The 42,138-nt window shown below is 37.4% G+C and carries 30 protein-coding genes and 1 other RNA gene; 19 read left to right on the top strand and 12 right to left on the bottom strand.

Annotated features, from left to right (window positions below; all coding sequences use genetic code 11):
* Positions 1 to 180: 180 nt before the first annotated feature.
* The gene (locus D7004_RS10545; RefSeq protein ID WP_123205826.1) at positions 181 to 1,026 is read right to left on the bottom strand and encodes a CvfB family protein; all 846 of its coding nucleotides are present in this window, start codon (positions 1,024 to 1,026) and stop codon (positions 181 to 183) included.
* A gap of 814 nt (positions 1,027 to 1,840) precedes the next feature.
* Here D7004_RS10545 and D7004_RS10540 point away from each other — a divergent pair.
* The 4 genes from D7004_RS10540 to D7004_RS10525 all read left to right on the top strand — a co-directional run bounded on the left by D7004_RS10540 (position 1,841) and on the right by D7004_RS10525 (position 6,661).
* Entirely contained in the window at positions 1,841 to 3,577 is a 1,737-nt protein-coding gene (locus tag D7004_RS10540) for an ABC transporter ATP-binding protein (protein WP_123205825.1), read from the top strand.
* Positions 3,561 to 5,321: an ABC transporter ATP-binding protein gene (locus tag D7004_RS10535; protein WP_123205824.1), complete on the top strand. Its 1,761-nt coding sequence runs from the start codon at positions 3,561 to 3,563 to the stop codon at positions 5,319 to 5,321. Before D7004_RS10540 ends, D7004_RS10535 begins: the two co-directional genes overlap by 17 nt.
* A 20-nt stretch (positions 5,322 to 5,341) precedes the next feature.
* Positions 5,342 to 5,584, top strand: coding sequence for a hypothetical protein (locus tag D7004_RS10530; protein ID WP_123205823.1), 243 nt, complete (start codon positions 5,342 to 5,344; stop codon positions 5,582 to 5,584).
* A 189-nt stretch (positions 5,585 to 5,773) separates the two neighbouring features.
* Entirely contained in the window at positions 5,774 to 6,661 is an 888-nt protein-coding gene (locus tag D7004_RS10525) for an SMP-30/gluconolactonase/LRE family protein (RefSeq protein WP_123205822.1), read from the top strand.
* Between the two features lie 37 nt (positions 6,662 to 6,698).
* On the opposite strand, the gene D7004_RS10520 is transcribed toward D7004_RS10525, so the two are convergent.
* From D7004_RS10520 to D7004_RS10485, 8 genes are all read right to left on the bottom strand, one after another.
* Positions 6,699 to 8,339 (bottom strand): TldD/PmbA family protein, encoded by a 1,641-nt coding sequence (locus D7004_RS10520; RefSeq protein ID WP_123205821.1) that lies wholly within the window; start codon positions 8,337 to 8,339, stop codon positions 6,699 to 6,701.
* Between the two features lie 61 nt (positions 8,340 to 8,400).
* Positions 8,401 to 9,717, bottom strand: coding sequence for a TldD/PmbA family protein (locus tag D7004_RS10515; RefSeq protein WP_123205820.1), 1,317 nt, complete (start codon positions 9,715 to 9,717; stop codon positions 8,401 to 8,403).
* A gap of 2 nt (positions 9,718 to 9,719) precedes the next feature.
* The gene (locus tag D7004_RS10510) at positions 9,720 to 11,354 is read right to left on the bottom strand and encodes a TldD/PmbA family protein (RefSeq protein ID WP_123205819.1); all 1,635 of its coding nucleotides are present in this window, start codon (positions 11,352 to 11,354) and stop codon (positions 9,720 to 9,722) included.
* An 88-nt stretch (positions 11,355 to 11,442) separates the two neighbouring features.
* Positions 11,443 to 13,230 (bottom strand): hypothetical protein, encoded by a 1,788-nt coding sequence (locus tag D7004_RS10505; protein ID WP_123205818.1) that lies wholly within the window; start codon positions 13,228 to 13,230, stop codon positions 11,443 to 11,445.
* Positions 13,231 to 13,232: 2 nt separating this feature from the next.
* Positions 13,233 to 15,365, bottom strand: a complete 2,133-nt coding sequence (locus D7004_RS10500) for a DUF4175 family protein (protein WP_123205817.1) — start codon at positions 15,363 to 15,365, stop codon at positions 13,233 to 13,235.
* Entirely contained in the window at positions 15,352 to 16,719 is a 1,368-nt protein-coding gene (locus D7004_RS10495; protein ID WP_167459470.1) for a BatA domain-containing protein, read from the bottom strand. The genes D7004_RS10500 and D7004_RS10495 overlap by 14 nt, the downstream gene beginning before the upstream one ends.
* A gap of 2 nt (positions 16,720 to 16,721) precedes the next feature.
* Positions 16,722 to 17,609 carry a DUF58 domain-containing protein gene (locus D7004_RS10490; RefSeq protein WP_244214289.1) on the bottom strand — a complete coding sequence of 296 codons (888 nt, stop codon included), beginning with the start codon at positions 17,607 to 17,609 and terminating at the stop codon, positions 16,722 to 16,724.
* Positions 17,609 to 18,577 (bottom strand): AAA family ATPase, encoded by a 969-nt coding sequence (locus D7004_RS10485; protein WP_244214288.1) that lies wholly within the window; start codon positions 18,575 to 18,577, stop codon positions 17,609 to 17,611. The genes D7004_RS10490 and D7004_RS10485 overlap by 1 nt, the downstream gene beginning before the upstream one ends.
* A gap of 181 nt (positions 18,578 to 18,758) precedes the next feature.
* Between D7004_RS10485 and D7004_RS10480 the strand changes: the two genes are divergently transcribed.
* The 5 genes from D7004_RS10480 to D7004_RS10460 all read left to right on the top strand — a co-directional run bounded on the left by D7004_RS10480 (position 18,759) and on the right by D7004_RS10460 (position 23,350).
* Entirely contained in the window at positions 18,759 to 19,388 is a 630-nt protein-coding gene (locus D7004_RS10480) for a DUF4159 domain-containing protein (protein ID WP_123205814.1), read from the top strand.
* A gap of 20 nt (positions 19,389 to 19,408) precedes the next feature.
* Positions 19,409 to 20,098, top strand: a complete 690-nt coding sequence (locus tag D7004_RS10475) for an NIPSNAP family protein (protein WP_244214287.1) — start codon at positions 19,409 to 19,411, stop codon at positions 20,096 to 20,098.
* Between the two features lie 108 nt (positions 20,099 to 20,206).
* A complete protein-coding gene (locus D7004_RS10470; RefSeq protein ID WP_123205813.1) occupies positions 20,207 to 21,160 on the top strand; it encodes a ligand-gated ion channel in 954 nt (317 codons plus the stop codon).
* An 83-nt stretch (positions 21,161 to 21,243) separates the two neighbouring features.
* Positions 21,244 to 21,609: a transfer-messenger RNA gene (gene ssrA, locus D7004_RS10465) on the top strand.
* A 538-nt stretch (positions 21,610 to 22,147) separates the two neighbouring features.
* A complete protein-coding gene (locus D7004_RS10460) occupies positions 22,148 to 23,350 on the top strand; it encodes a sensor histidine kinase (RefSeq protein ID WP_208646826.1) in 1,203 nt (400 codons plus the stop codon).
* Positions 23,351 to 24,044: 694 nt separating this feature from the next.
* On the opposite strand, the gene D7004_RS10455 is transcribed toward D7004_RS10460, so the two are convergent.
* From D7004_RS10455 to D7004_RS10445, 3 genes are read right to left on the bottom strand one after another with little or no spacing between them, the layout of a single operon-like run.
* Positions 24,045 to 27,278 carry an error-prone DNA polymerase gene (locus D7004_RS10455; protein WP_123205812.1) on the bottom strand — a complete coding sequence of 1,078 codons (3,234 nt, stop codon included), beginning with the start codon at positions 27,276 to 27,278 and terminating at the stop codon, positions 24,045 to 24,047.
* 24 nt (positions 27,279 to 27,302) lie between these two features.
* Positions 27,303 to 28,799, bottom strand: a complete 1,497-nt coding sequence (locus D7004_RS10450; protein ID WP_123205811.1) for a Y-family DNA polymerase — start codon at positions 28,797 to 28,799, stop codon at positions 27,303 to 27,305.
* A complete protein-coding gene (locus D7004_RS10445) occupies positions 28,796 to 29,551 on the bottom strand; it encodes an ImuA family protein (protein WP_208646825.1) in 756 nt (251 codons plus the stop codon). The genes D7004_RS10450 and D7004_RS10445 overlap by 4 nt, the downstream gene beginning before the upstream one ends.
* A gap of 410 nt (positions 29,552 to 29,961) precedes the next feature.
* Here D7004_RS10445 and D7004_RS10440 point away from each other — a divergent pair, with 410 nt between their 5' ends.
* The 10 genes from D7004_RS10440 to D7004_RS10390 all read left to right on the top strand — a co-directional run bounded on the left by D7004_RS10440 (position 29,962) and on the right by D7004_RS10390 (position 41,548).
* Entirely contained in the window at positions 29,962 to 30,435 is a 474-nt protein-coding gene (locus D7004_RS10440) for a DinB family protein (RefSeq protein ID WP_123205810.1), read from the top strand.
* A gap of 24 nt (positions 30,436 to 30,459) precedes the next feature.
* Positions 30,460 to 30,846, top strand: a complete 387-nt coding sequence (locus D7004_RS10435) for a VOC family protein (protein WP_123205809.1) — start codon at positions 30,460 to 30,462, stop codon at positions 30,844 to 30,846.
* A 1,183-nt stretch (positions 30,847 to 32,029) separates the two neighbouring features.
* Entirely contained in the window at positions 32,030 to 32,707 is a 678-nt protein-coding gene (locus tag D7004_RS10425; RefSeq protein ID WP_123205808.1) for a response regulator transcription factor, read from the top strand.
* Positions 32,704 to 33,966 (top strand): sensor histidine kinase, encoded by a 1,263-nt coding sequence (locus tag D7004_RS10420; protein ID WP_123205807.1) that lies wholly within the window; start codon positions 32,704 to 32,706, stop codon positions 33,964 to 33,966. The genes D7004_RS10425 and D7004_RS10420 overlap by 4 nt, the downstream gene beginning before the upstream one ends.
* A gap of 51 nt (positions 33,967 to 34,017) precedes the next feature.
* On the top strand, positions 34,018 to 34,425 hold the full coding sequence (locus D7004_RS10415) for a hypothetical protein (RefSeq protein ID WP_123205806.1): 408 nt from the start codon (positions 34,018 to 34,020) through the stop codon (positions 34,423 to 34,425).
* A gap of 2 nt (positions 34,426 to 34,427) precedes the next feature.
* A complete protein-coding gene (locus D7004_RS10410; RefSeq protein WP_123205805.1) occupies positions 34,428 to 35,222 on the top strand; it encodes a phosphatase PAP2 family protein in 795 nt (264 codons plus the stop codon).
* 125 nt (positions 35,223 to 35,347) lie between these two features.
* A complete protein-coding gene (locus D7004_RS10405; protein WP_123205804.1) occupies positions 35,348 to 36,484 on the top strand; it encodes a TolC family protein in 1,137 nt (378 codons plus the stop codon).
* Entirely contained in the window at positions 36,484 to 37,410 is a 927-nt protein-coding gene (locus D7004_RS10400) for an HlyD family efflux transporter periplasmic adaptor subunit (RefSeq protein WP_123205803.1), read from the top strand. The genes D7004_RS10405 and D7004_RS10400 overlap by 1 nt, the downstream gene beginning before the upstream one ends.
* Before the next feature lie 2 nt (positions 37,411 to 37,412).
* A complete protein-coding gene (locus D7004_RS10395) occupies positions 37,413 to 40,451 on the top strand; it encodes an efflux RND transporter permease subunit (protein WP_123205802.1) in 3,039 nt (1,012 codons plus the stop codon).
* An 86-nt stretch (positions 40,452 to 40,537) separates the two neighbouring features.
* The gene (locus D7004_RS10390) at positions 40,538 to 41,548 is read left to right on the top strand and encodes a YncE family protein (protein WP_123205801.1); all 1,011 of its coding nucleotides are present in this window, start codon (positions 40,538 to 40,540) and stop codon (positions 41,546 to 41,548) included.
* The last annotated feature ends 590 nt before the right edge of the window (positions 41,549 to 42,138 follow it).

Here is a 42,138-nt window from a genome sequence, read left to right as displayed (position 1 = left end):
TATATGTTCCTTATATGTCTTATCTGTTTTAAAAATGAACTATTGATTTATTAGAAAGCACAATTTGACTTTCAAACAAATATATTTTCTAGAAGGCGCTTTCCCAAAGGTTTTGACCATATAAGACATATAAGAACATCCAAGCTCGAATGTTCTTATATGGTTGAAAAATTAATCATTTTACTCTGCGTCTTCGTCGGTAATTAACCTTATCGAATCATCAGAAAGCATAATTAAACGTTCTTTATAAAGCGAACCAATGGTTTTCTTGAAAGCGCTTTTGCTAATCTGGAAACGATGGTAAATCTCTTCAGGAGAACTTTTATCTCCCAATTCAATCACACCGCCACTTTTTTTCAGCTCGGCCAACATCATTTCTTTCGAATCTAAGATATGGCCATAACCGCTCGGTTGTAAGGTTAAATCGATTTTCCCTTCCACACGGATTTTTTTAATCCACCCTTTACGTTGCTCACCTACCTGAATGTTGTCAAAAACCTCGTTGTGGTATAGCAAACCTATATATGTATTGTTAATAATTGCGTTGAACCCTAAATCCGTTTCTTCTGTAATTAATAAACTCACTTCATCGCCCTCCTCGAAATCAAAATCTTCTTCTTCTACAAAATCTTGCAATTTAGAGGATGCCAATAGCCGGTCGTTATTTTCGTCTAGATACAAATAAACCACATATTTGTAGCCCTTTTGCATCGGTCTTTTTTGCTCTTTGCTGGGTACGTAAACATCTTTATCGATTCCTAAATCCATAAAAATACCATCGTCGCCATCAGAAACAACTTTCAAAAAAGCAAAATCGCCAACTTCAGCGTAAGCTTTTTGAGTAGTTCCCGTTAATCGGCCATCCTTTTGGATGTAAACAAAAACGCTAACATTTTCACCAATTTCTAAGCCTTTTGGCACATATTGGTATGGCAAGAGCACCAATTTATCGCCATCTGTTAAATTTAAACCAGCCTCAGTTTTGCTTAAAACCCTTAGCTCGTTGTATTTTCCTATTTCAATCATAATGTGGGTTAACCATTTTCTTCAATGGTTTTGTGCAAAGGTAGTAATGTTTAGGCGCAAATTAGTTTTAAATGATTTGGGAAGGTACTGAAGTGTTTCATCGGAGAAATCAGTCGGGCTGTTCGCTATATCTTTTTAATGAATGTTTGTGCTAAACATCAAATGAAACTGCATTTAAAAAGTATATCGCTGCCATCCCGTTTAAAAACGAAGGATTGTTTCAATGGTAGCAATGTTTACGCGTAAATTAGTTTTAAATGATTTGGAAAGGTACTGAAGTGTTTCATCGGAGAAATCAGTCGGGCTGTTCGCTATATCTTTTTTGTTAATGTTTATGCTGAACATTAAATGGAACTGCATCTAAAAAGTATATCGCTGCCATCCCGTTTAGAAACAAAGGATTGTTCCGTTTGGGAGAATATATACTATTCCATTGGTTGAAACCAATGGCAATGAAATGAAATTACTTAATGAAACGGTGTATTCTAATTGCTTTGTGTTTGTTATATACTTTTCATATTAAAAAATGCATAAAAGCTGTGCTATGAATCTCTCGTGTATTAACCACAGTCCAACAAATCCCTCTCTTCAAGGAGAGGGAGCGTACAACACTTGCCAATGCAAAAACGTTGATAGGGTGAGGCTTACAGTCCAACAAATCCCGCTCTTCAAGGAGAGGGTACGTACAACACTTTGCAATGCAAAAACAATCATATGGTGAGGTTTATAACCTTATCTTAAAAATTAAAATAAACATACAGTCTATTCAGATAAATGGGGTAAATTTGATTTTTACAAAAGTTCATCACACAACATGGCAAAACCCAAAGAGGCTAAAAAACCAAGTGTTTTTAGTTTACTTGCATCATACAAAGGCTTAATTTTTCTATTGATTTTTTTTGCGTTATTAAGTAACGGAATCAATTTATTATTGCCAAAAATTATTGCAAGTGGTATCGATTCGTACACCAACAAAACTTTTGATTTAAACTCAATTTTGTACCAGTTTGCTTTGGCAATTGTGTTGGTTTTTATTTTTACTTATCTGCAAAGTATTGTACAAACTTACGCTTCAGAACGTGTTGCAAGAGATTTAAGAACCAAACTGTCCGACCAAATTTCGCGACAAAGCCATGCCTACATCCTGCAGGCAAATCCATCAAAGCTGCTTACAAACCTCACGTCTGATGCCGATTCGATAAAAATGTTTGTTTCTCAGGCAATCGTATCATTAGCATCGTCTATCTTTTTAATAGTTGGAGCAAGTATTTTCCTACTGATGATAAACTGGAAATTGGCTTTATGCATTATTGCGATTGTGCCTATTATCGGTGGTGCGTTTTTCTTTGTATTAAAAAAAGTAAGGGTGCTTTTCATCAAAAGTAGAGAAGTAATCGATTGGCTTAATAAAGTGATTAGTGAGAGTATTTTAGGTGCTGCATTAATTCGCGTTATCAATTCGCAACAGCTCGAATACAATAAATTTCTCGATGCCAATGCCAAAGCAAGAGATTTAGGTTTATCCATTCTGCGTTTGTTTGCAGGTTTAATTCCCATTATTGTTTTTGTAGCCAACTTATCGGGCTTAACCATTTTAGTACTGGGTGGTCATTTCGTAATCACCAACAGCATGTCTTTAGGCGAGTTTGCAGCATTTAACAGTTATCTGGCCTTAATTATTTTCCCAATTTTGGTTATCGGCTTTATGAGTAATGTAATTGCTCAGGCAACAGCATCTTACCAAAGAATAGAAAGCGTATTAAATGCGCCAGAAATTCAACACCAAGGAATATCAACTGAAACATTAATTGGCAATGTTGAGGCAAAAGGCATCTCGCTAAACATCAGACAAAAACCAATTTTAAAAGATATTTCGTTCTCTGCAAAGGCCGGTTCAAAAACGGCAATCATCGGACCAACAGCTGCTGGGAAAACACAATTGTTATACATTTTAACCGGATTAATAGACCCAAACAGTGGCGAAGTGCTTTTTGATAACAAAGAAATCAACAGTTATAATCAAGAAAATTTTCATAAACAGGTGGGTTTTGTATTTCAGGATAGCATTATGTTTAACATGAGCATTCGCGAAAATATTGCCTTTAGCGATACCGTAACCGATGAATCTTTGGCGAAAGCTATTCAAACGGCAGAACTAAAAGAATTTATAGATAGCCTGCCAGATAAATTAAATACCATAGTTTCTGAGCGTGGAAATAGCCTTTCCGGTGGTCAAAAGCAGCGCATTATGTTGGCGAGGGCATTAGCGGTTAATCCTAAAATTTTATTATTGGATGATTTCACAGCCCGCGTAGATACCAATACCGAAAAGCGGATTTTAGAAAACATTCAGCAAAATTATCCAGGTTTAACGTTATTGTCAGTCACCCAAAAAATAGCATCGGTAGAAAATTACGACAAAGTCATTTTGATGATGCAAGGCGAAATTATTGCCGAAGGAACGCATTCGGAATTGTTAAAAAACAGTGCAGAATACGTTCAAATTTACAATTCACAACAGAGTACCAGCAATTATGAAATACAATCTTAACCAACTGAGCGAGGGTACGGAAAAGCAATCGACCTACAATGCGCTTAAAAGATTGCTGAAATTTATTTCTGATGAGCAGAGAAACCTTTGGCTGGCCTTAATTGCAATTTTGGTCAACTCGGGTTTACTTTTACTTGGACCGCTTTTAGTTGGGCACACTATCGATACTTACATCAGAACCAAGCAATTTCATGGCGTTTTGGTTTTCGGAGGAATTTTGTTGGTAATGTATATGATTGCGATGGTTACTGGCTACACACAAACCAAATTAATGGGTGGCATTGGACAGAGAATGCTCTTTACACTGCGGAATGCCATCTTCAATAAACTACAAGAATTGCCGGTTTCCTTCTTCAATCAAAATAAAGCTGGCGATTTAATTTCGAGGGTGAACAGTGATACTGATAAAATTAACCAGTTTTTCTCGCAATCGCTGATGCAGTTTGTAAGCAGTATTGTAACCATGATTGGTGCAGGTATTTTCCTCTTATCCATCAATTTGGAACTTGGTGCAGCTGCACTTTCGCCAGCGGTTATCATCGTATTATTTACGGTAGCCTTAACGCCTTGGGTAAAAGCTAAGAATGCCAAAAGTTTAAAAAGTACTGGTGGTTTAAGCGCCGAAATCCAGGAAAGTTTAAACAATTTCAAAGTGATTATAGCCTTCAATCGCCGCGATTATTTTAGGAAACGTTTTGATGAGGCAAATAAAGAAAATTACAAAATGGCTATCGGCGCAGGGTTGGCCAATAATATTTTTGTTCCGGTTTATGGATTATTATCCAGTGCCGCACAGTTAATCGTATTGCTTTTTGGTATTTATTTAATTTCTATTGGTCAGTTTTCATTAGGCTTATTGGTCAGTTACATTTCGTATTGCACCAATTTTTACAATCCGTTAAGGCAATTGGCAGCCCTTTGGACAAGCTTTCAGGTGGCGATGGCAAGTTGGGATAGAATCTCACAAATCCTATTATTGGATACAAATCTGCAACAGGTAGAAGGCGATAAAGCGATTACCTCTGATGCTTTGCTTGAGTTTAAAAATGTTCATTTCGCTTATGATGATTCAAAAGAAATTCTTCATAATATAAATTTAAGGTTCGAAAAAGGTAAAACTTACGCCTTAATTGGGCCAACTGGTGGAGGAAAAACCACAACTGCCTCATTAATTTCGAGGTTGTATGATGCCACAAAAGGTACGGTTTTACTTAACGGGAAAGATATTCGTTCGTTTAGTGCGGAAGAGCGCACACAAAAAATTGGTTTTATTCTGCAAGAACCATTTTTATTTACGGGAACTGTTAAGGATAATATTTTATATGGCAACAGTCAGTATAAAGATGTGAGTGATGATGAGCTGAAAAAAATAATTCAGGATGCAAATCTCGATGCCCTTTTGGCCATTTTTGATGAAGGTTTGAATACTCAAATTACTTCGGGTTCTGATAGCATTAGTTTAGGGCAAAAACAGTTAATTGCTTTCATGCGAGCTGTTTTACGCAACCCGGAGTTACTGATTTTAGATGAAGCCACAGCCAACATTGATACGATTACAGAACAATTATTAAGCAGCATTTTAAATAAATTATCTAAAGAAACAACATTGGTTATCATCGCCCACCGATTAAATACCATCGAAAATGCCGATGAAATTTATTTTGTAAATGAGGGTGAAGTACAAAAAGCAGGAACTTTAAATGATGCTTTGAATATGTTGTTAAAAGGGAAAAGGGTGAGCTAAGTTTTTAATTGATCATTTGAATGAAAAATATATCCTGTTTTTATAAAGTTGAAGACGATATATTTACATCAGGTATTTATTTCAAAGATTTCTCGACTGCGCTCGAAATGACGGTGTTGAGATTTAAGTTTTCTATGTTCAAAGATTTCTCGGCTGCGCTCGAAATGACGACACTATCTAAATTCAACCTTAAATACTTACAGAAACAAAAGTTAATTAGACCCGATAGAACGAAAAGCCCGGAAGACGAGGAACGAGGATGAGGACTTGAAGAGATAGCGGGACGAATATTAATAGATGCTTCGGGTATTGCTCTTCTAAAATTTATCAATTCGAGATATTTTTAAATCTTCTATTTTCAAAGATTTCTCGGCTTCGCTCGAAATAACGATATCTTTTTTATTTGCAACAGAGATGTTTATTCATCACCTTGCAATACCAAATATCATCCTATGAAAAAGTACTTCATCTTTTCGATTTTAACTTTGCTTTCTTTACTTTCCTTTGCACAATCCACCAATCCAATCTTTGTTCAGGATAGTTTAAAACTGATTTCTTCGCAATTTAAATTTACAGAAGGAGCCTCCGTAGATAAGCAAGGAAATATTTTTTTTACAGACCAGCCCAATGATAAGATTTGGAAATATGATATTGGTGGCCATTTAAGTTTATATATGGATAAATCTGGCAGGGCAAACGGAACTTATTTTGATAAAAAGGGAAATCTAATTGTGTGTGCTGATGAACATAATGAAATTTGGTCTATCGATAAAAATAAAAAGGTAACTGTTTTATTTTCTGATTTTGAGGGTAAGAAAGTAAATGGCCCGAATGATATTTGGATAGACAAAAATGGCGGAATATATTTTACCGACCCATATTACCAACGTGATTACTGGACAAGAAAATCGCCAGAAATTGTTGGTGAAAAGGTTTATTATCTCCCGAAAGGAAAAAAGACAGCAGTGGTTGTGGCAGATGATTTTAAAAGACCAAATGGTATTGTTGGTACACCCGATGGAAAATATTTATACGTGGCAGATAGAGTTGCTGATGTAACTTATAGATATGAGATAGGCCAAGATGCTTCATTAGGCAATCGCCAGTTGTTACTTAGGCAGGGTTCTGACGGAATGACTTTAGATAGTAAAGGAAATATTTATTTAACTGGTAAAGGGGTTGATATTTACAACCCAAATGGAAATAAAATTGGTCATATCGATGTGCCAGAAAATTGGTGCGGAAACATTTCCTTTGGCGGAAAAGACAAAAACATTTTATTTATTACCGCGTCAAAATCGATTTATAAGATTGTAACAAATGCTAAAGGAGTTGAATAGAAAATAAATTGCCAGCTGATACAACTGGCAATTTATTTTATCCTAATCTTCTACCTGTATTAATTACATTAACACCATTAAAACGAGTAGTTGCGCTGCCGTGAGAAACAGCACTTACTTGCCCGGGTTGGCCTTTACCATCCGAGAAAGTTCCACCTAAGCGGTAATCATTTTTATCGCAACGCTGAACACATGAATTCCAAAATTCTTGTGTATTTGCCTGATAAGCTGCGTCTTTAAACATGCCAACAATTTTACCTTCTTTAACTTCGTAAGCTAGTTGTGCGCTGAATTGAAAATTGTAACGCTGTTGATCTATTGAATAGGAATTTCTACCAAACATGTAAATGCCTTTTTCTACATTTTTAACCATTTCTGCTGCACTCAAGGCCGCGTTTCCTGGTGCTAATGAAACATTTGGCATTCGCTGAAATTGGATACTATCCCAGCTATCGGCATAGCAGCAACCTTGCGATTCTTTCAATCCTAAAATGTGAGCTTGGTCACGTATAGTTTGATAATTAACTAAAATACCGTCTTTGATGATATCCCAATTACCACATTTTACACCTTCATCATCATAACCAACGGCACCCAAAGAGCCAACTTCAGTTTTATCGGCAAGAATGTTTACTTCTTTACTGCCAAAATTGAATTTTTTCGATTCCCATTTATCCAATGTTAAGAAACTTGTACCAGCATAATTGGCTTCGTAGCCGAGTACACGGTCTAATTCAGTCGGGTGACCAACAGATTCGTGTATGGTTAAAAATAAGTGAGATGGGTCTAGTATTAAATCATACTTCCCTGGAGCAACCGGTTTAGCTTTTAACTTTTCATCAACATGAACTGCAGCTTCGCGAACATCTTCCAAAATATCATAACGCTTTTTGTATAATGTTACGGGTCCGCCTTTAATTTTTTCTGAGTCTTTTGGATTCAGATATTCAAATCCCATTCCCATTGGTGCACTTAATGCACTTCTAGTTTCAAATTTGCCGCTCGCTGAATCTGTTTTCGTTAAAGTGAAATTTGGCCAGATTCTATGAATATCCTGGTCAATATAAGAACCGTCTGTAGAAGCGAAATATTTTTGTTCATTAATCATAAACAGGTTTGAATTGATGAATTTGGCACCGCCTTTCATTGCTTCGCTGTTTACTTTTAATAATAAATCTACTTTATCTTTAATTGGAACTTCAAATGCATTGATTTCGATTGGTGTTTTCCAGCTTACTTCACCAAATCCTTTTTGTGGCGCCAATTGTACAGGTTCTTCCATCAACTTAGAATTGCCTTTTGCAATGGCAACGGCAGCTTCCGCAGCCTTTGCAATGCTGGCATTATCCATATTGTTGGTTGCTGCAAAACCCCAGCTTCCGTTAGCAATAACCCGAACACCCAAACCATAAGATTCTGAATTTGAAATGTTTTCAACCCTGGTTTCTCTGGTAGCAACAACCTGGTTTAAATACCTTCCGATGCGAACATCGGCATACGTTGCACCTTTGCTTTTTGCAGCGTTAAGTGCAACATCAGCCATTTTCTTCTTTAAAGCAACATCTACAGGTGTTGAAGATTCTTCAACGGAAATAATTTTGCCAAAAGCAGGAATGTTGGGCATCATGGTTGCACCAAGGCCAACGCCTGTCATATATAAAAAATCTCTTCTTCTCAATTTTTGAAAATTTTAGAGTGTAAAAAAACAGCGGAGACATAATCACCGCTGTTTAAATTATTTAAATAGCATCTGATAAAGATGTGAACGTAAAATCGCGGATTTTCATTGGTGGAATTAACCCACTTCCAGTTCTCACTGGTTTACCTAATGCTTCAACATTGTTTAGCATTATAACCGGACTCTCATTGAATCTAAAATTCTTAATCGGGAATTTTATTTCACCATTTTCGATGTAGAAAGTACCGTCACGGGTTAATCCTGTAAGCAATAAAGTTTGTGGGTCAACCGAACGGATGTACCAAAAACGGGTTACCAAAATTCCTTTTTCTGTGCTTTTAATCAACTCTTCTAACGATTGATTACCACCTTCGATGATTACACCACGGCTAAATGGAAGCGGTTCAACACCTTTTTGCGAAGCCCAATACCTTGAATAAGCCAGGTTTTTAACTACACCTTTTTCTACCCATTGTGTTCTTTTTACCGGTAAACCATCGCCACTCCAAGTTGCAGATGGGATTTCAGGATTCATCGGGTCAGAATAAATATTTACATTTTCTGAGAACAGTTGTTCACCTAAACGTGTGCCACCGCCTTTTTTGCTCATGAAGCTTCTTCCTTCATCAGCACTTCGGGCATCAAAACCTCTAAACATGTTACCTAAAATATCACTTGCGGCAAGTGGCTCTAAAATAACTGTATATTTTCCAGGCTCGATTGCTTTTGCACCTGCAGAACCATTGGCTTTACTTGCTGCAATTTTACTCAAAGCAAGCGTATCCATTTTAGCCAGATCGTTAAAATCTTGTTCTACATAGCCAGAACCAGTACCTTGTTTGTTTCTAACCGTAACCGAAAAGGAAACGTTTGTACCTTTATTATAGGCAAATAAACCTTTTGAGTTCATTACCGAATTGAAGCTAGTAGAGTTTTCTAAGAAACCTGCTGCATCTAAACCTGCTGCTGTTGATACACTTAAACTTTTGCCAACCATTTCTGCTCTTGTATCAGGCGTCATAGCTGCGGTGTTTGCATTGAATGTTTTAGATTCTGGAAATGTTTGAGGACCTAAAAGTGGCATAAATTCAGGATTTTCTGGAGCGAGCATGGCTAATTCTTCTGCTCTTCTAACCACCTTTTCTAATGATGCATCATCAAATTCGTTAATCGTTGCCGAACCTGTTTTTTTTCCATAAGTTGAGCTTACGCCTAAACTCATAGTACTGATTTGTCCTGCTGTAGATACTGCATTTCGGGCATAACGAATATTTCCGCCATCAGAACCTCTTAAACTTACTTCGCAGAAATCTGCTTTAGAAAAGCCGACCACTTTTTTTAATATTGCTTGGGCTTCTTCTTTACTTAATATGGCCATAATTATATTTTTCTTGCTGTATTTATAACATTAACTCCATTAAATCTCGCGGTAGAACTACCATGAGAAACTGCACTACTTTGAGAAGGCTGACCTTTTCCATCGTTAAATGAACCACCTAAACGGTAATCACTTTCATCGCAAACTGCATTACAAGAATTCCAGAATTCCTGAGTATTTGCCTGATAAGAAACATCGTTAAGCATGCCAACAATTTTTCCATCTTTTATTTCATAGAAAATTTGTCCACCGAATTGGAAATTGTAACGTTGCTGGTCGATAGAGAAACTACCATCACCAATGATATAAATGCCCTTTTCAACGTTTTTAATCATATCATCAACGCTTAATTTTTCTTTGCCTGGTTGTAAAGAAACATTCGCCATGCGTTGGAATTGAACATCATCCCAACCTTGAGAATAGCAGCAACCCTGAGATTCATTTAAGCCGATAATGTGTGCCTGATCGCGAATGGCTTGGTAATTTACCAAAACACCATCTTTGATTAAATCCCACTTTTTACATTTTACGCCTTCATCATCATAACCAACAGCGCCTAATGAACCAACTTGGGTTTTATCTGCAACAATATTTACTTTATCACTTCCAAATTTGAATTTTTTCGATTCCCATTTGTCTAACGTTAAGAAACTTGTACCTGCATAGTTTGCTTCATAGCCTAAAACACGGTCTAATTCAGTCGGGTGACCAACAGATTCGTGAATGGTTAACCAAAGGTGTGATGGATCTAAAACCAAATCATATTTTCCTGGCTCAACCGATTTTGCTTTGATTTTTTCAGAGGCAACGCGAGCAGCTTCCTTAACATCTTCAAGCATATCGTAGCGGCCTTTGTAACGGGTTACAATGCCACTAACTTTATCTTCCGGACGAGCATTCATGTACTCGTAACCTTTACCCATTGGCGAACTTAAAGAGTTACGGGTTTTAAATTGTCCTGATGCTCTATCGATTCTGGTTACATTAAAGTTTGGATAAATGCGATGAACATCCTGATCGATGTATGAACCATCAGTAGATGCAAAATACTTTTGTTCGTTTACAGCAAAAATTACTGAATTAACAAAGTTAGCACCATTTTGCATGGCAATATCGTTAACGTTTAAAAGCAAATCTACTTTCTCCTTTACAGGAACTTCGAATGCATTGATTTCGATTGGCGTTTTCCAGCTCACTTCTCCGTAACCTTTTTGCGGTGCAAGTTGTACAGGCTCGCCCTGTATTTTTGAGTTTGCTTTTGCAACGGCAACCGCTTGCTCTGCAGCTTTGGCAATAGCATCTTTAGTTACGTTATTGGTGGCCGCAAAACCCCAGCAACCGTTAGCTAAAACGCGTATTCCAACACTGTACGATTCGGTATTTGCTACACCTTGCACACGTTTTTCTCGTGTGGCAACAAACTGGTTTAGGTAACGGCCAATGCGAATATCTGCATAGGTTGCGCCTTTAGATTTTGCAGCATTAAGTGCAATATCGGCTAGTTCTTTTTTAATTCTTACATCAACTCCATCCAGCGCCTGCAAAGGGTCTATTGGAGTTCCGAAAGCTGAGAGATTGGGCAGCATTAAAGCACCCATACCCATTCCGGATAAATAGAGGAAATCTTTTCTTTTCAATTGGTTTAGTTTAGGGGTTTACGATTCCAAGATAGCTAATAATGCCGTTAAAAAGTCAATTTGCTTTATAACATTTTAGTTTCAATTGTTATTTTGTATTTGAAATACGGGATTCGTACCATAAGTATGATGATGCAAATAGAAATGCGATAAAAAACCACCAGATTGATACTTCTTCTTCCATTATAACATTATTAGTAGCGTTTTTATAATCTGATTTGCTCTGATTTTTTAAAAACTTCGTATTTGAGTTTATTTTCTCCTGATTTTTTAAAGTCTGCCAATCTTCTTGTTTGTAAATATAGAACGGTTCTGTATTTTCATTTATAACGAGATTATGCCATCCATATTTTTCTGCCCAAAAAACTGCATCGAACTGAAATGGAATTTCGATGTTTTGTCGCGGAGATAAATTAATACTATCGATTTTTAATTTCGGAATTTTTTGTGAGGAACCTAATTCTACCACAAAATTAGTTTTCTGATTTACGGTAGGCATTTGTGGTAAAATTTTAAGCGATTGATTGTCAGGTTTTTTTCTCGCTGCATTGGATAAAAGCGCTGACCAATAAACGGTATAATCATTGTTTTTTCCTGAAAGAAGCCAGTTGAATGTGGCCGGTATTGATGAAACTATCATTTTTCCAGAGCCTCTAATGGTGCTGTTAACCAATGTCTTTCCATTTGCATCAACCAGAATGGATTGGTCGTTCAAACTGGATTTTAAAAACAATGTTTGTTCAAAAGGCAATTTATTAAACCTAAAATTATTGCTCTTAAGCAATAAGCTCAACATTTTATCTTTAGTGGCGGGCAATTCAAACCGACTAAATTTGCCACTTAGTGTTGTTGCTGGTTTTGGATTAGAAACTCTGATAACTACGCCCATTCCGCTATTCACGGCATTATCAATCGCTGCTCTTTCATTCACGCCAAGGGCAGCGAGTTCCTCTTCATCAATAATTAATACATCAAACTTTTTTAACGATGAAGCATTAATTTGACTCAGATTAATGACATCCATATTTAAAAAATCTGTGCTGTATTTGTTTTTGCTTATCTGACTTCTAAAAGCTAAAGGATACTCATTTTCAAATAACCATTTCTTTAAAAACTTGTATTCAAAATCTGGATAAGAAGCCAGAATTAAAACCTTCATTGGTGCTTGTTCGGTAACCAGAAAGGGAACAGGTTCTACAGCTAAAGTATCGTTTCCTTGCAGCGAAATTAATTGATAAACGGCTTTTCCGATTTGTTTAGGCTGATTCCTGAAAGAAAATTTTTTGTTTGATTTTGCTTCAACAATTATAGAATCTATACTGGTTCCTAAACCTTTAAGCAATAATTTTATCTTTTCGTTCCCGCTATTTTGATAAATACCCTGAATAGTTAACTGTTCGGAAGCTTTTATTTTATGCTGCCAGTTTACAGAAATGATTCCGCCAGGCAATTCAGATGGATGAAATTTAAATTCATAACCTTTTAAAAGCTTCAGTTCTTCTTCCGCTAAGCCAAAGCCATAAATATTTAATTTGTTGATGTTTTTATGGCTTGCCAGAAAATAGGAGAGCTCTGGGATTTTAATTGCCTTGTTGTTAGTGAAATTTGCAGATGCTAGTGCGTATTTATTACCTTTTAATTTTGAAACAGAATCTGGATTTGTTCCTTCAGTTAACAAGATGATTTCATCCGAATTTTGCTTTAATTGAGTAGTGTATTTTATTGGAATAACAAAGCAAGCGAAGCAAATTACTGCGATTGTGCTTGCTGTAATTCTCCATATTAATCTTGCTTTATTTACCCGAACAATTTCCTTGTACAATAAAAACAGCAATAAAAGCAAGCATGAAAGTAGTACGATGTGTTTAAAATCCATATCTATCGCCCTGCTTTGTTAAGGTTGTTAAAATAATTTTGATACAATGACGAAGTGGGTTGTGCACTTTGGATTTGAGGCTTTGCGACATCACCTTTTATCATTTTTTGTATCGCCATTTGTACCAAATCAATATCATTTTGCTTTGCCTTATTATTCGTACTTAATTTCCTTAAACTGGTTAAGGCATTTAAATATGTTGCAGGATTATCGGCTGCAGCGCCAATCATATATTTTTCAGTTTCGTTTAATAGATAAATATCACCTTCGATAAATTTTTTACCGCTTTTTCTACTTTCTAACAGCGATAAGGTTGTTCTCAAATTCCTTGTCCTTTTTTCTTTCTGTTCGAAAGACATTTTTTGAACAGGCTGCGTAATCTTGTCCAGCTCGCCACTCAATCTTTTTTCGGGTTTTAGTGATGCAGTTTTAACAGTTGTTTTAGCTACATATGCTCTTGATTTTTGCTGTAAATCTTTCAGTAACCGCAAAGCTTTATATTCAAAAGGCAAAGCTTCTTGAGGTTTGTACGTTCTTAAACGCAGTTCAGAATTCCACATTTCGGTTAATACTGCTTTTAACTGCGCTTTCATTTCAGGTTCGAAAAATGTTGCATCTTCGGCAATATCATGCTTGTGTGCATATTTATCCATAATTGCTGTTACATCTCCAAATTTTTCTTCCTCACCTTTGTGCTCTGCATGTTCATCATGTTCTTCATGGTCGCCACCGATTTCCGTTTCACTTTCTTCGCCTAAAAATTGCCCGTAACGTAACCGTAAAAGTTTTTGGTCTATACCCAATTCGTTGCTTCTGGTTTTAAAAGCCTCTCCAGATAAAGAAGATTGCTCTTTTAATAATTTTTCCGTATCGATAATAATTTGCCTCTGACTGCGGAAATATTCTGGAACCAAGTTGACTCCATTTGTCATTCCAGCCATGCTCATCAATTCCGTGGTATCAACAATAGAAACAAAATAAACATCAGAGCGGCTCGACTGGCCATGATTATCCATTGCTTTAATAAAAAAATAAAGCTCATCTCCAGGTTTCATACCTAAGCTTTTCAAATCAATTTGTTTGGTTAAAGTGATGGTTTTCTGGTTGTTAAAACTGGTGTTAAAAGTTAATTTTTTCTCGGTAAAGCTTACGCCTTCGCCTTTACCACTAGCCATTGTAGCTGAGATAAAGGCATCATTTACGCCATAATCATCACTCAAATTAACCTTCAAATTTATTTTTTGTGGTTGTCCAACATCAATGGTGGTATGTTGCTTTGGTTGTGTAATTTTAATGGTAGCCGGCAAATCAGGAATTACCTCAATTTGATATAGATCTGATTTTTTGCCATCTAAAACCAGTTGATAGAAACCAGATTTTGAAACTGTTTTTGAATAAAACCAAAGTGTTTTATTTGCATTTTGGGCATTAAGCGATACCGTTTCCTTATCATTAAAGATGATTTTAACGTTTTTAATGCTGATGTTGGTTTCAATCTTCCAATTAACTTTCGAACCTGTTTCGGCTTTTATGGTAAATTCTTTTTGTTTACGTTCTGGTTTTCGGGTGTAAGCGGGTGGAATAATAGTAGCATTCAAACTAGAAATTTCTGCCAGAACATTTTCTTTTATTGAAGGGGCAGATGTTTGATTTTCCTGTTCAGAATGATATGCTTTTTGAATTTTCGGAATTCTAGTGATTCCAAAACTCATTAAAATACCTGCTAAAAGTATTGCTAAGCCGATGTATAATTTTTTTACAGGTTCTCTCGGTTGTGGAATTAGAGGGATAATCTTCTCTATTTTGTTTCGCTGCAATTGCTGTAACATCGAAAGTTCTGTCGGGTTTCTAAGCAGCAAATCGGCACTTTCTTCTAACTCAGGATAACGATTATTTACAAATCTCGAGAAATCTTTATCCGTAGTTTTCCATATTGGTTTTACAAAAAATGCAACTACAAGTACCAGAAGCAGCACTATAGCAAATAACCAAACTGGTAAATACATTACATAAATTAATAAGGCAGATGAAACCATAGCGACGGCTAAGCTAATTGCTAATATGCGTAGAACATAAAGCATTGTCCACCTTTTGCGTAGGTTATGAATCCAATTTTGTCCTTCAGTTTTTAACATAATTTGCGGTTTTTTTACTGAAAGTTAGAATGCGCTCGGTAAGGAAAATCAAAAATGCAATTATCCAAAATATATTATGAAGTTGCTTGTTTTGAGTATTTTGTGTTGTTTTTTCTGTTTTGGAAATTTGAATCGTTTCTTTTTGGTTTTTTGCCAATTGCCTTTGGTCGGCATCATTATCTTCAAAACCAAAATTTGAGCTTTTATTATCCTGAATTACTATTGGCATTATAGCTTTAACAAATGTTTCGTTCCAAACCAATTGGCTCCATTGCGGGTTCAAACGACTGTAAAAATGGAGGATGTTTAAATTATTTTGTTTTTCTGCTGATAAAATCGAATTGCCAAAACCATCAGCCCAAATGGTTTCTAAAGTTTTTTTAGCTTCAATTCTTCTACTCGATGTAATGTTTTTTCCATCAATTACGATAAACGAAGCTTCGGGAATTATTTTACCTTTTTCATATCGAAATAAAGTTCCGCCAGACGTAATTGAAGATTTAAAAGCTGATGAAACAGCTTCGTCTGAAAGCCAAAAACCGACATCTACTTTTCCTGCGGGATTTATTTCAATTCGCCTTCTACTAAAACTTGCAATGGCTTTCAGCGCTGAATTAAGGTAATTTCTATCAGAATTTCCTGCAGATTCGTAAATCGATACCCGAATTGCTGGAACATCTTTGGATGCAATTGCTGTATAAACTGTGCTTGATGGATTTGATTTTGCTTCATATTTTTTGCCAGCATAATCCGTTATCCAGTTACCTAAGGTATCTGTTTCATTTATAGGGTTTCGAAATAGCTTATAGGAAATCCTGGGCAGCTCATTTCCAATGGCATTTAATCGATGGTTTGCAAACAAGTAAACTGAATTTCCAGTGGGAATGATGGTATTTAATTGATTTAAAAGTGCTGTATAACTTATAGCATTTTGTTTAGCGCTATCAATATTTGCTGTGTCCTTTAAAGTTAAAGTAGTAAAGCCTGGATTAAAATCATGCATTTCATAACCAAGTTTTAATAAAGAATCGATTTTATTTTTATTGTTTTTAAAAACGGTTTGGAATTTAGATTTTTCGACCAAAATCCATCCATTTGCTTTGCCCGTTAGAGATTTTTTTAAAAACGGTTGTGCAATTATACAGGCAACTAAAATTAACAGTAAACAGCGTAAAATTAGCAAAAGCCAATCGTTAACTTTAAAACTTTTAGAACTTGCACGGGAGCTTTCGCCTAAAAGTGCAATGCTTCCAATTTTTAGAGTTTTACCCTGTTTCACATTCCACAAGTGGATTATCAACGGGATAATTAAACCTGCAATTGCCAGTAAACCTATGGGATATAAAAATTGCACAGTTAAATTCTTAATTTACTTCTTTGTTTTAAAAAATCTCTTAAAGCTTGTTCCAAGGGTTCATCAGTAGAAATGGTTCGGTAAAAAATCCTTCTATCAAGCATTTTCATGCGGGTTTCTTCTAAATAGCTTGTAAACTTTGCTTTGTATTCTGTTCTGGCTTTTGCCTGGTCTATTTGTATGGTTTCTCCGGTTTCTAAATCTTCAAAAGTGGTGTAACCTTTAAAATCCAAATCCAATTCATTTCTCGATACCACATGAAAAACGACCACTTCATGTCTTAGTGTGTTTAGTGTATCAAGCAGTTGCGTTATTTCATCATTTGTTTGATACAAATCGGTAACAAAAATTAGTAATTCTCTTTTTTGGGTACCGGCGAAAAGCTCTTTATCATGTATGGGTTTGGTAAATTCTCCCTCAGGATTGATGTTTTCCAACTGATAAAACAATCTTGCCAAATGCTGAAAATCTTGTTTCGGCGTCATCGAAAAAATGCCCGAATTTTTGAATACATATAAACCAATGGCATCACCTTGTAAATTTGCCAGGTAGGCTAGAGATGCGCCAAGGTATTTTGCATAATCAATCTTCGTAAAATCGCCATCGCTGTGATTCATTGAAGCACTTGCATCAATTAATATACGCACTCCAATATTGGTTTCAACTTCCGATTCGCGAATGTAATACCTGTCTGACCGAGCAAACATTTTCCAATCCAACGATCGTAAATCATCACCAGGCTGGTAACTGCGGTATTGACTAAACTCTAATCCGCCGCCTTTAATTGTGCTTTTGTTAATGCCGCTCATAAAACCATCAATTGTCATTTTCGCCGACAAACTCAGTTCTTTAATCGCCATCAAAACCTTTGGATTGAGTAATTTACTCATTAAATATTTGCTTTGGGTTTTGAAATTGCCTTTATCAATTCATCGGTTACTTTATCTGCAGATACATTTTCTGCTTCGGCTTTGAAATTCATCAAAACCCTGTGGCGCAATACCGGATAAGCCATGGTTTGTAAATCTTCCATAATTACAGCGTACCTGCCTTTAAATAAAGCTCTTGCTTTAGCGGTTAAAATTAATGCCTGCCCAGCCCGTGGACCTGCACCCCAACGTACCCATTCTTTAACAAATGGTACCGAAGTTGTATCGGGGCGGGTTGCTCTAATCATTTCACTTACGTAGGTAATTAAATCATCACTTATGCTAATTTCTCTTGTTATTGCCTGTAATTCTTTAATTTCTTCGGCACCAATAATTGGATTTATCACAGCTTTTTTGCTTCCCGTAGTGCTGCTTAAAATTTGCGCTTCTTCAACAGCAGTTGGGTAACCGATTTTTATATATAACAGAAATCTATCCAATTGTGCTTCGGGTAGGGGATATGTACCGGCTTGCTCAATCGGGTTTTGCGTTGCAAGAATGAAAAAGGGCCGGTCTAATGGATAGGTTTGCCCGCCGTAAGTTACTTCAAACTCTTGCATGGCTTCTAAAAGTGCCGATTGTGTTTTTGGTGGCGTTCTGTTTACTTCATCAGCCAAAACAATGTTTGCAAAAAGCGGTCCTTTGTTAAATTTAAAAAAGCGTTTTCCGGTGACATGGTCTTCTTCCAAAATTTCTGTACCCACGATATCGGTCGGCATTAAATCGGGTGTAAATTGAATCCTTCTGAAAGAAAGATCTAAAGCCTGCGACATGGTTTTTACCATCAACGTTTTTGCTAAGCCGGGCACGCCTTCGAGTAAACAATGCCCTCCAGCCATTAAAGCAATTAGCATTTCTTCAATAATTACATCTTGCCCAACAATTACTTTCTGTATTTCGCTTTTTAACGATGAGATCTTATCGATCAATATTTTTAGGTTGTTTTCTGAACGCTCCAAAATGATTGGTTTTATGATTAAGTGAGATATTGTGCCTCAATATAGGGCTTAAAGGCAGATATTTTTAACCCGAACCAAAGAATATCAAAAAATTTACACGATAATCGAAAGAAAAATCTCAATTAATAAAAAATGGCGGTAATTTAGGACGATGCAAAGATCTAAATTTACATTTGCGAGAATAAAATACAATTCAGGAGATTGGGAAACCGATCAACGCATGCCATCAAACATATTGAATTCGCTATTAGAATATACTACCATTCCGCTTGATGAAGAAGAAAAAATTGTTGAGTTAAGTAGCCCCGATTTATTTAAATATCCATTTTGCTATTTAAGCGGGCATAAGTTGGTGCAATTTAGTCAGCAGGAGGCTGTAAATTTCAAAACCTATGTACACAATGGGGGCTTTGTTTTTGTTGATGATTGCAACCACGATATTGATGGTTTATTTGCCCGTTCTTTTGAAACGCAGATGAGCAATTTATTCGGGCCAACGGCATTGAAAAAAATCCCAAATAACCATGGTATTTACAATTCATTCTTTAAATTTGAAAAAGGTCCGCCAACAACCTCATTCGAATTAAATGGTTGGGGCGATGATTTGGTACACGATTACCTTAAAGCAATTACCATCAACAACAGAATTGGTGTTTTATATAGTAATAAAGATTACGGTTGCGAATGGGATTACGATTTCAGGAACAAACGTTTTCTTGCTGAAGACAATACGAAATTCGGCGTTAATATCATTTTGTACGCCATGGGCGTTAACAGTTAAATCAAACTAAACCAAATATTTTGAAATCTACCCTAAACCGATTACTATTTTTAACAATAGTATTTCTTGCATCAAGCGCAAGTGTATTTGCAGCTAAAAATCAATATTATTATCAGCTAAAAATATATCATCTAAAAACGCCAGCTCAAGAGGCAATGGTTGATGCTTATTTAAAAGATGCGTTTATCCCCGCACTTCACCGAGCAGGAATTAATAGTGTTGGTGTTTTTAAACCGATTGAAAAAGATACACTTGAGCAATTGGTTTATGTATTTATTCCGTTTAAAAAGATGGATGACTTTTTAAAATTGAATGAGACGTTAGCAAAAGATAAACAATACTTAGAAACCGGAGCCAACTACTTAAATGCAGCATTTAATGCCGCTCCGTTTAATAGGGTAGAATCTGTTTTGATGAAAGCCTTTTCTGCAATGCCCGAATTTGCTGTTCCAAAATTAACTACGCCAAAAAGCGAAAGGGTGTACGAATTAAGAAGCTACGAATCGGCAACAGAAAACTTAGCAATAAATAAAATGGACATGTTTAATGATTCTGAAATCGACATATTTACCAAACTGAATTTTAATGCAGTTTTTTATGGACAAGTAATATCGGGTAGCAAAATGCCAAATTTAATGTACCTAACAACATTTAATAATAAAGCCGATAGAGATAAGCATTGGGTTGATTTTGGTCCGGAGTACAAATAGATTAGTGGTTTGCCACAGTATCAAAACAACGTTTCAAAAAATGTAACGCTTTTTGTTTATCCCACAGATTATTCTGACTTGTAGTTAGATATTTTTTAGCAAAAAGCCATGAAATTCATCCCCATATTTATATTACTGAACTGCTTTTTGCTATCGGCTTTTTGTCAGGATGAAAAACCAGACACGGTTAAAACCGGCATCTACGTAACCAGCATACATGATATTAATTTTAAGGATAAAGAGTATAGTGTAAACTTCTGGTTGTGGTTAAAGTATAAAAATAAAGATTTCGATTTTTTAAATAATCTAGAAATTCCTCAAGCAAAAGAAGTAACAAAGTCTTTTTCAACTATTGATAGTAGCGGTAATCACATTTACATGCTGATGAAGCTGCAGTGTGTAATGAAAGATTCTTGGGCAATAGATAACTTTCCTTTTGACCATCAAATTTTAAGGTTATCCATAGAAAACTCACAATACGATTCAAAGTCGTTAATATTTATTCCTGATACTTTGGGCAAACCGTACGACCCCAGATTTACATTGCGAGGCTGGAACATCGATAGCTTAGTTACATCAGCAGGTATTAAAAAATATGAAACTGCTTTTGGCGATGAAAGTATAAGAACGCCACATACCGAATACAGTAATTACAAAGTTAGAATTGGCATTAGCAGAGATGCGTTTGGCTTATTTTGCAAAATGTTTTTGGGGATGTACGTTGCGTTCTTGATTTCATTTATGTGCTTTTACATACACGCAGATAGCATCGACTCGAGGTTTGGGTTAAGTGTAGGTTCGCTATTTGCCGTAATAGGTAATAAATATATTATTGATGGTTCATTGCCCGATACGATAACTTTTACACTTGTAGATACCTTGCATGGAATTACGTTGGTGTTTATTTTAATTGTGATAGTTTCTACAGCTATTTCATTGAGGATGATAAAGAAAGGAAAAGTAGAAGACGCCAGCAAATTTGATAAGCGCTTTGCTATGGTTTTGCTGGGCATTTATATTTTACTAAACGCCTTTTTCATTATACAATCCATCAATGCTTAATTGTATTTAATTAGCAAACATGCTTGTATTTTTTGTACATTTGCAGTCCTGTTTAACGAAAAATAATTTTACAGGATATAATTGGGGCCGTTCTTGGATTTGACAGGGTGGCGAAGGTTATGTTAGCATGCAGTGCGTTGTACGGAGAGCACTTAAAGTGAACGTTCACATTTTAGTTGGCGAAAATACTTACGCCTTAGCTGCCTAGTTTAGAACTAGCTAGCTTTTGTCCCTCTAACTGCTGCATTGTTGGGTTAGAAACCGGGGCATCGAAACAACAAAGCTGGCCTTGAGGAGATACGACTTAAGGTGAGATAAAGTATCTAAGGATTTAAATAAGGTCGGTTTTCAGCCCGTTTATTTCCCGAAAATCAATTGAAAAATAAGCATGTAGAAGGTATAATTTATCTCACAACTGGACAAGGGTTCGACTCCCTTCGGCTCCACTGGAATCAGTAATAAAATTCACCAAAAAAAATTAAAAGCCTGCAAATCAGATATTTGCAGGCTTTTTGTTTTTGTGATTTAGTGGCTTTTTTGTCAAAATATGGCATTTGCGAGGTGAGTAAAAAGGTGAGTCAATGAAAAATTAAATCGACTCACCTTTAAGGGGTTAATTAATTGATATACAGTTGGTTAATTTAATGAACATCATGATTTTTTTGATGCAAATCTTAAATTTATTTACGATACATTTTATGATGAACAATTTCAGTTTAATCTTTTTCCAAAAAAGAGGAAAAAAAACATTGGTGAGCTGAATTTAGATCATAATCCATCAAGGGCATCGCAATAGTAATTATAGCCTGTAGTATTAAAATGGGATTACTGATAAGATATAACACGATTATAAAATGACTTACATTTTTATTTTAGTGTGATAATTATAACTTTGATAGTTAAACATATAAAGAAAATGCTCTAATCACAATTGGTTTTCGCGTTATATAATTAGACTTAAATTTGAATCTTTCTCGTATAAATAAAATGGCAGATGAACAAATAGTTTTTCCAAACAATGAATTTGAACGACTTATTAGGCTGTCAGAACTAGACCTGGATTTCACCGCGTTAGAAGTATCATTTGAAGATCTTACCCGTTTAGCTGTAAAGGTAACTGGGACGCAAATGTCCTTAGTCAATATCATCGATGCTCACACGCAATGGACGCTGGATGATTTAGGACTTGGGGTAAAGCAAGCGCCGCGAGAAAATTCTGTCTGCCAATACGCGATTATGTCAGACATGCCTCTTGAAATCAGTGATTTGAGGATTGATGAGCGTTTCACTTCTAGAGATTTTGTGGAGCGTCTCGATGGCCTTCGCTATTATATTGGAATTCCTCTACAGTTGGAAAGTGGCATTAACATTGGCACCTTATGCGTTTTAGATAGCGAAGTCAAATCACTAACTCCCGAAAAAGTTGAAATTCTGCTAATCATTGCAGAAACGGTCGTAGAAAGACTTAAATCGATGCAAAAAATTCAGTCATTAAACGCTAGTCTTCATGAGGCATACCTTTCGAAAAAACAAGCAGCACACGATATAAGGGGACCACTATCTGGCATAATTGGGCTTTCCGAATTAATCAATAAAAAAGGTATGTCCTCTAAAGTAGAAGGTCTGTTGCAATACATCAGCATGATCGAGAAAAGCGGTAGGTCACTACTTGATCTTACTGATGAAATAATGTCTGAAGATAATAAAAGTCCTGTAGATGATCTTGAACTGAGCCTTTCTTTATTCAAGGAAAAATTACTCAGACTATATCAGACTCAAGCTAAATCAAAGGGAATACAGTTTACAGTTAATGTTGATTCTGGTAATGAGTCAGTTCGCTTTTCCAAAAATAAGTTGCTAGCAATCGTAGGAAACCTTATTTCAAATGCTATAAAGTTTACCCCAAATGGTGGAATTGTTACAGTAACACTTGTACTAGCACTTATCTTGGAAGAAAAGTTACTTGAAATTATTGTATCTGACAATGGACAGGGAATGCCAGAAAAAGCAATTCAACAAATTTTAGATGGAAAAGCCGAAACAACATCTGGAACCAGTGGTGAAAAAGGTTATGGATTTGGCTTAAAGTTAGTGAAGGAGTTGGTTGTTTCATTAAATGGACAAATTACTTTAAGCTCTGATTTCCAGAGAGGCACCGAATTCAAAATACTTCTTTCGCAACTTATTTAACTGTTATGAATAATAAATTTTTTATGCCTGCTGCATAAAATTTTTATTGTAAAATTAAAAAAGTAATAAGAATTAATTTTGCATGATATAAGATGTAAAAAAAATCATAAAGTACATCCGAATTTTCGGATTATACATTTTCTCGGACAATTGATTTTTTAATTTTATGTGAATCGGCAACCAAGTTGGCTATTACTAACCAGATAAAAATTACGTGGATTCAAATGACCTTTTTTTAAAAGATTGATAATGCTTATGAGGAAGCGCGGATAATTCTTTAGCATCGCTAGCAGAAATTTAAAACTGCCCGAAAGCAATTTTTATAACCAAAATAAACCTATTGCAAAGATTAACCTCATTATAATACTGGGCGTAATTAATTTGATAGCGTTCTCCTATCTGATTTTGATAATTTATGATACCTCAAAAAGAAATAGGTTTTGTATCGATTTTCTTAAAGATGTATATTCATAAGTTCCTGCGTCAGCAAACCAACCAAATAGGCGTGGCATCACCCGTTTGTCGTACATCCTTATAACTTTATGCGACCAAGGCGTTTCAAAATAAACCTTTCCATTTATCGTAATTCCAGTTTAGCATCTAATATATCGAGCAAATATTCCAGTATTTATATTAGAATGCCTTTAACTGTTCGCATTCGGAAAGAAAAAGATAACTATTCCATATTATTTAATCATCTAAAATTTCTGCCTCCGTGAAAGGCTTCCTTGGTTTCTATGTTTCCTACCTGAGATCTTTTTTCAGCTGGGGGATAAGGCGGAGATTTTTCATCCGAGCGGGAGAGTGTCAGGATTGGCAATTGTTCATCATCTGCCTGAGCTGTCATTCCCTTTAACAACTTGGTAAAATCAAAACATTTTGAAACGATTACGTTCACCACCTCGCCCTCTTTCTGTACTTTCCCCTCCACCATCAGTAGCTTGGAATGCAGAATTTCTTTGCGGTAGGTTTCAAAGAGCTTTTCAAATACAACAAGATTTGAAAACCCGGTTTCATCCTCGATGGAGATAAAGCACACCCCGCCTGCAGTTCCCGGGCGCTGGCGCACAATGACAAGGCCGGCAACCTTGGCAATCCTTCCGTCTTGAGTATCTCTGATTTCTTGGGAAGATTTTACGTTGAACATTTTTAGTTTCTCTCGTACCAAACTCACCGGATGTGCTTTAAGTGATAATGCGGTAGAGGCATAATCCTGAACAACGTGTTCACCCTTGCTCATTAAAGGAAGCTCGATCTGTTGTTCTTTTTCGGATTCCGAAGGCTGTCCTTCAAACAACGCAACCGGCCTATCCTTCAGTGCTGATACTTCCCAAAGCGCCTGCCTGCGGTCCATTCCCATCGAACGAAAAGCATCTGCATCGGCGAGCCTTTCCAGTGCAGCCATCGAAACTCCTGCATCCAGCAGTGAATGCAAATTACGATAGCCTGTCTTCCTGCTCAAAACCAATGCTTCGATGTCATCTTCACGAATGCCGCTGATTTGTCTAAATCCCAAACGTAAGGCGCAATACTTTTCTGATTTTTCCTGTAAGGTATTATCCCAAAAGGAAACGTTCACATCTATTTCCCGAACTTCTACGCCGTGGTTTCTTGCATCAATTACAAGCTGTGCAGGCTGATAAAAGCCCATAGGCATGGAGTTCAGGATTGCACAGGCAAATACATCGGGATAATAACATTTTAGCCAGCAGGATACATAAACTAGGAGTGCAAAACTTGCTGCATGACTCTCAGGAAATCCATAGGAACCAAATCCTTCGAGCTGCCTGAATACCCGTTTTGCAAATTCTTCTGTATAGCCCCGCGAGGTCATTCCATCAACCAGTTTCTTTTCAAACTTAGTTACCATCCCGTGAACTTTAAAGGTGGCCATGCTTCTCCGGAGTTCATCCGCTTCGGCCGGGGTAAAGCCGGCGGCAACGATGGCTATTTTCATTGCCTGTTCCTGAAATAGTGGAACGCCGAGCGTTTTACCTAAAATATCTTTCAGTTCCTTCGACGGATATTCTACTGGCTCTTCGCCATTTCGTCGCCTTAAATAGGGGTGCACCATATCACCTTGTATGGGTCCTGGACGAACGATGGCCACCTCGATAACCAGGTCGTAGAAGCGTTTTGGACGCAACCTCGGTAGCATTTGCTGCTGCGCCCGGCTTTCAATCTGGAAAACGCCAATGGTATCGGCTGCACTTATCATTTCATAAACCTTCGGATCATCTTCTTTATTAATCGAGGCGAGCGTTAGGTTCAGGTCATAATGTTTTTTCGCCAAATCAAATCCCTTACGGATGCAGGTAAGCATGCCCAAAGCGAGTACATCAATCTTTAAAAAACCAAGCGCATCGATGTCGTCTTTGTTCCATTCGATATTGGTACGGTTTTCCATACGGGCATGGAAAATTGGGCAGAGGTCGGTGAGTTTACCTCTTGTAATTACAAAGCCTCCGGTATGCTGACCGAGCTGACGAGGAAAGCCCATCATCTGGCGAGTCAGGTTTAGTACTTTTACCAGCAGCGGATCCCTGGGATTCAATCCCTGCTCAGTTACGCGATTACTTTCAAACCATTCATCGGTAAATTCCCAAATGGAGGCCGACAATCTGTCGATCGTATCAGTAGACAAACCCATTGCCTTGCCTACATCCCGAAGCGCTCCCTTTTGATGGAGCTGGGTAACGGTGGCAACAATTGCTGCCCGGTCTCTTCCATATTTATTGTAGATGTACTGGATGACTTCTTCCCGGCGTTCGTGTTCAAAATCTACATCGATATCAGGTGGTTCATTGCGGGCTGAGGAAATAAATCGCTCAAAAAGTAGATCGAATTTTGTCGGATCGACCGAGGTAATGCCAAGACAGTAACATATGGTGGAGTTTGCCGCAGAGCCGCGACCCTGGCATAAAATCTTTTGTTCCCTTGCGAACTTAACAATATCATAAACGGTGAGGAAATAAGAGGCATAGTTCATTTCCTTTACAAATTTCATTTCGTGGTTGATGTTATCAATTACCTTTTGTGGCAGAGGAAGACCAAACATTTCTTCTGCGCCTTTCCAGGTCAGAAATTCGAGTTCTTCTTGCGGCTCGCGGTCGCCAGAAAGGATTTCCTCCGGATATACATATTCTAAAGCATCTAATGTAAACTGGCATTTTTCGGCAATGATTAACGTATTTTCAATTGCCTTAGGATAGGGGCGGAACAATCGCTGCATTTCTTCAATCGGTTTCAGATGTCTTTCAGCGTTCATCATTAGGCGAAAACCTGCATTCTGAATGGTGCATTTCTCGCGGACGCAGGTTAAAATATCCTGCAATTCCCTTCTTTCTACGTGATGGTAATACACATCATTGGTCGCTACCATTGGCACGTTCAGCTTTTTGCTCAGTTCATCTAGCCTGAACAATCGTTTCTGGTCTTGGCCCTGGTAGCTACGGTTGGCGGCCAGGTATAGGGAAGAACCTAGGTTTTCTTTGTATTCCTTTAAGGCTTTGGGGAAACTGAGTTCAAAATCAAAGCCCTTACCTAAAGCATCGGGTGGAATGGTGATAAAAATAATATCTTCCTTATTTGCAAAAACATCAGCTTTGTACAGGTAACACTTACCTTTTTCTGCCCGGAAGTTACCTTCACTAAGCATTGCAGAGAGCCTGCCATAGGATTCGCGGTTGGTTGGATAGGCGAGAAGGCTTGGCCCATCCAGCAAATCCAGTCGACAGGCAGGAATGATTTCAATGTTGTGTTTTCTTGCAGCTGAATGCGCACGTACTATTCCCGCCATGGTGTTCACGTCGGTAATGGCGATTTTAGGGTAGCCGAAAAGTGCTGCCTGTTCAATCAGTTCTTCAGGATGGGAGGCGCCTCTTAAAAAACTGAAGTTGGAAGTAACCTGTAGTTCGCAGTAGCCCATAATCTTTTTCTCCTATATCTTTATTTATGCAAAAAATCCGTGCAGGAACCATGCAGAATGTTCCTCATGGTAGTGACCTGACCTAAATACCCAGTAACGCCTGCCTTTGTCATCTTCAAGGATGTAATAATCACGATGCTCGCCCGGTTCCAACCACCATTCCCGCTCTATGCGTTCCGGGCCGTCCGCTTTTCTAACCAGGTGAAGTTCATCTTTGTAGCGAAAGTTCATGGGCGGGTAATCAGGAATTGGGGCAGTAACCTGAATGGATGCCGGTTTATGAAGCATTTCCATTGGTCGGGGATTTGATTTTTGCCATTTGATTTCCGTTTTTTCTTCTAACGATACCGCTGGGCGGAGGGAGCGTTCTGGCCAGTAGTGCGCCTGTGGTATATATCTTCTAATGGCCTGTGGTCCGACCTTTATGGCAAGCCTGTCAAGCAGTTGAGCTAAGTTTTGGTCAGCCAGACCAGGTTTTCCGCTCCAGAGCTTTTCCTGTGTGATGTGCACTGGTTCTGTCTTGGTGGCGGTTAATATAAAAAGTTCGATGCCAAGATCTGGTTCTATCTGGTCGATCTTAAGCTCAAATAGTTTAGCCAAATGTGGTACCTGATGGGTTGGTTGGTTGGTGCCGATTTTGGTTTCGGTTATGCGGCCATCTAGCCTGTATCCTTTAAGTTCAGCCGATCTTATCCCCAGTCCTTCTTTTGCAAGTCTTTCACAAAGTGTATCGAGTAGTTTTTCTATTGCTATTTCAATGCCTGTTTTGGTAGATATAGGTTCCAAACAAAAAAGCCTTTCCTCGAATGGTGCTTTAACGATAATGGGTGTAATGGTTTCTTCCTCAGTGCCAAGGGCCTGACCAAGGCGGAGCAGTAATTCCTGTCCAAACCTTCTGCGTAGCATCGATGCAGGCAATTGTATGAATTTTCCGATCTTATCGAAACCGAGTTTATGCAGTCGTTGAATGTTATGCTGTTCCAGGCGCAATGCCATAGGCGGTAAATTGAGCAAGGCATTGTATTGCTGACCGGGTTGGATAATAGGAGATTTTCTGCCCAGCCTGGCTATTGCCCAAGAAGTACCAATGGTATCTGAAATAGAACCACAACAATTGTAGCCGGATTCTTTAAGCTTAGATAAAATCGTTTCCAGATACTTTTCTTCACCGCCTAGTAAATGACTGCATCCGCTGGAGTCCAGAATGATTCCGTCGGGCAAATCAAGGGAAACTATTGGTGAATAACGTATGGCCCACTTTGCAATTCTTACCAGTAATTTTTTATTGAAGTCTGGTTTGTCATCAAAGGCCAGGATATCCGGCACAAGTGCCTTAGCATCAGCCAGTACGGTGTTTGCAAAGATGCCATGTTTTTCTGCCTCTCTGGATGAGGCGGTAACCATAATGCGGTTGCTTTGGGACATAGTAAATACATAGACCTTGTCTTTTAGCTCCGGTTTTTTTATGGCTAGATAATCTGTCAGCAAATTTGTGAAATATATGGCTAAGTACCTGCTCATGCGGTAAGCCCCCTTTCTGTAAGTACGGTGGTGTGTGGTTGAACGTCTGTGTCTGAGATTTCAAATTGAGTAAACCTATCTTCTGCCCATTCGATATAGAATTTACCGCCTTCGCCATTTTTTACCTTTAACAGGTTTACCTCCCATCTTGGGTTGCCAACGCCAGGTATTCCATCCGATATTTCGGTAGGTTGGGGCGTAATCTGCCATCTTGCGGTGCAAGCTGTTGCAGAAAGTTTGCGCTTAGGTTCTTTTCGAAGGAGTATTCCGGTTACGTGACTTTTCTCTGTGGCCAGTTGCAGTCTTCTGCTTTGTGCAAAATCAATATCCTGGAGTTCAGCGATTACGCAGGCCAAGCCTTCACATTTCAGCGCTTCTTCCATAACCCATAAGATTTCTTTGGTGTAGTAAAGGTCTAGGAAAATGATCTGCTGTGGATCTACTCCAAAGGCTTCAAGCGATGGCGGAAAAAGTTTTCGGTTCCTGCTGATCCAAAGACAGGAATTTCCATTTTCCATGAGCTTTGCAAGGAGCCCGGCAATAAAGCCTTCACTGGCTGCTGCATCCTCGGGATGTTCAGCTATAAATTCATGAATGGTGCCAGTAGGAAAAACCTTGTTCGGAAAGCAGGCTTCTATCGGACCAAGACCAAAGCCCTCACCAAGAGCAATAGGGGTAGGTTTGAATCCCTGCGCTGCAGAGATCTGCTGTCTAAGCTGAGTTAATATTTCCTGTTTTTCCGCTGTCATCATTAATTTCTTACACTATTAGTTTGCATAAGAATTTAGTAACAACAAATGTATTACTAAAACTGTTAGTATTTACTAACAATTTTAGTATAATTATTAACACTTAAATTAGTGTTGTGATAGCCATTTAACTATCAAAAGCCAATAATTCTGGCGTACTAACTATTCATCCCCGAAAGGCAGAATCGATGGTTTTTTCAATGCCATTAATATAGTGTTAAAACCTGTCGAAAAATTTTGACTTAAAATATTTTCCTTTTGGTATCGAAACTTTCTGAAAGATTATCCAGATTTTTAAAGTTCATGTTAAAAAATAAAATAAGTTATATTCCGGAGTAATATACTTGATTTGAATCTTAAGAAAACTGAAGTCAGATATATTTGTTTGTTTATAAAGCAATTACAAATTTAATATGGAAAACAATGAATTATTAATTTCCGAATTAAAAACGTTACTAAACGGTGGTGGCGCACATGTCGGCCTTAAAGACGCTATTGAAGGTTTACCTTTTAATCTATTGGGCGAAAAACCGTTTAAACTTCCTTACAGCATTTGGCAATTGGTTGAACATATTCGAATCGCCCAATGGGATATGCTCGAATTTAGTAAAGATGGCAATCATAAATCGCCAAAATGGCCTGATGAATATTGGCCAAAAGCATCGGAACCAAAAGACGAACAAGAATGGCACAATTGTTTAATACAAATTGATGAAGATTTAGAGGCATTCTTAGAACTCATAGAATCATCTGATTTATATCAGGAAATTCCAAATGGTAACGGACAAAGTATACTACGAGAAGCTTTTCAAATAGCCGACCATAATGCTTATCATATCGCCGAAATTGTTATAATAAGGCGTTTAATGGATGTTTGGAAATCTTAATAAAAAAATACTAAATAAAAAGTTATGTTAAAAAACTCAAAAGCATTTAGTTCGTTTGCCGTGAACGACATTCAAAAGGCAAAAGAATTTTATCAAGATACATTAGGCTTAAAAGTTGTAGATAATCCAATGGGTCTTATCGAACTTAAAGTATTGGATTCTTCAAATATCTTGATTTATCCAAAACCCAATCATGAGCCTGCAACTTTTACGGTGCTAAATTTTCCTGTTGAGAATATAAATGATGTGGTAGATAAATTAATTGAAAAGGGTATAAGCTTCGAACAGTACGATGAGGAATATCTAAAAACAAATGAAAAAGGCATTTCAAGCGGAACTGGAGGACCAAGCATTGCCTGGTTTAAAGACCCATCGGGTAATATTTTATCTATTTTGGAAGTTGGCAAATAAGATAAAGTTCACTCTTCCTTTATTAAGTTACAGGTGATGACGTTGAAGTTGGTCAATCTAAGAGGTGGAAGTATAATAATAAATAGCCATTTTTTAAAATAGGATAAGTCGATGCATTATAAGATTTGTTATAAAATAATATTTATTTGACTTTTATTATACTACCCAAAGGGTTAAAAGATGGTTTATAAATAACATTATCCGCCACGCACTAAATCTTTAAAGCATTTATGGTATGTAGCGATTGATTTAATCCTAGAATGCAGCATAAGTTTTTTTCTGCAAATATGGAATTCTGAAGTACAATTGCCCTTGCTGTAATGGAATATAGCTATGAAAAGTGTAATATGGGTAGGGAGAACACGTTTATCCATTACGGTTTTTCTCAAAAAATTGTCTATCACAAATGAAGGTCTTATGAAGTCTATTTTTTATTCTTTAGCTACGGTTATGAATGATGTTTGTAATATATTCACGATATCTTCCGGCTTGTAATAAAGCGTTTTACCAATCATGCTAGCGTTAAGCGTTCCGTTTACTTTAAGATTTGCAGTGTTCCTTGTGATATATTAAAAAGTGCTCTGACCTCAGCACTTCTGAGCCATTCTGGTTTTTCTTTTGAAAGAATGCTGCACTTAAATATTGCCTATATATCTGTTAGTAAATCTTTCTTAAATATCTCCAGAACTTCCATTGTGATTAAGTCTACTTTCATAATCATTAATTTATGATGCAAATTGGTTGGTAGAATTCTTTTTTCTTGGATACGACGAACGTATACCTAACTTTTTTGATAACGAGTGTTATTTCAAATTGCGAATCGGAAAATTAGCTACTGAGATTTTTAACATTATCGGTAAACATTTAAGATTAGCGTGGTAAATTAATCACCACGCTATAATATACCACACTAAATTTTTAAATACACTTTTGAGTGAAAGCAAAATAATTGTAGAAATCATAATCATCAACAAGTTTAGCGTAAGCCTTAAAATCTTTTATATACCAATCTTGAATGAGATGCACTAAATTTGAGTATGTTGTCGGCTCATGAATATTTCACTTATAATGTGAATATTCACTTAAGCAAAGAAAAGAAGTTGATATAGAAAACTAAAAAGCCGTTTAGATTTGTAAAGGAGATTATTAGCCGCCATGAATATAAAATTTAGATTACGCAAAAATGAAAATACTGATTATTGAGGATGAGTATGCATTGTACGAAAGCATTTTTGCCTATTTCACCGGGGATGGGAATATCTGTGAATATGCTCCAAATTTCGATATAGCCAGTGAAAAGATTGAACTATATAGTTATGATTGTATCCTTTTAGACCTCGGCTTGCCTGGTGGCGAAGGACTGGACCTTCTATCGCAGTTAAAGAAATCCAATAAGAAGGATGGTGTACTTATTATATCGGCAAGGCATTCTTTGGACGACAGGCTTTCAGGACTTGATCTTGGTGCCGATGACTATTTAGTCAAGCCATTTCATCTTTCTGAATTGAAAGCAAGGGTGACTGCAATTGTACGGAGGAAAAATTTTGATGGCGATAATGTCATCTGCTTCAATGAGATTAAAGTGGATATATCTGCAATGAAGATTATAGTGAATGATAAACCCGTAATACTTACCAAAAAGGAATTTGACCTGCTGGTTTATTTCTTATCAAACAAAAATAAAGTAGTTACAAAAAACGCTATGGCCGAACATCTTTGGGGCGATGAGATGGACATGTCTGACGACTTTGATTTTATCTATACTCATGTTAAAAATCTGAAAAAGAAACTAGCCGAAGCCGGTGCGAAGGATTATATTAAATCTGTTTATGGCATTGGATATAAATTTATAGCAACATGAAGTTATCCACCCAATACAACAGGGTCAATATCCTGATATCATCAATCATATTAATTATCACAGGCGTAATTTATTATTTTTTCATCCACCTTATTCTAACCAATAAGCTTGATAAAGATTTAGCCGTTGAGGAGGAGGAGATCAGGCAGTATACTAACACCTATCAAAAGCTGCCACTACCAGTAAGCTATCTGGATCAACAGGTATCTTATAGTAATTTACCTGTAAATTCAAATAATATCCGGGAATTTAGCAATACAAGCTACCTAAATCAAAAAGAGAATGAGCAGGAACCGGGCAGAACGTTAGTTACAACAGTTAATTTAAATAACAAAAACATTCAGGTCACCATCACAAAATCAAGGGTTGAATCTGAGGATCTGGTACGGGTAATTCTTCTGATAACATTAGGTGTGACGGTGATTTTGCTCGTCTCCCTTTTTTTGATTAATCGCTTCGTACTGAGCCGTCTTTGGATGCCGTTTTATAACACGCTGAAAAGGATAAAATCTTTTGAAGTGACCAAAATGGAAGCTGTTAACGGGGATCCTACAAAAATTGATGAGTTTATTGAGCTTAACCAATCGGTAGATGCAATGGCCAACCGTGTGAAGCAGGATTATAGAGAGCTCAAAAGCTTTACTGATAATGCTTCGCATGAAATGATGACCCCACTGGCTGTTATTAATTCGAAACTTGATTCGCTTTTACAGACCGAACCTTTCACTGCGCAACAGGGCGCACTATTAGAAGATATCTATCAGGCAACCGGCAGGCTTTCCCGTCTTCATCAATCCCTTCTGCTACTGGCTAAAATCGAAAACAACTTAATTATGGATTCGCAAGAGATCGATCTAAAAAATCTTGTCGAGTCTAAAGTGAGGCAATTCCAGGAACTTTTTGAAAGGAGTGGTTTAGCTACAGAAGTAAAATTGAGCAATAAAACGGTAATCATGAGCCGTTATCTAGCAGATATTGTGTTAAACAATCTTTTCAGTAACGCGGTAAGGCATAACCTGCAAGGTGGGAAAATTGTGATAGAACTCTCCGATACAGGTCTTGTTATTTCCAATACAGGAAAGAATTTTAATGAGAAAGATAGGCTCTTCGATAGGTTTTCAAAATCAAACGAATCTGAAGGCATGGGACTCGGATTAGCCATTACCAAACAAGTTTGCATCCTTTACGGATATCATATTACATATAGCCAAATGAATGATATGCATCAATTTTCCATTTTTTTTAATCCTGAAGACTAACTACAGAATTCCTACATAATTGCATAATAGTTTTGATTAAAAATGTAGATTATGAAAAAGCTTTTAGGAATTTCTTTAATGCTGTTTGGCACAGTTACCATAACACTTGCACAGAAAGTATCTGTAGCAAAAGTGCCTTCCATGGTTAAATCTACTTTCGCTAAAAATCATCCGGGTGTTAAAGTAAACTGGGAGTTAGAAAAACAAAATTATGAGGCTGGTTTTACCTTAAATGGTAAAGAAAATTCAGAGGTTTATTCTGTCAAAGGTTCTTTACTTGAAACAGAGGTTTCTATCCAATCAAGTGAACTTCCTGCGCTAGTGCTGGCCAAACTCAAAGGCATGAAAATTGCCGAGGCAACTAAAATTACCAAAGCAGATGGAGCTATAATTTACGAAGCTGAAGTTAAGGGTAAAGACCTGTTGTTTGATGCGAATGGAAACCTAATGAAACCATAATTATGGCCAAGTTTCTGTACCTGGTATTGCTGTTTATTACAGCAGCACTATCTTCATTTGCACAAAATGTCGATTCGTTAAAAAATACAATTACGCCAGATTCTTTGGGTAGGTGGTATGCTGGAAATACAATACCAAGAAAGCAATTTAAGGTGGCAACATTTATTGCACCAGCAGTTCTTATGGGTTATGGTTTTGCTGCGGTTTATGATAAGGGACCATTACAGCAGCTTGATTTGAGCACAAAGGCAGAATTGCAGGAAGACCATCCACTATTTGCAGCCCATGTAGATGATTATCTACAGTTCGCACCTGCAGCAGCTGTGTATGCATTAAATCTTTCCTGGATAAAAGGTAAACACAATCTTTTTGATGCCACTATGCTCTACGCAACTTCTGCTGCGATTATGGGTGTGTCAACTCATTTTGTTAAACAAGGCGTTGGCAGGGAGCGGCCTAATGGAAATGGTCAGAATTCTTTTCCTTCAGGCCATACTGCATCTGCTTTCATGGCTGCAGAATTCTTGCATCAGGAGTACAATGATGTAAATCCTTGGATAGGCTATGCCGGATATTTTGTGGCCACCGCAACTGGAACATTGAGATTGTACAACAACAAACACTGGTTTAGTGATGTAGTTGCAGGTGCTGGATTTGGTATTGCCTCAACCAAAATTGCCTACCTGATTTATCCTTACATGAAACAGATTTTCAATAAGAAAAAAGAGGGCAAGTTTACCCTGATGCCTTTTTACCAACCGGGTGCATCGGGTTTGATGCTCTCAGGTAGATTGTAAATTAGTTGTAGGCGATGAAAATAAGATTTAAACATTTTCTTCTCTTTGCACTCTGCTGTTCTTCTCTTTTAATACATGCACAGGAGCGAAGCAGAAATCTTGATTTTTATATTAATCAGGCTAAGATGTCAAGCCCCGTACTTAAAGATTTAGAGAATCAGCAAAAATCTGCAAGCATTGATAGTCTTATTGTGCGTGCCACAGCGAAACCACAGGCTACTGCAACATCAAGCGGTCTTTACGCACCTGTTATCCATGGTTACGGGTACGATGAAGTTTTAAGTAATGGCCAGTCATTGGATGCATTATTGAATGTAAACTACAATCTGTTTAACAAAAAACGCCTTAATAATCAATTGCAAAGCATAAAACTGCAAGTTGATTCGATTAAGTATGCGTCCCAAATGTCTGCCTTCGATTTAAATCGATCTATCGCTGAACAATATATTATTGCTTTCGCCAGTCAGGATCAGGTGAATTTTAACACTGAAGTGGTTAGCTTGTTGCAAAAGGAAGAGCAGCTGCTAAAAACCTTAACCAGGAGTAACATCTATAAACAATCTGAATATTTAACTTTTTTGGTAACACTTAAGCAACAAGAACTTGCTATGAGCCAATCTGAGTTGCAGTTTAAAAATGACCTGGCTATACTCAACTATTTGTCGGGAATTACTGATACCGCATCAGTTCGCCTTGGTGAACCAAAACTCAAGTCTGATAAGCTGTATATGGAAACGGGTTTTTTTAAACGGAAATTTCAGTTGGATAGCCTAAAAAATGAAAACGAAAAAAGTGCCATTGACCTGAATTATAAGCCCAAGCTTGGGGTCTTTGCAAACGGAGGATATAGCTCTTCATTAATGCTTCAGCCCTATAAAAATTTTGGTACAAGTGTAGGCTTTACGTTTTCGGTTCCGATATATGATGGACACCAAAAAAAAATGCAGTATAGCAAACTGAGCCTGGCATCTGAAACCATCAACATTTATCGTAATTTTTTTAGCAAGCAACAGCAGCAACAGCTCAACTTAATACGCCAACAAATTATCCAAACAGATGCCCTTTTTGGAAAAATTAATGAACAGATTAGGTTTAGCAAGGGATTAATTGATGTGGATGCCAAACTTATGCGTACCGGAGATTTACGTGTGGCTGATTTTGTAATCGCCATCAACAACTATATGTCTGCAAAAAACTTACTCCGGCAAACCACTTTCAACCGTTTAAAGCTTATCAATCAATACAATTATTGGAACCGATAATGAAAAAATACTTAAAATTAATTTTTGGCTACTTGCTGTTACTTATTGTACTTTCTTCCTGTAGTAGCCCAAGCTCTGAAACCGCCGAAGATACGCCATCTCCAGTTACGCCTGTACAAATCACATACGTAGGAGATAGTTCGCTCGCCGAATATGTTGAGCTTTCGGCAGTTTCTGCTTATCTGGAAAAGAGCTTTGTAAAGGCAAATATCAATGGTTATATTGAAAAAACAAATGTACAAACGGGTAAAAAAGTAGGCACTGGACAAAACCTTTTTACCCTGATAACCAAAGAGGCAAGGTCGATAGGAAATACTGTAAATAAACTCGACCCGGGTTTTAAATTTTCAGGCATTTCAAATATTAGGGCAGAACAAGGCGGAATTATTGTTCAGGTTAATCATCAGAAAGGCGATTATGTACAGGATGGGGAGCTTTTGGCAACTATTAGTAATCGCAACAGTTTGGTGTTTCTATTAGACCTGCCTTACGAACTCAATCAAATCATCAAGCAAAATGGAAACGTAAATGTGTTACTGCCTGATGGAACCACACTAGCTGGCACCGTTTCCGGAACCATGCCTGCCGTTGATTCTTTGGCTCAAACACAGCGATACATTATCAAAGTCCCCTCGGTAAAAGATATCCCAGAGGGATTAATTGGTAAAGTTAGATTGAGCAAGGCAAGTCATGCCAATGCTCAAGTGTTGCCTAAATCGGCTGTATTGACCAACGAAACTGAAGATGAATTTTGGGTGATGAAACTCATTAATGATTCTACAGCGGTAAAGATTAACGTTAAAAAAGGTATTGAAAATAGTAGTACGACTGAGGTATTGAGCCCGAAATTTCTGAAAACAGATAGAATTATAACCTCCGGAAACTATGGAATTGCAGATACCGCCAAGGTAAAAATTCAAAAATAGCAATGAAAAATTATTTTATCTCCCATAAGAATCCAATATTGGCGGTGCTGGTAATTATCATTGTTGGTGGTGTTTACTCTTTTCAGCAGTTAAAAACCGGCCTGTTTCCTGAAATCACTTTTCCGAAAATTAAAATAATAGCCGAGGCAGAACTGCAGCCGGTAGATAAAATGGTGGTTACCGTAACCCGCCCATTAGAAAATGCTGTAAAACAGGTGCCTAACTTACAATTGGTTAGAAGTACCACCAGCAGAGGAAGTTGCGAATTATCTGCATTCATGAATCCGGGAGCAGACATTAATTTTTCCCAACAGCAGATAGAATCGCAAATTGCTAAAATAAGTGCAAGCCTTCCTGCCGGGGTAAATATCTCGGTGGAGAAAATGAATCCTTCGATTTTGCCTGTAAGCGGATATAGTTTAGAAAGCCATAACTATTCTCCGGCAGCACTAAAAAAAATCGCTTCTTATACTGTAAAACCTTTTCTTTCTCAGGTTGCAGGTGTATCCGAAATTCGTGTAATCGGAGGGAAGAATAAGGAATTCTGGCTGGAAATGGATGTGCAAAAGATGCAAACACTTGCTATATCCCCAGAACAGATTAGCAATGCGATTTCGCAAACCAACTTTATTAAATCGAACGGCTATTTAACTGACCATAATTACCTGTATCTTTCTGTTACCGATGCCACAGTAAAAACCAAAAGCGACCTTGAAGAATTGGTATTGGCAAGAAAGGGAAACCGCACGATAAAAATTAGCGATATTGCCAAGGTAAGCATACAGCAAAGCGTTGAATACACCAGAATAAATGCTAATGGAAAAGATGGAATTCTAATTGCCGTTATCAAGCAACCCAATGCAAATCTGGTCGACCTTTCAAGCCAAATGGCAGCGAAAGTTAATCAACTCAAAAATATTCTTCCTCCGGGCATTGCAATCAGGCCTTATTACGTACAGGCTGATTTTGTTAACGAATCGGTAAACAGCGTTCGCGATAGTTTGTGGATTGGTTTAGCTTTGGCCATTGTTGTGGCCATCATTTTTCTTCGCTCATTTAAAGCCAGCGCTACCATACTCCTAACCATTCCTGTTACTTTGTGTTTAACTGTAATTGTACTTTACTGCACCGGCTACTCTTTAAATATCATGACTTTGGGTGCGATAGCTGCATCCATCGGGCTCATAATTGATGATGCCATTGTGGTAGTAGAACAAATTCATCGCACACACGAGGAACATCCCGACGAACCAACCGTTCCTTTACTTGGCCGGGCCATTCATTATCTTTTTCCGGCAATGCTTGGTTCATCCATCAGTACAATCGTAATTTTTATACCCTTTGCGCTCATGACGGGTGTTGCAGGTTCTTATTTTCAGGTGATGACCAATACCATGATCATTACATTAGTTTGCTCATTTTTTGTTACCTGGATTGGGTTGCCCGTTATTTATCTACTTTTAACCAAAGATTCACACAATAATGCTTTGGGCAAAGCGGCCGATTTACATGAGGTAAAATCCCAAAACTGGGTGCGCTACTTTATCCGGCGGCCATATATTAGCTTTATTTTTATCCTGGTACTAATTGCCTCTATTACAATTGTTTTTCCAAGGCTACAAACAGGATTTTTGCCGGAAATGGATGAGGGCAGCATCGTTTTGGATTACGCATCTCCTCCGGGCACTTCACTTGAGGAAACCGACAGAATGTTGAGGGAAGTTGAAAAGGAAATTGTTAAGATTCCGGATGTGCAGGCCTATTCTAGAAGAACCGGTACGCAAATGGGTTTTTTTATTACCGAACCTAATACAGGCGATTATCTCATTCAACTCAAAGCCAATAGAACAAAAAGTACAGATGAGACCATTTCTGACATCAGAACACATATTGAAAACACCCAACCCGCACTCAAAGTTGATTTTGGTCAGGTAATTGGCGACATGTTGGGCGATTTGATGAGTTCGACACAACCTATAGAAATAAAAATTTTTGGTAACGACCAGCAAAAACTGCAGGCGCTATCCAAACAGGTAGCCGCACTGGTTGCAAAAGTAAGCGGAACGGCCGATGTTTTTGATGGTATTGTACTTTCAGGACCCACTGTAAATATTCAGCCTAATTTTACAATGCTGGCCCAATATGGGATAATGCCGGCATCGTTTCAATTGCAGGTTCAAACTGCTTTGCAAGGTAATATTATAGGCGATTTGTATGATAAACAACAGCTTTCCCCAATTAGGATGATTTATCCTGGCAGTAGAAAATTTAGTATTTCTGATATTTCGAAGATGAAGATTTTTCTACCTGATGGCACCGCAATTCCGATTCAAAACCTTGCCAGGGTTGAACTTAAACCAGGAAGTGCTGAAGTAGAACGTGAGAACCTGCAAACCATAGGTGCAATTACCGCCAGATTAGATAACAGAGATTTGGGGAGTGTAATGAAAGATATTCAGGTATCTGTAAAATCGAAAGTGAACCTGCCATCAGGCTATCATATCGAATACGGTGGCGCGTATAAAGAACAACAGCAATCTTTTTCTGAATTACTTACCATCCTTATCGCATCAAGTTTGCTGGTTTTTAGTGTAATTTTATTTCTTTTTAAAGATTTCAAGATTGCTTTTTTAATTCTATTAATTTCCGTCCTAGGGATTACAGGCAGTTATTTAGCGCTTTTTGTAACCGATACCCCATTAAATGTTGGCAGCTACACCGGGTTAATTATGATAGTTGGCATTATTGGCGAAAATGCAATTTTTACCTTTTTGCAGTTTAAAGAATCTTTGCATGATAAAGGTGTAGATGATGCAATTACTTTCGCCATTTCAACAAGATTAAGGCCCAAATTAATGACTGCTTTAGGGGCGATCATTGCGTTAATGCCATTGGCACTAGGCATTGGTGCAGGCGCACAACTTCATCAACCCCTGGCAATTGCTGTAATCGGTGGTTTTTTAGTTGCATTGCCATTGCTACTTATTGCACTTCCAAGCCTTATACATAAGTTTTATTCCAAAAATTCAACTCAAAAATAAAATGAAACCACCATGATTTTCAAAATCAACCAACGGAATGATCAAATCATGGCAGCTTAATCATAAAAGAAAACAAATTTAAACAGATGAAAAAGAAAATTCTAATGCTGGCTGTGTTGGCTGTAAGTTGCTTATTGGTAAATGCCCAGAAGAAAACGGGTATGCATTTATTGGCCACACACGCCATAGGGAGTAACGGCGGATGGGATTATTTGACTGTCGATCAAAAGAACAATAACCTTTTTGTTTCTCACGGAAATCAGGTAAATGTCTTGAACAAAAATACTGGCGATTCAGTTGGTGTAATTCACAATACGCAAGGTGTGCACGGAATAGCCATTGCAAATGCTTTGGGCAAAGGTTATACAACCAATGGCAAGACAGCAACATGTACTGTTTTCGATTTAAGAAACCTCACTGTGATAACGCAAATTAATGTTGGCCAAAACCCTGATGCGACCTTTTCTGATGACTATTCGCAGAAAGTATTTGTATTCAACGGAAAAAGCCATGATGCCACTGTTATCGACCCACAAACAGATAGAGTTGTAGCAACTATTCCACTAGGTGGAAAACCAGAGGCTGGGGTGTCTGACGGAAAAGGAAAAATTTACGTAAACATTGAAGACACCAATGAAATTGTTTGTTTAGATAGCAAGAGCTTTGTGGTGCTATCCCGCTATAAACTTATTGGTGGCGAAGAACCAACAGGACTGGCAATTGACCGGGTTACGTCAAGATTATTCACGGTTTGTTCTAATAAGGTGATGCTTGTTTTGGATGCTAAAACAGGTAAACACATAGCTAAATTACCAATTGGTGATGGTTCGGACGGTGTGGTTTTCGATGCGACATCAAAACTAGCCTACAGCTCAAATGGAGAAGGAACTATAACAGTGGTTAGAGAAGTTTCAGCTGATAAATTTGTAGTTGAAGAAACTATAAAGTCTGAGCCAGGAGCTAGAACAATTGCCCTTGATACGGTTACCCACCATTTTTTTCTTCCAACGGCAACCTTCGAAAAAAGCACTACTGAAGGACAAAAACGCCCTAAAATGATCCCAGGTACTTTCCGGGTTCTTCAGTATGGTAAATAGGTATTTATGAACCATTAAAAATGATCATACAGCGCTTTAATATCCTATAATTTTATAGGAAGGTTGTGATATTTTAAGAATTTTTTCATATCAGTGAATCGGTGCCAAAATTGCCATGCAGGTGTCGTGGCAATTTTACTTATTATTTAAGTTTGGTACACAATTTCTATAATTATTAATCAATGCCTCTGCCACAATTTTGGGATCTTGCTGGTGAATTCCATGGCTATAATATTAATGGCATGATGCTAATCACTAATTTATATGCAGATTTTACCTGCGCATCTTAGTAATAGAGTTGCTTCCAATTAACTATCGAATAAGTTTTAAATTACGTTAGTTAATTAAGTCCTTTTATATTTTACAATTTGAATTTAGCTCAATAAAAATTTTCTCTTATTAAAATCTGATGGATTGGGAGATAAATGTGATGAATAGAGTTCTGTAAAATTTCGGGAAGGTAAAATCTGGATATTCTGGAGCATGTTGACCCCTCAATTATGTTTTCCAATTCCGGTTTACGGTAAAACCATTTAAAGCTTTTACTGACATTCCGGCGGATGCTGACCCCACCCTTGGGTATTAAACAA

Origin of the sequence: Pedobacter jejuensis, from assembly GCF_003725795.1 — a bacterium.
In the GTDB taxonomy this organism is placed as follows: Bacteria; Bacteroidota; Bacteroidia; order Sphingobacteriales; family Sphingobacteriaceae; genus Pedobacter; species Pedobacter jejuensis.
The sequence above is the reverse complement of the archived record's forward strand: the minus strand, read 5'-3'. Positions and strand labels throughout refer to the sequence as shown.

What these genes read in the sequence shown, in the direction of transcription:
- D7004_RS10500 (WP_123205817.1), bottom strand. Translation starts at nt 15,365, where the DNA reads ATGTTAAAAACTGAAGGACAAAATTGGATTCATAACCTACGCAAAAGG.
- D7004_RS10480 (WP_123205814.1), top strand. Translation starts at nt 18,759, where the DNA reads ATGCAAAGATCTAAATTTACATTTGCGAGAATAAAATACAATTCAGGA.
- D7004_RS10405 (WP_123205804.1), top strand. Translation starts at nt 35,348, where the DNA reads ATGTCAAGCCCCGTACTTAAAGATTTAGAGAATCAGCAAAAATCTGCA.
- D7004_RS10505 (WP_123205818.1), bottom strand. Translation starts at nt 13,230, where the DNA reads ATGGATTTTAAACACATCGTACTACTTTCATGCTTGCTTTTATTGCTG.
- D7004_RS10540 (WP_123205825.1), top strand. Translation starts at nt 1,841, where the DNA reads ATGGCAAAACCCAAAGAGGCTAAAAAACCAAGTGTTTTTAGTTTACTT.
- D7004_RS10535 (WP_123205824.1), top strand. Translation starts at nt 3,561, where the DNA reads ATGAAATACAATCTTAACCAACTGAGCGAGGGTACGGAAAAGCAATCG.
- D7004_RS10400 (WP_123205803.1), top strand. Translation starts at nt 36,484, where the DNA reads ATGAAAAAATACTTAAAATTAATTTTTGGCTACTTGCTGTTACTTATT.
- D7004_RS10435 (WP_123205809.1), top strand. Translation starts at nt 30,460, where the DNA reads ATGTTAAAAAACTCAAAAGCATTTAGTTCGTTTGCCGTGAACGACATT.
- D7004_RS10425 (WP_123205808.1), top strand. Translation starts at nt 32,030, where the DNA reads ATGAAAATACTGATTATTGAGGATGAGTATGCATTGTACGAAAGCATT.
- D7004_RS10450 (WP_123205811.1), bottom strand. Translation starts at nt 28,799, where the DNA reads ATGAGCAGGTACTTAGCCATATATTTCACAAATTTGCTGACAGATTAT.
- D7004_RS10390 (WP_123205801.1), top strand. Translation starts at nt 40,538, where the DNA reads ATGAAAAAGAAAATTCTAATGCTGGCTGTGTTGGCTGTAAGTTGCTTA.
- D7004_RS10440 (WP_123205810.1), top strand. Translation starts at nt 29,962, where the DNA reads ATGGAAAACAATGAATTATTAATTTCCGAATTAAAAACGTTACTAAAC.
- D7004_RS10415 (WP_123205806.1), top strand. Translation starts at nt 34,018, where the DNA reads ATGAAAAAGCTTTTAGGAATTTCTTTAATGCTGTTTGGCACAGTTACC.
- D7004_RS10395 (WP_123205802.1), top strand. Translation starts at nt 37,413, where the DNA reads ATGAAAAATTATTTTATCTCCCATAAGAATCCAATATTGGCGGTGCTG.
- D7004_RS10490 (WP_244214289.1), bottom strand. Translation starts at nt 17,609, where the DNA reads ATGAGTAAATTACTCAATCCAAAGGTTTTGATGGCGATTAAAGAACTG.
- D7004_RS10455 (WP_123205812.1), bottom strand. Translation starts at nt 27,278, where the DNA reads ATGGGCTACTGCGAACTACAGGTTACTTCCAACTTCAGTTTTTTAAGA.
- D7004_RS10470 (WP_123205813.1), top strand. Translation starts at nt 20,207, where the DNA reads ATGAAATTCATCCCCATATTTATATTACTGAACTGCTTTTTGCTATCG.
- D7004_RS10525 (WP_123205822.1), top strand. Translation starts at nt 5,774, where the DNA reads ATGAAAAAGTACTTCATCTTTTCGATTTTAACTTTGCTTTCTTTACTT.
- D7004_RS10420 (WP_123205807.1), top strand. Translation starts at nt 32,704, where the DNA reads ATGAAGTTATCCACCCAATACAACAGGGTCAATATCCTGATATCATCA.
- D7004_RS10445 (WP_208646825.1), bottom strand. Translation starts at nt 29,551, where the DNA reads ATGATGACAGCGGAAAAACAGGAAATATTAACTCAGCTTAGACAGCAG.
- D7004_RS10545 (WP_123205826.1), bottom strand. Translation starts at nt 1,026, where the DNA reads ATGATTGAAATAGGAAAATACAACGAGCTAAGGGTTTTAAGCAAAACT.
- D7004_RS10410 (WP_123205805.1), top strand. Translation starts at nt 34,428, where the DNA reads ATGGCCAAGTTTCTGTACCTGGTATTGCTGTTTATTACAGCAGCACTA.
- D7004_RS10530 (WP_123205823.1), top strand. Translation starts at nt 5,342, where the DNA reads ATGAAAAATATATCCTGTTTTTATAAAGTTGAAGACGATATATTTACA.
- D7004_RS10460 (WP_208646826.1), top strand. Translation starts at nt 22,148, where the DNA reads ATGGCAGATGAACAAATAGTTTTTCCAAACAATGAATTTGAACGACTT.
- D7004_RS10515 (WP_123205820.1), bottom strand. Translation starts at nt 9,717, where the DNA reads ATGGCCATATTAAGTAAAGAAGAAGCCCAAGCAATATTAAAAAAAGTG.